General features: G+C 71.3%; 54 protein-coding genes, 3 tRNA genes and 1 riboswitch (2 of these 58 only partly in view). Of the genes, 37 read left to right on the top strand and 20 right to left on the bottom strand.

From position 1 onward, the window contains the following. Both R2E43_RS15565 and nuoN read left to right on the top strand, forming a co-directional pair. Positions 1 to 482, top strand: partial view of an NADH-quinone oxidoreductase subunit M gene (locus R2E43_RS15565; RefSeq protein WP_003974372.1) — the 3' portion only. It extends 1090 nt beyond the left edge of the window; only the last 482 of its 1572 coding nucleotides appear in the window; its start codon lies off the left edge, out of view; its stop codon occupies positions 480 to 482. Further along, positions 479 to 2137 carry an NADH-quinone oxidoreductase subunit NuoN gene (gene nuoN / locus R2E43_RS15560; protein ID WP_003974371.1) on the top strand — a complete coding sequence of 553 codons (1659 nt, stop codon included), beginning with the start codon at positions 479 to 481 and terminating at the stop codon, positions 2135 to 2137. The genes R2E43_RS15565 and nuoN overlap by 4 nt, the downstream gene beginning before the upstream one ends. Positions 2138 to 2248: 111 nt before the next feature. Here the strand turns inward: nuoN and R2E43_RS15555 are convergent, their stop codons facing one another. Continuing rightward, positions 2249 to 2848 carry a Uma2 family endonuclease gene (locus R2E43_RS15555; RefSeq protein WP_011029739.1) on the bottom strand — a complete coding sequence of 200 codons (600 nt, stop codon included), beginning with the start codon at positions 2846 to 2848 and terminating at the stop codon, positions 2249 to 2251. 232 nt (positions 2849 to 3080) lie between these two features. Between R2E43_RS15555 and recQ the strand changes: the two genes are divergently transcribed. Then, complete coding sequence (recQ, locus tag R2E43_RS15550) at positions 3081 to 5099, top strand: DNA helicase RecQ (RefSeq protein WP_265699004.1); 2019 nt, start codon at positions 3081 to 3083, stop codon at positions 5097 to 5099. Between the two features lie 37 nt (positions 5100 to 5136). Here recQ and R2E43_RS15545 read toward each other — a convergent pair whose 3' ends face one another. The 3 genes from R2E43_RS15545 to fahA form a co-directional block, all read right to left on the bottom strand. Further along, positions 5137 to 5361 (bottom strand): hypothetical protein, encoded by a 225-nt coding sequence (locus R2E43_RS15545; protein WP_404780990.1) that lies wholly within the window; start codon positions 5359 to 5361, stop codon positions 5137 to 5139. Between the two features lie 61 nt (positions 5362 to 5422). Further along, a complete protein-coding gene (locus R2E43_RS15540) occupies positions 5423 to 6361 on the bottom strand; it encodes a M56 family metallopeptidase (protein WP_011029742.1) in 939 nt (312 codons plus the stop codon). Positions 6362 to 6667: 306 nt separating this feature from the next. Next, positions 6668 to 7933 carry a fumarylacetoacetase gene (fahA, locus tag R2E43_RS15535; RefSeq protein ID WP_191849794.1) on the bottom strand — a complete coding sequence of 422 codons (1266 nt, stop codon included), beginning with the start codon at positions 7931 to 7933 and terminating at the stop codon, positions 6668 to 6670. 453 nt (positions 7934 to 8386) lie between these two features. Here fahA and R2E43_RS15530 point away from each other — a divergent pair, with 453 nt between their 5' ends. Next, positions 8387 to 9196 carry an HAD family hydrolase gene (locus tag R2E43_RS15530; protein WP_003974366.1) on the top strand — a complete coding sequence of 270 codons (810 nt, stop codon included), beginning with the start codon at positions 8387 to 8389 and terminating at the stop codon, positions 9194 to 9196. Between the two features lie 23 nt (positions 9197 to 9219). On the opposite strand, the gene R2E43_RS15525 is transcribed toward R2E43_RS15530, so the two are convergent. Continuing rightward, positions 9220 to 9711 (bottom strand): transglycosylase SLT domain-containing protein, encoded by a 492-nt coding sequence (locus R2E43_RS15525; protein ID WP_003974365.1) that lies wholly within the window; start codon positions 9709 to 9711, stop codon positions 9220 to 9222. Between the two features lie 4 nt (positions 9712 to 9715). Beyond that, positions 9716 to 9881, bottom strand: a riboswitch (cyclic di-AMP (ydaO/yuaA leader). A 684-nt stretch (positions 9882 to 10565) separates the two neighbouring features. Here R2E43_RS15525 and R2E43_RS15520 point away from each other — a divergent pair. From R2E43_RS15520 to R2E43_RS15505, 4 genes are all read left to right on the top strand, one after another. Then, complete coding sequence (locus R2E43_RS15520) at positions 10566 to 11576, top strand: polyprenyl synthetase family protein (RefSeq protein WP_003974364.1); 1011 nt, start codon at positions 10566 to 10568, stop codon at positions 11574 to 11576. 258 nt (positions 11577 to 11834) lie between these two features. Continuing rightward, positions 11835 to 13088 carry a LolA family protein gene (locus tag R2E43_RS15515; protein WP_265699006.1) on the top strand — a complete coding sequence of 418 codons (1254 nt, stop codon included), beginning with the start codon at positions 11835 to 11837 and terminating at the stop codon, positions 13086 to 13088. Positions 13089 to 13140: 52 nt separating this feature from the next. Beyond that, positions 13141 to 14124 carry an ABC transporter ATP-binding protein gene (locus R2E43_RS15510; protein ID WP_003974362.1) on the top strand — a complete coding sequence of 328 codons (984 nt, stop codon included), beginning with the start codon at positions 13141 to 13143 and terminating at the stop codon, positions 14122 to 14124. Beyond that, a complete protein-coding gene (locus tag R2E43_RS15505) occupies positions 14111 to 15055 on the top strand; it encodes an ABC transporter permease (protein ID WP_162495221.1) in 945 nt (314 codons plus the stop codon). The genes R2E43_RS15510 and R2E43_RS15505 overlap by 14 nt, the downstream gene beginning before the upstream one ends. A 27-nt stretch (positions 15056 to 15082) precedes the next feature. Here the strand turns inward: R2E43_RS15505 and R2E43_RS15500 are convergent, their stop codons facing one another. After that, on the bottom strand, positions 15083 to 15685 hold the full coding sequence (locus R2E43_RS15500; RefSeq protein WP_003974360.1) for a flavodoxin family protein: 603 nt from the start codon (positions 15683 to 15685) through the stop codon (positions 15083 to 15085). Between the two features lie 249 nt (positions 15686 to 15934). Here R2E43_RS15500 and R2E43_RS15495 point away from each other — a divergent pair, with 249 nt between their 5' ends. Then, positions 15935 to 17311 carry a tetratricopeptide repeat protein gene (locus R2E43_RS15495; RefSeq protein ID WP_332056288.1) on the top strand — a complete coding sequence of 459 codons (1377 nt, stop codon included), beginning with the start codon at positions 15935 to 15937 and terminating at the stop codon, positions 17309 to 17311. 36 nt (positions 17312 to 17347) lie between these two features. On the opposite strand, the gene R2E43_RS15490 is transcribed toward R2E43_RS15495, so the two are convergent. Both R2E43_RS15490 and R2E43_RS15485 read right to left on the bottom strand, forming a co-directional pair. Next, positions 17348 to 18322: a M28 family metallopeptidase gene (locus R2E43_RS15490; protein WP_093456766.1), complete on the bottom strand. Its 975-nt coding sequence runs from the start codon at positions 18320 to 18322 to the stop codon at positions 17348 to 17350. A 210-nt stretch (positions 18323 to 18532) separates the two neighbouring features. Continuing rightward, positions 18533 to 19003: a VOC family protein gene (locus R2E43_RS15485; RefSeq protein WP_003974357.1), complete on the bottom strand. Its 471-nt coding sequence runs from the start codon at positions 19001 to 19003 to the stop codon at positions 18533 to 18535. Positions 19004 to 19024: 21 nt separating this feature from the next. On the opposite strand from R2E43_RS15485, the gene R2E43_RS15480 reads away from it, so the two are divergent. Then, positions 19025 to 19705 (top strand): CGNR zinc finger domain-containing protein, encoded by a 681-nt coding sequence (locus R2E43_RS15480; protein ID WP_408649113.1) that lies wholly within the window; start codon positions 19025 to 19027, stop codon positions 19703 to 19705. Positions 19706 to 19728: 23 nt separating this feature from the next. Here the strand turns inward: R2E43_RS15480 and rarD are convergent, their stop codons facing one another. The 7 genes from rarD to R2E43_RS15445 form a co-directional block, all read right to left on the bottom strand. Beyond that, the gene (gene rarD / locus R2E43_RS15475) at positions 19729 to 20805 is read right to left on the bottom strand and encodes an EamA family transporter RarD (protein ID WP_319129485.1); all 1077 of its coding nucleotides are present in this window, start codon (positions 20803 to 20805) and stop codon (positions 19729 to 19731) included. Between the two features lie 145 nt (positions 20806 to 20950). Beyond that, positions 20951 to 21805, bottom strand: a complete 855-nt coding sequence (locus R2E43_RS15470; protein WP_189284496.1) for an SDR family oxidoreductase — start codon at positions 21803 to 21805, stop codon at positions 20951 to 20953. A gap of 165 nt (positions 21806 to 21970) precedes the next feature. Further along, complete coding sequence (locus R2E43_RS15465; RefSeq protein ID WP_332056287.1) at positions 21971 to 23029, bottom strand: 2-oxoacid:ferredoxin oxidoreductase subunit beta; 1059 nt, start codon at positions 23027 to 23029, stop codon at positions 21971 to 21973. Further along, positions 23022 to 24959: a 2-oxoacid:acceptor oxidoreductase subunit alpha gene (locus tag R2E43_RS15460; protein ID WP_093456771.1), complete on the bottom strand. Its 1938-nt coding sequence runs from the start codon at positions 24957 to 24959 to the stop codon at positions 23022 to 23024. Before R2E43_RS15460 ends, R2E43_RS15465 begins: the two co-directional genes overlap by 8 nt. A 329-nt stretch (positions 24960 to 25288) precedes the next feature. After that, positions 25289 to 25948 carry a response regulator transcription factor gene (locus R2E43_RS15455; RefSeq protein WP_275898184.1) on the bottom strand — a complete coding sequence of 220 codons (660 nt, stop codon included), beginning with the start codon at positions 25946 to 25948 and terminating at the stop codon, positions 25289 to 25291. A gap of 352 nt (positions 25949 to 26300) precedes the next feature. Next, positions 26301 to 27668, bottom strand: a complete 1368-nt coding sequence (locus tag R2E43_RS15450) for a sensor histidine kinase (protein WP_189284397.1) — start codon at positions 27666 to 27668, stop codon at positions 26301 to 26303. Between the two features lie 113 nt (positions 27669 to 27781). Continuing rightward, entirely contained in the window at positions 27782 to 29008 is a 1227-nt protein-coding gene (locus tag R2E43_RS15445) for a sensor histidine kinase (RefSeq protein ID WP_003974349.1), read from the bottom strand. A gap of 195 nt (positions 29009 to 29203) precedes the next feature. Between R2E43_RS15445 and R2E43_RS15440 the strand changes: the two genes are divergently transcribed. The 13 genes from R2E43_RS15440 to R2E43_RS15380 all read left to right on the top strand — a co-directional run bounded on the left by R2E43_RS15440 (position 29204) and on the right by R2E43_RS15380 (position 41562). After that, positions 29204 to 29644, top strand: a complete 441-nt coding sequence (locus R2E43_RS15440; RefSeq protein WP_003974348.1) for an NADH-quinone oxidoreductase subunit A — start codon at positions 29204 to 29206, stop codon at positions 29642 to 29644. Next, a complete protein-coding gene (locus R2E43_RS15435; protein ID WP_319709685.1) occupies positions 29635 to 30291 on the top strand; it encodes an NADH-quinone oxidoreductase subunit B in 657 nt (218 codons plus the stop codon). Before R2E43_RS15440 ends, R2E43_RS15435 begins: the two co-directional genes overlap by 10 nt. Then, the gene (locus tag R2E43_RS15430) at positions 30288 to 31682 is read left to right on the top strand and encodes an NADH-quinone oxidoreductase subunit C (protein WP_332056286.1); all 1395 of its coding nucleotides are present in this window, start codon (positions 30288 to 30290) and stop codon (positions 31680 to 31682) included. The genes R2E43_RS15435 and R2E43_RS15430 overlap by 4 nt, the downstream gene beginning before the upstream one ends. Further along, positions 31679 to 32647, top strand: a complete 969-nt coding sequence (locus R2E43_RS15425) for a complex I subunit 1/NuoH family protein (RefSeq protein ID WP_011029756.1) — start codon at positions 31679 to 31681, stop codon at positions 32645 to 32647. Before R2E43_RS15430 ends, R2E43_RS15425 begins: the two co-directional genes overlap by 4 nt. Continuing rightward, on the top strand, positions 32647 to 33240 hold the full coding sequence (locus R2E43_RS15420) for a NuoI/complex I 23 kDa subunit family protein (RefSeq protein WP_191850360.1): 594 nt from the start codon (positions 32647 to 32649) through the stop codon (positions 33238 to 33240). Before R2E43_RS15425 ends, R2E43_RS15420 begins: the two co-directional genes overlap by 1 nt. Beyond that, positions 33237 to 33830 carry an NADH-quinone oxidoreductase subunit J family protein gene (locus R2E43_RS15415; protein ID WP_191850362.1) on the top strand — a complete coding sequence of 198 codons (594 nt, stop codon included), beginning with the start codon at positions 33237 to 33239 and terminating at the stop codon, positions 33828 to 33830. Before R2E43_RS15420 ends, R2E43_RS15415 begins: the two co-directional genes overlap by 4 nt. Then, complete coding sequence (nuoK, locus tag R2E43_RS15410; protein ID WP_003974342.1) at positions 33830 to 34222, top strand: NADH-quinone oxidoreductase subunit NuoK; 393 nt, start codon at positions 33830 to 33832, stop codon at positions 34220 to 34222. Before R2E43_RS15415 ends, nuoK begins: the two co-directional genes overlap by 1 nt. After that, the gene (locus tag R2E43_RS15405; protein ID WP_191850365.1) at positions 34219 to 36213 is read left to right on the top strand and encodes an NADH-quinone oxidoreductase subunit 5 family protein; all 1995 of its coding nucleotides are present in this window, start codon (positions 34219 to 34221) and stop codon (positions 36211 to 36213) included. The genes nuoK and R2E43_RS15405 overlap by 4 nt, the downstream gene beginning before the upstream one ends. Before the next feature lie 6 nt (positions 36214 to 36219). Then, positions 36220 to 37824, top strand: a complete 1605-nt coding sequence (locus tag R2E43_RS15400) for an NADH-quinone oxidoreductase subunit M (protein ID WP_332056285.1) — start codon at positions 36220 to 36222, stop codon at positions 37822 to 37824. Then, entirely contained in the window at positions 37821 to 39368 is a 1548-nt protein-coding gene (locus R2E43_RS15395; RefSeq protein WP_011029760.1) for an NADH-quinone oxidoreductase subunit N, read from the top strand. Before R2E43_RS15400 ends, R2E43_RS15395 begins: the two co-directional genes overlap by 4 nt. A 226-nt stretch (positions 39369 to 39594) precedes the next feature. Next, the gene (gene htpX, locus R2E43_RS15390; RefSeq protein WP_003974338.1) at positions 39595 to 40458 is read left to right on the top strand and encodes a zinc metalloprotease HtpX; all 864 of its coding nucleotides are present in this window, start codon (positions 39595 to 39597) and stop codon (positions 40456 to 40458) included. Then, complete coding sequence (locus R2E43_RS15385; RefSeq protein WP_011029761.1) at positions 40455 to 40871, top strand: YccF domain-containing protein; 417 nt, start codon at positions 40455 to 40457, stop codon at positions 40869 to 40871. Before htpX ends, R2E43_RS15385 begins: the two co-directional genes overlap by 4 nt. A gap of 97 nt (positions 40872 to 40968) precedes the next feature. Further along, positions 40969 to 41562, top strand: a complete 594-nt coding sequence (locus R2E43_RS15380) for an SMI1/KNR4 family protein (RefSeq protein ID WP_093456776.1) — start codon at positions 40969 to 40971, stop codon at positions 41560 to 41562. 78 nt (positions 41563 to 41640) lie between these two features. On the opposite strand, the gene R2E43_RS15375 is transcribed toward R2E43_RS15380, so the two are convergent. Further along, positions 41641 to 42885, bottom strand: a complete 1245-nt coding sequence (locus tag R2E43_RS15375; RefSeq protein ID WP_121710202.1) for an APC family permease — start codon at positions 42883 to 42885, stop codon at positions 41641 to 41643. A 139-nt stretch (positions 42886 to 43024) separates the two neighbouring features. On the opposite strand from R2E43_RS15375, the gene R2E43_RS15370 reads away from it, so the two are divergent. Then, entirely contained in the window at positions 43025 to 43291 is a 267-nt protein-coding gene (locus tag R2E43_RS15370) for a GlsB/YeaQ/YmgE family stress response membrane protein (RefSeq protein WP_003974334.1), read from the top strand. Positions 43292 to 43390: 99 nt separating this feature from the next. On the opposite strand, the gene R2E43_RS15365 is transcribed toward R2E43_RS15370, so the two are convergent. Then, positions 43391 to 43879, bottom strand: coding sequence for a YajQ family cyclic di-GMP-binding protein (locus R2E43_RS15365; protein WP_003974333.1), 489 nt, complete (start codon positions 43877 to 43879; stop codon positions 43391 to 43393). A gap of 235 nt (positions 43880 to 44114) precedes the next feature. Between R2E43_RS15365 and R2E43_RS15360 the strand changes: the two genes are divergently transcribed. From R2E43_RS15360 to R2E43_RS15350, 3 genes are all read left to right on the top strand, one after another. Then, positions 44115 to 44196 (top strand) — tRNA-Tyr (locus tag R2E43_RS15360). A gap of 161 nt (positions 44197 to 44357) precedes the next feature. Next, positions 44358 to 47258 carry an FxSxx-COOH system tetratricopeptide repeat protein gene (fxsT, locus tag R2E43_RS15355; RefSeq protein WP_332056284.1) on the top strand — a complete coding sequence of 967 codons (2901 nt, stop codon included), beginning with the start codon at positions 44358 to 44360 and terminating at the stop codon, positions 47256 to 47258. Positions 47259 to 47326: 68 nt separating this feature from the next. Continuing rightward, positions 47327 to 47548, top strand: coding sequence for a hypothetical protein (locus tag R2E43_RS15350; RefSeq protein WP_247703622.1), 222 nt, complete (start codon positions 47327 to 47329; stop codon positions 47546 to 47548). A gap of 6 nt (positions 47549 to 47554) precedes the next feature. Here the strand turns inward: R2E43_RS15350 and R2E43_RS15345 are convergent, their stop codons facing one another. Both R2E43_RS15345 and R2E43_RS15340 read right to left on the bottom strand, forming a co-directional pair. After that, entirely contained in the window at positions 47555 to 48211 is a 657-nt protein-coding gene (locus R2E43_RS15345) for an SDR family oxidoreductase (RefSeq protein ID WP_332056283.1), read from the bottom strand. A gap of 104 nt (positions 48212 to 48315) precedes the next feature. Continuing rightward, entirely contained in the window at positions 48316 to 49620 is a 1305-nt protein-coding gene (locus R2E43_RS15340) for an amidohydrolase family protein (protein ID WP_319123462.1), read from the bottom strand. Between the two features lie 225 nt (positions 49621 to 49845). Between R2E43_RS15340 and R2E43_RS15335 the strand changes: the two genes are divergently transcribed. The 5 genes from R2E43_RS15335 to R2E43_RS15315 all read left to right on the top strand — a co-directional run bounded on the left by R2E43_RS15335 (position 49846) and on the right by R2E43_RS15315 (position 51275). Then, positions 49846 to 49918 (top strand) — tRNA-Thr (locus tag R2E43_RS15335). 46 nt (positions 49919 to 49964) lie between these two features. After that, a tRNA-Met gene (locus R2E43_RS15330) sits at positions 49965 to 50037 on the top strand. 91 nt (positions 50038 to 50128) lie between these two features. Next, entirely contained in the window at positions 50129 to 50293 is a 165-nt protein-coding gene (rpmG, locus tag R2E43_RS15325; RefSeq protein ID WP_003948671.1) for a 50S ribosomal protein L33, read from the top strand. Positions 50294 to 50388: 95 nt separating this feature from the next. Next, positions 50389 to 50841 carry a MaoC family dehydratase N-terminal domain-containing protein gene (locus R2E43_RS15320; protein ID WP_003974327.1) on the top strand — a complete coding sequence of 151 codons (453 nt, stop codon included), beginning with the start codon at positions 50389 to 50391 and terminating at the stop codon, positions 50839 to 50841. A 5-nt stretch (positions 50842 to 50846) separates the two neighbouring features. Further along, positions 50847 to 51275, top strand: coding sequence for a MaoC family dehydratase (locus R2E43_RS15315; protein ID WP_011029785.1), 429 nt, complete (start codon positions 50847 to 50849; stop codon positions 51273 to 51275). A gap of 104 nt (positions 51276 to 51379) precedes the next feature. Here R2E43_RS15315 and R2E43_RS15310 read toward each other — a convergent pair whose 3' ends face one another. Next, complete coding sequence (locus R2E43_RS15310) at positions 51380 to 52204, bottom strand: class I SAM-dependent methyltransferase (RefSeq protein WP_136207509.1); 825 nt, start codon at positions 52202 to 52204, stop codon at positions 51380 to 51382. 64 nt (positions 52205 to 52268) lie between these two features. Here R2E43_RS15310 and R2E43_RS15305 point away from each other — a divergent pair, with 64 nt between their 5' ends. From R2E43_RS15305 to R2E43_RS15285, 5 genes are all read left to right on the top strand, one after another. Then, positions 52269 to 52874, top strand: coding sequence for a TetR/AcrR family transcriptional regulator (locus R2E43_RS15305; RefSeq protein WP_332056282.1), 606 nt, complete (start codon positions 52269 to 52271; stop codon positions 52872 to 52874). A gap of 65 nt (positions 52875 to 52939) precedes the next feature. After that, a complete protein-coding gene (locus R2E43_RS15300) occupies positions 52940 to 53533 on the top strand; it encodes a TetR/AcrR family transcriptional regulator (protein ID WP_003974323.1) in 594 nt (197 codons plus the stop codon). 115 nt (positions 53534 to 53648) lie between these two features. Beyond that, a complete protein-coding gene (locus R2E43_RS15295; RefSeq protein ID WP_011029787.1) occupies positions 53649 to 55121 on the top strand; it encodes an MFS transporter in 1473 nt (490 codons plus the stop codon). Between the two features lie 37 nt (positions 55122 to 55158). Then, positions 55159 to 55539, top strand: a complete 381-nt coding sequence (locus tag R2E43_RS15290; RefSeq protein ID WP_030873085.1) for a hypothetical protein — start codon at positions 55159 to 55161, stop codon at positions 55537 to 55539. A gap of 92 nt (positions 55540 to 55631) precedes the next feature. Further along, a protein-coding gene (locus R2E43_RS15285) for a UDP-N-acetylmuramate dehydrogenase (protein ID WP_161270166.1) crosses the window boundary here: on the top strand, positions 55632 to 55687 show its 5' portion. It continues 1000 nt past the right edge of the window; 56 of the gene's 1056 nt are visible here — the first part of the coding sequence; the start codon lies at positions 55632 to 55634; its stop codon lies beyond the right edge, outside the window.

The following is a 55687-nucleotide window of genomic DNA, read 5'->3' as shown; positions in this document are numbered from 1 at the left end:
CCGCCGTGCTGATGCTGATCGCCGGATTCCTGATCTCGCGGCGCGGCTCGCGGCTCATCGCCGACTTCGGCGGCGTGCAGAAGGTCGCCCCGATCCTGGCCGGCACCTTCCTGATCGGCGGCCTCGCGACCCTCTCCCTGCCGGGGCTCGCGCCCTTCGTCAGTGAGTTCCTGGTCCTGGTCGGCACGTTCACGCGCTATCCGGTGATCGGCATCATCGCCACCCTCGGCATCGTCCTCGCCGCGCTCTACACCCTCGTTCTCTACCAGCGGACGATGACGGGCCCGGTGAAGGCCGAGGTGAACGGGATGCCCGACCTGCGGGTGCGCGAGCTGGTGGTCGTGGCACCGCTGGTGGCGCTGCTGATCTTCCTGGGCGTCTTCCCGAAGCCCGTGACGGACATCGTCAACCCGGCGGTGGAGCAGACCATGTCCGACGTACACAAGACGGACCCCCAGCCTGAGGTGGAGGCGGCCAAGTGAGCGCAACAGCCGTCCACAGCCTGTGGACAACGGCGGCGACGGCGGCCGACCCGATCGCCAAGATCGACGCACCGAAGATCGAGTACGGACAGTTGTCGCCCGTCCTCATCGTCCTCGGCGCGGCGATCATCGGAATCCTGGTCGAGGCCTTCGTGCCGCGCAGGTCCCGCTACTACGCGCAGATGTTCGTGTCCGCCGTCGCCCTGGTCGCGGCGTTCGCGGCGATCGTCGCGCTCGCGGCGGGCGGATACGGCACGACCAAGGCCGGGATCGCGGCGATGGGTGCCGTCGCCGTCGACGGACCGGCCCTGTTCCTCCAGGGCACCATTCTGCTGACCAGCCTGGTCGGCCTGTTCACCTTCGCCGAGCGGCGCCTCGACCCGGAGCAGCACGGCAACCGTGTCGACTCCTTCGCCGCGCAGGCGGCCGCCGTGCCCGGCAGCGAGAGCGAGCAGAAGGCGGTCAAGGCCGGCTTCACCACGACGGAGGTCTTCCCGCTCCTTCTCTTCGCCGTCGCCGGCATGCTGGTCTTCCCGGCGGCCAACGACCTGCTGACGCTCTTCGTGGCGCTGGAGGTCTTCTCCCTCCCGCTGTACCTGCTGTGCGCGCTGGCCCGCCGCAAGCGGCTCATGTCGCAGGAGGCGGCGGTCAAGTACTTCCTGCTCGGCGCCTTCGCCTCCGCGTTCACCCTGTTCGGCATCGCTCTGCTCTACGGCTACGCGGGCTCGATGTCGTACGGCACGATCGCCCAGGTCGTCGACGGCACCGTGCAGAACGTCACCCCGGCGCTCGCCGACACCATGGGCAACGACGCGCTGCTCCTCGTCGGCTCCGCGCTGATCGTCATGGGCCTGCTGTTCAAGGTGGGCGCCGTGCCGTTCCACATGTGGACACCGGACGTGTACCAGGGCGCGCCGACGCCGGTGACCGGCTTCATGGCAGCGGCGACCAAGGTGGCCGCCTTCGGCGCCCTGCTCCGCATCCTGTACGTCGTCCTGCCCGGCCTGCGCTGGGACTGGCGGCCGGTGATGTGGGGCGTGGCGATCGTCACGATGCTGGCCGGCGCGATCGTCGCGATCACGCAGACCGACATCAAGCGGCTGCTGGCGTACTCGTCGATCGCGCACGCGGGCTTCATCCTCGCCGGTGTGATCGCGACCACACCGGAGGGCATCTCGTCCGTCCTCTTCTACCTGGCCGCGTACTCCTTCGTCACGATCGGCGCCTTCGCGGTCGTCACGCTGGTCCGCGACGCGGGCGGCGAGGCGACGCACCTGTCGAAGTGGGCCGGGCTCGGGCGCAGGTCGCCGCTGGTGGCGGCGGTCTTCGCGGTGTTCCTGCTGGCCTTCGCCGGTATCCCGCTGACCTCCGGTTTCTCCGGGAAGTTCGCCGTGTTCAAGGCGGCGGCGGAGGGCGGCGCGGCCCCGCTGGTCGTGATCGGTGTGATCTCGTCGGCGATCGCCGCGTTCTTCTACATCCGGGTGATCGTGCTGATGTTCTTCAGCGAGCCGCGTCCGGAGGGCCCGACGGTCGCGGTGCCGTCACCGCTGACGATGACGGCGATCGCCGTGGGCGTGGCGGTCACGGTGGTGCTCGGCGTGGCGCCCCAGTACTTCCTGGACCTGGCGGGTCAGGCGGGGGTGTTCGTGCGCTGACGCTGCGCTTGCGGCTTTGCGGCTTTGCGGCTTTGAGGCTTCACGGCTTCACGGCTGTGGTCCGGCACCTCTCTTCGAGGAGGTGCCGGACCACAGCCGTGTGTGCCCGGGCTACTCGCCGCCGCGGCGCGGTTTGACGGCCGTCAGATCCAGGTCCATCGGGAAGGGCGCGCTCACCTTCATGCGTTCGCGGAAGATGCCGACGCTGGTGTAGGCACGGGTGGTGGGCTCCAGCTCGAAGGCGTGGACGACGGCGAGACCCTTCTCGTTCTCCACCCGCCAGTAGTGGGCGATACCGGCCCGGGCGTACTTCAGGGGCTTGGTCTCGCGGTCGCGGGACACCGATTCGGGGGAGACGACCTCGACGGCCAGGGTGACGGCCTCGGCGGGGTAGCGGGTCTGCTCCGGGTCGTCCACCACGTCGCCTCGCACGACGATCACATCGGGCTCGGGCCGGTTCTGCCGGTCGATGTCGATGGTGAACTCGCGGATGACCTCGAACTCCTCTGGCGCGAGGGACTGGAGCTGCCAGTTGAAGAAGTCGACAGCGCGTGAGTGGAAAAGAGTCTGCGGACTCACGAAGACGAGGCTGCCGTCGATCAGCTCCGTGTGCGGAGGCAGGTTCGGAAGCCGGTCCAGGTCGTCCGCGGTCCAGCCGCCCTCCGGCGGAGTCGGCCAGTCGGGTGCGGACGCCTTCGGTGAGACGCTCATCAGTGCTCCCATGGGACGGAGTCTCGCGGGTGCAATCAGACTATCCGCCGGAATCAGGCAGGTCTCCCGCGAACGTGTGAACGATCGACGTGTCCTTGACGCGGGCCGCGTCGGGCAGCCTGTGGATAACTCCCGGGCTGTCGGCGCGGACCCCTATCGTTGAGGCAGTGGTCGGGGCAGGACGGACCAGACAGGCCGGACGGGCGAGGTAGTACGTACGGGGGACCAGACGATGGGCGGGACGGGCGTGATCGGCGAGATGGCAGAGACGGCGCAGGTGAGGGACGGGGACAGCGAGGCGCTGGCCACCCTGCACCGGGTCTTCGGGTACGACGCCTTCCGCGGCGAGCAGGAGGCGATCGTCGAGCACGTGATCGCCGGCGGCGACGCCGTGGTGCTCATGCCCACCGGCGGCGGAAAGTCCCTGTGCTACCAGATTCCGTCCCTGGTCAGGCCGGGTACCGGCATAGTGGTCTCGCCGCTGATCGCGTTGATGCAGGACCAGGTCGACGCGCTGCGGGCGCTCGGCGTGCGGGCCGGGTTCATGAACTCCACGCAGGACTTCGACGAGCGGCGCGTGACCGAGGCCGAGTTCCTCGCCGGCGAGCTGGACCTGCTGTACCTGGCTCCCGAGCGGCTGCGCCTGGACAGCACCCTCGACCTGCTCTCCCGCGGCAAGATCTCCCTCTTCGCCATCGACGAGGCGCACTGCGTCTCCCAGTGGGGCCACGACTTCCGGCCCGACTACCTCTCCCTGTCACTGCTGGGCGAGCGCTGGCCGGACGTGCCCCGGCTCGCGCTCACGGCGACGGCCACCGACGCCACCCACCGCGAGATCACCGAGCGGCTGCACATGCCGGCGGCGCGGCACTTCGTGGCCAGCTTCGACCGGCCCAACATCCAGTACCGGGTCGTGCCGAAGTCCGATCCCAAGAAGCAGCTGCTGAGCTTCCTGCGGGAGGAGCACCCGGGCGACGCGGGCATCGTGTACTGCCTCTCGCGCAACTCGGTCGACAAGACCGCCGAGTTCCTGTCGCGCAACGGTGTCGAGGCGGTGCCGTACCACGCGGGTCTGGACGCGGGCACCCGCGCGGCGCACCAGTCGCGGTTCCTGCGCGAGGAGGGCCTGGTGGTCGTGGCCACCATCGCCTTCGGCATGGGCATCGACAAGCCGGACGTGCGGTTCGTCGCCCACCTCGACCTGCCGAAGTCGGTCGAGGGCTACTACCAGGAGACCGGTCGTGCGGGGCGCGACGGCCTGCCCTCCACGGCCTGGATGGCGTACGGCCTCAACGACGTCATACAGCAGCGCAAGCTGATCCAGTCCGGCGAGGGCGACGAGGCGTTCCGCCGCCGGGCCCAGTCCCACCTGGACGCCATGCTCGCCCTGTGCGAGACCGCCCGGTGCCGCCGGGGTCAGCTCCTCGCCTACTTCGGCCAGGACCCGGACGGGTCCGCCTGCGGCAACTGCGACACCTGCCTGACCCCGCCCGAGACCTGGGACGGCACGGTGGCGGCGCAGAAGGTGCTGTCGACGGTGGTGCGGCTGAAGCGGGAGCGCGGGCAGAAGTTCGGTGCCGGGCAGATCATCGACATCCTGCTGGGCAAGCGCACCGCCAAGGTCATCCAGTTCGACCACGACCAGCTCTCCGTGTTCGGCATCGGCGAGGAGCTGACCGAGGGCGAGTGGCGGGGCGTCGCCCGGCAGCTGCTGGCCCAGGGCCTGCTCGCGGTCGAGGGGGAGTACGGCACGCTGGTGCTGACCGACACCAGCGGTGAGGTCCTGCGGCGGGAGCGGGAGGTGCCGCTGCGCAAGGAGCCCAAGAAGCCCGCCGCGGCCAAGTCGGCGGGCGGCGGACGCAGCGAGCGCAAGGCGAAGGCGGCCGCGGCCGAGCTGCCGGCGGAGCTGGTCCCCGCCTTCGAGGCGCTGCGCGCCTGGCGCGCGGAACAGGCCCGAGAGCAGGGCGTCCCGGCGTACGTCATCTTCCACGACGCCACCCTGCGGGAGATCGTCACCGTGTGGCCCACCTCGGTCGGGCAGCTCGGGGGCATCAGCGGGGTCGGCGAGAAGAAGCTGGCGACGTACGGCGAGGGCGTGGTCGAGGCGCTGGCGGGGCTGGAGGGGCCGGGTTCCGCCCCGGCGCCCGCGCCCGCCCCGTCCGACGGACCGGGAACCGGTTCGGGTGCGAAGGCCGGCGCGGTCGACTGGCCCGAGCACGAGCCGGAGCCCGAGCCCGACGACTGGATATAGGGGGTAGGCCGAGGCCGGCCCTCACACCCGCCGCGCGTCACAGAGCCCGGGTCGCGTACGCCCTGCCGGCGGCGTCCGTGTCGCCCGTGGTCGTCGCGAGTGCCGTCCGGGCGTCCTCGGCGGCGTCCGTGTGCCGGGTCGGGGCGAGGACGGCCGCCTTGCGGACGTCGGCATTCCGGTCGGCGCGGGCCTTGGCGAGGACGGGGACCGCGCGGTCGGGGCCCGCGCACCGCCTCGATGCGCACCGGGGCGTCGAGATCACCGAGCGGCGAACGTGTCGGCGTGGCCCAGCCGCAGGATGCGCGGCAGATCGAGGGCGGCGGCTAGGCCAGGGCGGTCAGGCCCGGGGCGAAGGTGATGAGGAGGGGGATGAGCGGGACCAGGGCAGCCGTTGCCGTGGTCAGGGCCCGGTGGCGGCGGGGCAGGCGAGGGCGGGGTTCCAGGAGGCGGTCGACGCGTTCGCCGAGGAGGCGGTGGCTGGAGGCGCAGGAGAGGACACCGCGGTGCTGGTTCAGCTCGATCAGGGCCAGCGCGGTGGTCAGGTGGCCGCAGCGGCGGGAGGCGGTGTCGTCGGCCGAGAGCTCGACCAGCCGGTGGGTCTGGTCGCAGAAGTGGGCGAAGAGCGGCACGCTCGGGAAACCGGTGGCCAGGGCGGTCGACAGGTGCAGCAGCCAGTCGTGGCGGGCCCGGGCATGGCCTCGCTCGTGGGTGAGGACGGCGTCGAGCTGATGGTCGGTGAGGCGGTGCAGGGCGCCGGTGGTGACGATCAGCTGGGGCGGGCTGCCGGGCATCCACCACGCGTCCGGGTACTCGTCCTCCAGGACCAGCAGCGGACCACGTGCCGCCGGGAGCCCGGCGGGCAGGTCGGGGGCGCGCTCGCGCAGGTGGGCGCGGGACCGGGCGCGTCGGCGGCGGGCCTCGACCAGCTCGCGGGCGAGCATCGCGGTCGTCCAGGCGGCCCCGGCCGCCAGCAGCAGGGTGAGGGCGGCCGCCCAGACCGGGCCGGCGGAGAGGTTGTACGCCGCGGTCACCGCGGGTGGCGCCGGGGCGAAGAGCTGGGCGCGGACGGTCCCGAAGACGGCGGTGGCGCCGAGGGTGAGTGCCGTCAGACAGCACAGCAGCACCGTCGCGACCAGGCACTGCCACACCCACAGCCCGACCACGGGATCCCGCTCCGGCCACGCGGAACGGGTCAGCGCGCGGGGCACCGGCACCGCGGCGGTCACGGCGACGACGAACAGCAGGAGCAGGCAGACGGTCATGCCACTGGCTCCGGATCCTGGTCGAAGGATGGGCGGATCTGGCCGTACAGGGGTGGTGCTGGGCCGGGCCGTGTGCGCACACCGCCCGACGCCAGTATGACGGGGCCGGGCGGTGTGAGTCAGGTGTCGGCGGGCACCGGTTCCGGAACCGGGGCGTACGGACCTCGGGCGTATGGACCTCGGGTGTACGGACCGTGGGAGTACGGACGTTGGACGTACACGTACAGGCCCTGGGCGTACAGGCGGGTATACAGGCCCCGCATCCCGTCGGCCGTGGCCGTAGCCGTGGCCGTCGCGCCCGAACCGTCAGACGCCCTGTTCGACCCCCCGGCCGACCACGCGCCCGGTCACCTCTCCCAGCCCCACCCGGACACCGTCCGGGCCCGGGGCCCAGGCCGACAGGGTCACCACGTCGCCGTCCTCCAGGAACGTCCGCTTGCCGTCGGGGAGTTCCAGCGGGTCGCGGCCGTTCCAGGTCAGTTCGAGCAGCGAACCCCGCTCCCGCTCGGTGGGCCCGCTCACCGTGCCCGAGCCGTAGAGGTCGCCGGTGCGCAGCGAGGCTCCGTTGACCGTCATGTGGGCCAACTGCTGGGCGGCCGTCCAGTACATGGTGGAGAACGGCGGCTCGGAGACGACGTGGCCGTTGACGGCGACGGAGATCCGCAGGTCGTAGCCGCCGGGGGCGTCCTGGTCGGTGTCCGTGTCGTCCAGGTAGGGCAGCAGCTCGTGCGTGCGCTCGGGCGGTGCCACCCGGGCCTCCTCCAGCGCGTCCAGCGGGGTGATCCACGCCGACACCGACGTGGTGAAGGACTTGCCGAGGAACGGACCGAGGGGGACGTACTCCCAGGCCTGGACGTCCCGCGCGGACCAGTCGTTGAGCAGGCAGAGCCCGAAGACGTGCTCGCGGAAGTCGCCGAGCGCGACCGGACTGCCCAGTTCGGACGGCACACCCACGACGAAGCCGACCTCCGCCTCGATGTCGAGCCGGACGGACGGACCGAAGACGGGTGCGGCGTCGGCCGGGGCCTTGCGCTGCCCCGACGGGCGCACGACGTCCGTGCCCGAGACGACGACCGTGCCGGAGCGGCCGTGGTAGCCGATCGGGAGGTGCTTCCAGTTCGGGGTGAGGGAGTCGGCGGCGTCGGGGCGGAAGATCTGGCCGACGTTGCGGGCGTGGTTCTCGGAGGCGTAGAAGTCGACGTAGTCGGCGACCTCGAAGGGCAGATGCAGGGTCACCGACGACAGCGGGTGGAAGAACGGCTCCAGGGTCTCGCGGTGGGAGGGCACCGTCACCCACGCCGTCAGCGCGCGCCGCACGTCCGACCACGCCGTGCGCCCGGCCGCCAGCAGCGGGTTGAGGGTGGGCTGCGCGAGGAGGGCCGCGTACGGCGAGCCGAGCGCGTGGGCCGCCGCCCCCGCGTCGAGGACGTGGTCGCCCAGCCGGACGCCCACCGTCCGGTCCGTCCGGTCCGTCCGGTCCGTCCGGTCGAGCGAGCCGGGGATCGAGAACACGCCGTACGGAAGGTTGTGCGGGCCGAAGGGGTCGCCCTCGGGGACATCGAAGGGGGGCATCGGGTGCTGCCTCGCTTTCGTGCTCGCCATGTGCGCCGTGCGCGCCGTGTGTGCCGTTGTGTGACGGCGGTTGTACTGAGTGTGTCAAGTGTGCCGGGGTGCGGTGTATGCCGTTGTGTCACGTGATCGGGGTGCGTCACGTGACGCACGCGGTCGGGCCACACGTTACGGGTGACGTGCCGCTCTTGGGCAGTGCCGCCGAAGGCGGCGGCGGCCGGTCCGGGTTCGGGGGCGGAAGGCACCGCCGCGAGCGCCCGGAGGGCAGGTGGCGTGCCATGCCGCCGCCAACCGGTGCACAGGCCCCGAACCGGCTTTAGCCGATGATGTGTCAGGTTTCGGACATCATCGGGCGTCGTCGTGCAACGCCGTGCGGGTTCGAGCGCACTCGCTACGCCCTCGTTCGGAAGCGGTCACGGGTGAGTCCGACGGGTGCCGTGTCCGTATTCTCTGATCATGGACCGCACCGCATATTCACTCGTCGCCACCGACCTGGACGGCACGCTGCTCCGAGGCGACGACACCGTCTCCGACCGGTCGCTGGCCGCGCTGGCACGGGTAGCCGGGGCGGGTGCGCGCCACCTGGTGGTGACGGGGCGCCCGGCCCCCCGGGTGCGCCCGCTGCTCGACCGGCTCGGCTGCACGGGACTCGCAGTGTGCGGACAGGGTGCGCAGGTCTACGACGCCGGCGCGCACCGGATGCTGTGGTCGGTCACCCTGGACCGGGAGCTGGCCGAGACCGCGCTCGGCAAGATCGAGGCCGAGGTGGGCCAGGTGCACGCGGCCGTGGACCAGGACGGCGTCGACGGACTGACGCTCATCGAGCCGGACTACCTGATGCCCCACCCGACGCTGCCCGCGGTGCGCGTCGAGCGGCGGGCGCAGCTGTGGTCCACGCCGATCAGCAAGGTGCTGCTGCGCCACCCCGAGCTGACCGACGACGAACTGGCGGCGACGGCTCGCGCGGTGGTCGGCTCCCTCGCGACGGTCACCATGTCGGGGCCCGGCACGGTGGAGCTCCAGCCCTGCGGCATCACCAAGGCCACCGGTCTGGCGCTGGCCGCCGAGCACCTGGGTCTGGAGCGGCGGCGGACGATCGCCTTCGGGGACATGCCCAACGACATCCCGATGTTCCAGTGGGCGGCCCACGGTGTGGCCATGGCCGGCGCGCACCCCGAACTCAAGGCGGTGGCCGACGAGGTCACCACGACGAACGAGGACGACGGCGTGGCCGTCGTCCTCGAGCGGATCTTCGGTACCTCTTAGGCGAGGTTCGGGCGGCGTACGGCTCAGTACGCGCTGAAGACGTTGTCCATCGAGCCGTAGCGGTCGGCCGCGTAGTTGCAGGCGGCGGTGATGTTGGCGACCGGGTCGTACGGGTCCCAGGAGGTGCCCTCGACGTGGTAGGCCTGGAAGGTCGGGTCGATCACCTGGAGCAGACCCTTGGACGGGGTGCCGTTGATGGCGTTGATGTCCCAGTTGTTGATGGCGAGCGGGTTGCCGGAGGACTCACGCATGATGTTGCGGTGAATGCCCTCGTAGGTCCCGGGGATGCCGTGCTGGGCCATGATGTCGAGCGACTCGCGGATCCAGCCGTCGAGGTTGTCCGGGTAGGCCGTGGCCGCCGTGGTGGCGGTCGTGGCGGCGGCCGGGGTGGCCGCGGAGGCGGTGGTGGCGCCGATGAGCGGCAGCGCCAGCACCGCGGCACCGGTGCCGGCCACGGCGAGCTTGCGGGCGAGGCGGCTGGTGCGGGCGTGACGGTTCTGACCGTTGGCAGACATGCGGTGTCCCTCTCCTTACGCCTGCGAGGTGAGCTGTCGGGTTCGGGCGGGGAGGTGCCCGGCCGTGCCCTGACGGGTACGGCTTCACCCCGAGCCGCTCCGGTGGTGACCGGTGCGGCGACTTACCTGGGTCCCCCGCTCCTGCCTGCGAGTTTGTTGGATGGATGACTGTGCGACGGGCGGTGGCAGGATTCGGCGTCCACCCGACAGGCCGGGAACGTATGCGAGAGCACATGTCCGGAACAAGTGCAGGAATCACCCAACGTGCCTGTTGACCTTGTTCTGAGGCCTATGAGGCTCTTGATCCTTTGCTGCTGCCAATCCCCAACTGGCTTGCGGGGCAAAGGGAGGGCACAGGTTCCGGTCGGGTTGCCTGCGGGTCGCCCGGAGTGAGCCAACTCACTGGCTTCAACAAGCACGGCAAATGGGGCATTAACCCCAACTGGGCGCCAATGGGCTGCGGGTGGGGACGGCTTCGGGTGTCGGGCGGGGAGGGGTGGGAAGCGGGGAAGGGGAGAGGGCGGCGGAGGGGGAGCGAATAAGGAAGGGGTGGGCGTGTCGATCGGGTGACGTTCTCGAAGTGCGGGCCGTTGGGAGGAGTGATGGGGTCTTTGGTGGCGGCTCCGGCCCGTTCGCCCTCCGGCTCCGGCTCGTCCCCTCTGGCGATATCAATCAAAATCTGCTCATATCACCTGATCAAAAACATACCGTTCATGATCCGATACCGACCAGCCTGTAACGGTGGGCGCTAGCGGTGATCGAAACGTGACCGGATACGCTGACTTGAGTGGTGGCAGCGACCTATCGACAAACCAGGTAATCGCCAGTAGACACCAGCAGACAGGAGACCCCTCGTGACCGTCGTCGGGCCGTTCGGGCTGAGCGTGCGGGACCAGGCTCTGGAAGCCGATGTCCAGGCCGGATTGGTTGCTGTCGAGGAAGGGTTGCTTGAGGCAACCAAAAGCGAGGTGCCGTTCATCACGGAGGCCGCCCAGCACCTGGTGCGGGCCGGCGGGAAACGGTTCCGGCCGCTGCTGGTGATGCTCTCGGCCCAGTTCGGAGACCCCTACGCCCCCGGGATCGTGCCCTCGGCCGTGGTCGTGGAGCTGACCCACCTGGCCACGCTGTACCACGACGACGTGATGGACGAGGCCGCCGTGCGGCGCGGGGTGCCCAGTGCGAACACCCGCTGGGACAACTCGGTCGCGGTCCTCACCGGCGACTTCCTGTTCGCCCGTGCCTCCCAGATCCTCGCCGACCTCGGCCCCGAGGCGGTCCGTGTCCAGGCCCTCGCCTTCGAACGGCTGGTCACCGGTCAGATCCTGGAGACGGCCGGCCCGCAGGACGGCCGCGACCCGGTCGACCACTACCTGGACGTGCTGGGCGGCAAGACGGGCTCCCTGGTGGCGGTCTCCTGCCGGTTCGGCGCGATGATGTCCGGCGCCGACGAGACGGTGGTGGACGTCCTCACCCAGTACGGCGAGCGGCTCGGCGTCGCCTTCCAGCTCGCCGACGACGTCCTGGACATCGCCTCCGACTCCGACGAGTCCGGCAAGACGCCCGGCACGGACCTGCGCGAGGGCATCCCCACCCTGCCCGTGCTGCGGCTGCGCGAGCGGGCGGCCCGGCTGGGGCTCGCCGAGGACCTCGCGCTGTGCGAGCTGCTCGACTCCGACCTGAGCGACGACGCGCGGCACGCCGAGGCGCTGCGCCTGCTGCGCGCCCACCCGGCGCTGGAGCAGGCCCGCCGGGACACCGTCCGGTACGCGGAGGAGGCCCGGGCGGCACTGGCCCCGCTGCGCGAATGCGACGCGAAGGCCGCGCTGGTGGAGCTGTGCGACGCGGTGGTCCACCGGGCCGGCTGACCGCCCTTTGCGGTCCGTCGCCGCCTCCGCGGTCCGCGTCGGCCCCTACGGGCCGGGGGAGTCGGCACCCCTGCGTGTCATCCCGCAGGAGTAGGCGGAGTTGAGCCCGCGGTCTGACGCTTGTGCTCCGGCGATTTGGTCAGATGGACACCACGGAAAAACACCAATCCTCACCGATTCGGGTGAGAATGGCGGCTCACGGGTGAACGAGTGCGAGGTCGCGAGACAGCCGCCGCCGACGACGGAGGTAGGGCACACATGGCACCGATCGATTCCGACGACAACACGACCGCCGGGGCGGGCGAGGAGCTGCGGGCCGGACGGCGCAAGGCCGCGCGGTACGTCGTCCCGGTCGCGGTGATGGGAGTGGCGGCCGCGACGATCGGGCTCGTCCCCGCGCTCGCCGACTCCGGCGACCCCGACCTGCCGAAGGTCACGGCGGAGCAGCTCATAGAGAAGATCGCCAAATCGGACGTCCAGCAGCTGTCCGGCACGGTGCGCATCAGCACCGACCTGGGTCTGCCGGACCTCGGCGGGCTGGAGAGCGGCCTGATGTCCGGAATGTCCGGGGGTCCGGGCTCCGGCGGGGACGACGAGGGCTCCGCCGCCGACCCCTCGGCCAAGCTCACCGAGCTGGTGTCCGGCAGCCACACGCTGCGCGTCGCGGCCGACGGCCCCGACCGGCAGAAGCTGTCCCTGCTGGAGAACGCCGCCGAGTACAGCCTGATCCACAACGGCAAGGACGTCTGGGGCTACGACAGCCGGTCCAACGAGGTCTACCACTCCACCGCCGCCGACGGCGCCGAGCGGCCGGAGAAGGACGTGCCGGGCCAGGACGTGCCGGCCACCCCGAAGGACTTCGCCGACCAGGCGCTCAAGGCGGTCGACGACACCACGTCCGTGACCGTCGGCGGTACCGCGCAGGTGGCCGGCCGGGACGCCTACCGCCTGGTCGTCGAGCCCAAGCAGGACGGATCCACGGTCGGTGCGATCACCGTGGCGGTGGACGCCGAGACCGGCACGCCGCTGAAGTTCACCCTGACCCCGGCGAGCGGCGGCGCCGCCGTCGTGGACGTGGGCTTCACCAAGGTCAGCTTCGCCAAGCCGGACGCGTCGACGTTCGACTTCACGCCGCCCGAGGGGGCCAAGGTCACCGAGGCCGACGAGGCCGGCCGGCGGGCCGGAGCCCCGGAGCACGGCCGCGGGGCCGAGGGCGGGCTCGCCAAGGGGATGAACGGCCTCGAGGTCATCGGCGAGGGCTGGAACTCGATCGCCGCCTTCGACACCGGCGCCCAGGGCGGCCTGCCCACGGACTCCGCGGGCGACCTGGGCGGCCTGGGCGACCTGGGTGGCTTCCTCGGCTCCTTCGGCGACCAGGTCAAGGGCGACTTCGGCTCGGGCACGGTCTTCAAGACCCGCCTGGTCAACGCCCTGATCACGGACGACGGCAAGGTCTACGCCGGTGCGGTCACCAAGGACGCGCTGGTGAAGGCGGCCGACGCCGCGAAGTAGGACCCCGCAGCACCCCCACCCGTACGGCGAAGAGGACGAGAAGAGGGAGCCGATGGCCGAAGCGTCCGCCACGGAGCCGGAGCGCCCGGACCAGGAGAGCGCGGATGACGCCGTCATCGCCACCCGCGCGCTCACCAAGCGCTACCGCGGCGGACAACTCGCCGTCGACGGTCTGGACCTGACCGTCCCGGCGGGCAGTGTCTTCGGCTTCCTCGGGCCCAACGGCTCCGGCAAGACCACCACCATCCGCATGCTGATGGGGCTGATCGAACCCACCTCGGGCAGCGCCCGGGTCCTCGGCCGGCCCATGCCGCGCGCGGCCCGCGCCGTACTGCCCCGGGTCGGCGCCCTCATCGAGGGCCCGGCCCTGTACGGCTTCCTCTCCGGCCGGGACAACCTGCTGCGCTACGACGCCGCCGACCCGACCGCCGACCCGCGCACCCGGCGCGAGCGCGTCGCGGCGGCGCTGGACCGGGTGGGCCTCGCGGCCGCCGGCGGCAAGAAGGCGAAGGCGTACTCGCTCGGGATGAAGCAGCGGCTGGGTCTCGCCGCGGCGCTGCTCCAGCCACGCCGGCTGCTCGTCCTGGACGAGCCCACCAACGGACTCGACCCGCAGGGCATGCGCGAGATCCGCTCCCTCGTGCGCGAACTGGCCTCCGACGGCACCACCGTCTTCCTCTCCTCCCACCTGCTGGACGAGATCGAGCAGGTGTGCACCCACGCCGCCGTGATGGCACAGGGCCGGCTGATCACCCAGGGCGCGGTCGCCGATCTGGCGGCCGGGGCACGCGGCCGGCTGGTGGTGACCACGCCGGACGCGGGCGACGCCGCCCGGGTGCTGAAGGAGCAGGGAGCCGCGGACGTGGTCGTCGACGGGGACCGGGTGACGGCGGAGCCACCGGAGCGCGACCTCGCCGAGGTGAACGCGGCGCTGGTCGCGGCCCGTGTCCGGGTCCGGGGCTTCGTCGTGGAACGGGCCTCGCTGGAGGACGCGTTCGTGGCGCTGACCGGGGAGGGCTTCGATGTCGCGGGCTGATGTGCGGGACGAGCCGGCGGGGGAGCCCGCGGGCGGGGCGCGGGATCCGCTTGCGCACCCGGGCCCAGGTGCCGCGCGGACCCCGAGTCCGCTGTGGTCCTTCGGGCTGTTCCGCAGCGAGCTGCTGACCACCTTCCGGCGCTGGCGCACCCTCGCCCTGCTGACGGTGCTCGCCGCCGTGCCGGTCCTGGTGGGCATCGCCGTGAAGATCGAGACGAGCGACGGGTCCTCGCTCGGCGGCGGTGGCGGCGGTGGCGAGGGACCGGCGTTCATCTCGCAGATCAGCAACAACGGGCTGTTCCTGGTCTTCACCGCGCTCGCCGCGACCCTCCCGTTCTTCCTGCCGATGGCCATCGGCGTCGTCGCGGGCGACGCGATCGCGGGCGAGTCGAGCGCGGGCACGCTCCGCTACCTCCTGGTCGCCCCGGCCGGCCGCTCCCGGCTGCTGCTCACCAAGTACGCGACGGTGGTCGCCTTCTGCCTCGCCGCCACCCTGGTGGTCGCGGTCTCGGCGCTGGCGGTCGGCGCGCTGCTGTTCCCGGTCGGCGATCTGATCACCATCTCCGGCACCCGGATCACCTACGCTGAGGGTCTGGGACGGGCGCTGCTGATCGCCCTGGTCGTGGCCGCCTCACTGGTCGGCATCGCGGCCCTGGGCCTGTTCGTCTCCACCTTGACGGGCAGCGGCATCGCGGCGATGGCCACCACGGTCGGACTGCTGATCACCGTCCAGATCCTCGACCAGATCCCCCAGCTCGACGCCCTCCAGCCGTACTTCTTCTCGCACTACTGGCTCTCCTTCGCCGACGTGATGCGTGAACCGGTCTACTGGGACGACCTGGTGAAGAACCTCGGCCTCCAGGCGCTCTACGCGGCGGTCTTCGGCTCGGCGGCCTGGGCCCGGTTCACGACGAAGGACATCACCGCGTAGTCGGGACCGGGTCATGGCGGGACCGGGTCATGGCGCAGTCACGGCCTCCGCCTGCTCGTACGGGAACCGCGCGAACGGCGCCTCCCGCGCGAAGAAGGTCTTGGCGCGGGTCAGCGCCTCCGTGTCCCGCAGGACGTCACCGGGCTTGCTGCCGTTGCCCAGCAGCACTCCGCCGAAGCGCATACCCATGTACGCCGCGGAGTTGTTCAGGGCTCCGATCAGCGGGTCGGCGACCTCCCGTTCCTCGTGGGCGAGTGCGGTGACGCCCCACAGGGTGCGGCCGGCCAGGGTCGCCTTGAAGTCGAGGCCGGGGGTGCGCAGCCAGCCGGACCAGTGGTCGAGGTAGCGCTTGACCGGCGTGGACAGCGTGTACCAGTAGAGCGGCGACGCGATCACGATGTCCGTTGCGGCGAGGGTGGCGTCGAGCAGCAGGCGCGCGTTGCCCTCCGTGGGGCGCGTGTGGTCGCTGTCGTGCCGCAGGTCCTCGAACTCCGGCAAGGGATGCCGGGCCAGGTCGATCCAGCGCCGCTCGACGTCCGCGGGCAGTTGGTCCGCGGCGCGACGGGCGAGCAACTCGGTGTTGCCGTCGGGGCGGGTGCTGCCCGTCAGGAAGAGGAAGCGGCGCGTCATGAGGACCCCCAGGGTCGGTTCGGCGGCAGACGGTAACCTGCGTATGCATTATATGCACACGCATTAACTTGTGGGTGTGGGCACGGCCATCGCGCGTCATGACCTCCTGGAACGAGCCTGTGACACCCCGGTGACGTGAGAATCGGGAGCGAGCGGAGAGACTCGAAGCAGGTGCACGACAGGCATGACAGGCTCTGGACGGCAGGGAACGGAAACCGCCGACGGAAGCCGCCGATGAGTGGGGGAACGATGTCTCGACTCGGTCGCGACAAGCAGCGGGAACACGAGCGGGCCGAGGGCTCGCCCGGTCCCGCGACGACGCCGATCGACGTCCACGTGCCGGACGGCGACTCCGGCGTGCGCGGTGCCTCTGTCGACGGTTCGCGGGTCGTCGCGGCCCCGGGCGAGGAGATCCAGAACGCGGTCCTGAACCGCCTCCACCGCCTCGCCCTCGCCGCGGGTCGTCCCGTCCTCGCCACGATCCACGACCGGCGCCTCGGCTACTCCGTCCCCCTCCGGGTCGACCCGGACGGCTCGAGCCACCTCGCCGCGGAGCCGGTGCCGACGGCGGCGGAGGCGGCACGCGAGGGGGCGCGCGAGGAGGCCGCCGTGGTGGCCCCCGTGGAGGCGCCCGCACGGTACGACCGGCCCACGCACGTCCTGCGCTCGGTGGTACCGGCCCGGGACGGCACGCCGACGTTCCCGCTGCCGGCGGTGTCCGGGACGGAGCGGGAGCGGTCCGGCAGCGCCTCCGCGCCGACCTTCACGCTGCGCGCCCTGCCGGAGCCGGCCCGGGGGACGCCGCCCGGCACGGTGGCGCCGCCCACGGGTGCGTTCGGGCCGCCGCCCCGCATGGACGGTGCGTCCACGACCGGCACCGCGCGGGACGCGGCGCCGCGACCGACGTACGGCCCCTTCGCCGCACCGGGGCCGATCCCGGCGCCCGAGCCGGTTCCCGGGCCGCTTCTTGAGCGGGTTCTTGAGCTGAAGCCTGAGCCGGAAGCCGCGCCCGCTCCTGCCCCCAGCCCCGCTCCCACGCCCGCTCCCAAGCCGATCCCCGACCCGTACTCCGATCCCAAGCCCACTCCCGCCCGCGGATTCGACGCCGTGGCCGAGGCCGTGCTCGGGGACGCGCCGCTGACCGCGCCCGGCGACGCCACCACCCCGGCTCTGCTCGCGGAGCCGACGGCCCGGATCAACGAGGCCGTCAAGGAAGGGCGTACGGAGGCCGCGGCGCGGCTCGCGGAGCAGACGGTGACGGAGGCCTCGCGCACGCTCGGGCCGGAGCACGCCGAGGTGCTCCGGCTCCGTGAACTCACGGCGTACATCGCCTACTTGTCCGGCGACCCGGACCGTGCCTTCCAGCTCTCCCTCGACCTGGCCCGGATACACCGGCGCTCGGGCGACGCCGAGTCCGCGTACGGCAACGTCCAGAGCGCCGCGACCGCCTGGCGTGCCGTACGCGACCCCGCACGGGGCCTGGAACTGGGGAACGACCTGGTCGGCCTGTGGTCCGAACTCGCCGCCGAGGACGGCCCGGCCGCCGAGGACGCCGAGGAACTGGAGTCCGCCCGCACCCGCATGGGCCGCCTCACCGAACGTGCCGCCCGCGCCCAGGCCGGCTGACGTCGGCCGTCCGGTGCCCGCGCGGCGTCGCTCGCCCTACTGCGACAGTTCCCAGACCGCGTAGGCGATGGCGTCGCTGTTGCGGTCCAGGGCCGTGTCGTCGATGTTGGCGGTCGTGTCGCAGGACGAGTGGTAGCAGCGGTCGAAGGGCTGGCCCACGGTGCCGCCCCACTTGGCCGCCTGCGCGGACGTCTTGCGGTAGTCCGCGCCGCTGAAGAGGCCGCCCACGGGGACGCCCGCGTTCTTGAAGGGTGCGTGGTCGGAGCGTCCGTCGCCCTCGGTCTCGATCTCCGTGGAGATGCCGATCCCGCTGAAGTAGTCCTTGAACGTCTTCTCGATCGTGGGATCGTCGTCGTAGACGAAATAGCCGGGGTTGGGCGAGCCGATCATGTCGAAGTTCAGGTAACCGCTGATCTTCGCGCGTTCCGCGGAGCCGAGGCTGTTGACGTAGTAGCGGGAGCCGACGAGTCCCAGCTCCTCCGCGCCCCACCAGGCGAAGCGCAGGTGCTTCGTCGGCTGGTAGCCGGACCGGGCGACGGCGAGCGCGGTCTCCAGGACGGCCGAGGAGCCGGAACCGTTGTCGTTGATGCCGGGCCCGGAGGCGACACTGTCCAGATGTGACCCGGCCATGACAATCTGACTCGCGTCGCCGCCGGGCCAGTCGGCCGTCAGGTTGTACCCGGTGCGGCCCGAGGCGCTGAACTGCTGGACGCGGGTGGTGAACCCGGCGGCGTCCAGCTTGGCCTTCATGTAGTCGAGGGAGGCCCGGTAGCCGGCGCGGCCGTGGGCGCGGTTGCCGCCGTTCGCCGTGGCGATCGACTGCAGCTGCCTCAGATGGGCCTTGACGTTGGCTATCGGTATGTCGGGTGCGGCGGCGGCAGCGGCAGTGCCGGTGGGGGTGGCGGGGTGCACGGGCGCGGACGCCGCACCGGCGGCGGAACCGCCGGCCATCAGTGTGACGACGGCGACGGCTCCGGCCGTCAGTGCGCGCCCGGAGGGGAGGAGCTGCATGTGGGGGGCTCCGAAGTCCTAGGAGGGCCCTGGGGAGGGGACCTCGCAGTGAATGGGGTGCCTGGATGGTGCGGGCGGGACTGACCGCCCGTCAAGACCGTTATCCGGCCACGGCATCGCACATAGCGGAAGCCCCCTGGTCGCGTCGCGCCCCGCGGGCCCGGCCCGGTACCGGCCCGGCACCGGCCCGCGTTCGGCCCGGCGTCAGCCCTAGTGGACGCAGAACTCGTTCCCCTCGGGGTCCGTCATCACCACCCATTCCCCGCCCGGCTCCTTCACCTGCCGCTGCACGCTCGCTCCCAGTTCCTGGAGCCGGGCGACCTCCTCCGCACGCCCGCCGTCCGGCGCGTGCACGTCGAGGTGGACCCGGTTCTTGACCGTCTTGGCCTCCGGTACGCGCTGGAACAGCAGTCGGCGTCCCAGTCCGGTGCCGCTCTCCTCCTGGAAGGGGTCGTCGGGGTGGCGCACGGCGGCCAGGTCGCGCCAGGCGCGGCGGCCGTGGGACTCGACGGTCAGCTCCGCCGGCACCGCCCCGAAGCCCAGCAGTTTCTCGATGAGCGCACTGTTGTCCTCCACCTCGTAGTGGAGGGCCGAGGCCCAGAAGTCCGCCTGCGCGTGCGGGGCGACCGCGTCGATGACGATCTTGATGTGCAGGGGCGCGGGCCTTGAGGTCGATGTCATGTAACCACTTATACTGGTTTCATGAGCGAGCGGGTAGAGGAAGCGCCGGAACCGCCGGAACCGCCTGGGCCGCCGACATCTCCGCGACGGTCGAAGTCGGCCGCGGGCCCCCCGCCCGGGCTGACACTGGTGTCGCACGAGGGCAGGTCGTACCGCTTCGACCCGGGTGCGCTCTGCCTCGAACTGCTCACGACGGGAGGGCCGGGCGCCTTCGCGCGCTGGGAGGTGCTGCACGAGCCCGCCGACCTGATGACCTGGGTCGAGCGCAGCCGACTGGCGGACGGGCTGGACCTGTCCGTGGACCGGGCGGACGTGGCGCGGACCAGAGCCCTGCGCGACGCCCTCTTCCTCCTCGCCGCCGACCGCGCCCATGGACGGCCGCTGCGGCGAGATCACCTGGAAGCCGTCAACTCGGCCGCGGCCGAACCCCCGCTCGTCACCCGCCTCGAACCGGACGGCACGCGCGGCTGGGCATCGGGTGCCACGGGGTCCCGCCTGCTGTCTACGGTCGCGCGCGACGCGATCGAGCTGTTCACCGGCCCGTACGCGGACCGCATCCGTGAGTGCGGCGCCCACAACTGCTTCCTGCTGTTCGTCGACACCTCACGGCCCGGCCGCCGCCGCTGGTGCGCGATGGAGCACTGCGGAAACCGGGAGAAGGTCCGCGCGCACCGCGCCCGGCGAGCACCCGACACGCGCTGACCCGGGAGCGTGCGAAGGAGCCGCTACGGCTTCCCGGCCCTGGTTCCGTGTTGCTGTTGCTGTTGCTGTTGCTGTTGCTGCGGTGCGTCGCCGGCGCCCGGTGCCGGAGTCCCCGAGGCCACGACCCTCGGCTCCCGCGCGGCGGCGGCCCCCTTGAGCGGTGGTACGCCCGCGCCCGACCGGTCCAGTTGTTCCCTCAGCGCCCGTGCGGTCCGGCGGGCCGTGCGCAACGCGTCCCAGGTGAGCAGCGTCAGCGCCAGCCAGACCAGCCCGAAGCCGGCCCAGCGCTCGGGCGGCATGGCCTCGCCGAAGTAGAGGACGCCGAGCAGGAACTGGAAGACCGGCGCCAGGTATTGCAGCAGCCCCAGTGTGGACAGCGGGACGCGGATCGCCGCCGCGCCGAAGCAGACCAGCGGGATCGCCGTGACGACGCCGGTCGCGGCGAGCAGGGCCGAGTGCCCGGCGCCCTCCGTGGTGAAGGTCGACTCGCCCTGCGCGCCCAGCCACAGCAGGTAGCCGAGCGCCGGAAGGAACTGGATCGCCGTCTCGGCGGCCAGCGACTCGACACCCCCGAGGTTGACCTTCTTCTTCACCAGGCCGTACGTGGCGAAGGAGAAGGCGAGGCAGAGCGAGATCCACGGCGGCTGGCCGTAGCCGACGGCGAGCACGAGCACGGCCGCGAAGCCGGTGCCGACCGCCGCCCACTGCGCGGGCCGCAGCCGCTCCTTGAGCAGCAGCACGCCCATCGCGATGGTGACCAGCGGGTTGATGAAGTAGCCGAGCGAGGCCTCGACGACATGGCCGCTGTTCACGGCCCAGATGTAGACGCCCCAGTTGACGGTGATGACCGCGGCGGCCACCGCGACCAGGGCGAGCCTGCGCGGCTGCCGCAGCAGCTCGCCGGCCCAGGCCCAGCGCCGTACGAAGAGGAGGGCGACGGCGACGAAGGCGAGGGACCACACCATCCGGTGGGCGAGGATCTCCCCGGCCCCGGCGGGCTTGAGCAGCGGCCAGAACAGCGGGACGAGCCCCCACATCCCGTACGCCGCGAAGCCGTTCAGCAGGCCTACTCGCTGATCACTCCTGGACGACCCGGCCACGGGCACCTCCTTCTCGCACACGGCATGCCGGGAACGGGGTGACATGCCAGGACGAAGGTAGCGCCGCACCCGGCCGCCTGTCATGCCCGTATCGGAATACGGTCATGACAGGCGGGGAGGGGCCGGGGTCCGGGGAGGGGGGAGGTCAGCCCTTGAGCGCGACGGCGACGGCCTCGGCGAGCGGTGTCGTCGGGCGGCCGGCCAGCCGGGACAGGTCGCCGGTGGAGACGACCAGCTCGCCCTTGCCGATGGCGGCGTCCACGCCCGCGAAGACGTCCGCGAGCGGTCCGGGCACCCCGGCGCCGGTCAGGATGCCGGTGTAGTCCTCGACGGAGACGGGGTTGTAGGTGATCTCCCGGCCCGTCTGCCGGCTCAGCTCGGCGGCGTACTCGGCGAAGCTCCAGGCCTCGTCGCCGCCCAGCTCGTACGCGGTGTTCTCGTGGCCCTCGCCGGTCAGTACGGCGACGGCGGCGGCCGCGTAGTCGGCGCGGGAGGCGGAGGAGATCCGGCCCTCGCCGGCCGCCTGGACGACGGCGCCGTGCTCCAGGACCGGGGCGAGCTGCTCGGTGTAGTTCTCGTGGTACCAGCCGTTGCGCAGCAGCGTGTACGGCACGCCCGAGCCGACCATCACCTCCTCGGTGGCGCGGTGGTCGTCGGCGAGCGTGGCCTTGAGACTGCTGGGGGCGCTGGTGTAGGCGAGCAGGGCGACGCCGGCCTTCTTCGCCGCCTCGATCACGACCGTGTGCTGCCGTACGCGGCCCTTGTCGAACTCGTTGCCGGAGATCAACAGGACCCGGTCGTCGGCCGCGAACACGCTGTCGAAGGTCTCGGGGGCGTTGTAGTCGGCGACAGCGAGCCGTACGCCGAGGTCGGCGAGGTCGGCGGCCTTGTCGCGGTTCCGGACGACCGCAGTGACCTGGTCGGCCGGCACCTTGTCCAGCAGCTGCCGCACGACGTGGCGGCCGAGGTGTCCGGTGGCTCCGGTGACGACGATGCTCATGGTTTCAGTGCTCCTTGTGGGGGTGCGTTGTCACTAACCTTAAGAGCAGCGCTAACCAGAGGAAAGTGCCCACTTTGAAGTAAGGTACTTACCTACAGGTAATCAAGAGGGGCCCGGACGGAAGTCGTCCGGGCCCCTCTGGTGTGCCGTGAGGCGGCTGGTTCGTCAGCCGACGACCGTCCAGGTGTCGTTGCCGGCCAGCAACGCGGCGAGGTCGCCCTTGCCGTCTCTTTCGACGGCGGTGTCGAGCTGTTCGGACATGAGGGTGTCGTAGACGGGGCGTTCGACGGAGCGCAGGACGCCGATGGGGGTGTGGTGCAGGGTGTCGGGGTCGGCGAGGCGGGAGAGTGCGAAGGCCGTGGTGGGGGAGGTGGCGTGGGCGTCGTGGACGAGGATGTCTGCTTCGTTGTCCGCGGTGACGGTGACGATGTCCAGGTCTCCGGTGTGCGGGTTGCGTAGGACGCCCTTGGTGTTGTCGGTGCCGAAGCGGATCGGCTGCCCGTGTTCCAGGCGGATCACTGCTTCTTCGGCCTGCTGTTTGTCCTTGAGGGCGTCGAAGGCGCCGTCGTTGAAGATGTTGCAGTTCTGGTAGATCTCGATCAGGGCGGTGCCGGGGTGTTCGGCGGCCTGGCGCAGGACGTCGGTGAGGTGTTTGCGGTCGGAGTCGACGGTCCGGGCGACGAAGGAGGCCTCCGCGCCGAGGGCGAGGGAGATGGGGTTGAAGGGCGCGTCCAGCGAGCCCATCGGTGTCGACTTGGTGATCTTCCCGACCTCGGAGGTGGGGGAGTACTGGCCTTTGGTGAGGCCGTAGATCCGGTTGTTGAACAGCAGGATCTTGAGGTTGACGTTGCGGCGCAGGGCGTGGATGAGGTGGTTGCCGCCGATGGAGAGGGCGTCGCCGTCCCCGGTGACGACCCAGACCGACAGGTCGCGGCGGGAGGTGGCGAGGCCGGTGGCGATGGCGGGGGCGCGGCCGTGGATGGAGTGCATCCCGTAGGTGTTCATGTAGTACGGGAAGCGGGAGGAGCAGCCGATGCCGGAGACGAAGACGATGTTCTCGCGGGCGAGGCCGAGCTGGGGCATGAAGCCCTGCACGGCGGCGAGGATGGCGTAGTCGCCGCAGCCGGGGCACCAGCGCACTTCCTGGTCGGACTTGAAGTCCTTCATGGACTGCTTGCCCCCGGCCTTGGGGACGAGGGGGAGCAGTGCGCCCGCGTCAGGCATCGATGGCCTCCTTCAGGACGGTGGCGAGCTGTTCCGCCTTGAACGGCATGCCGTTGACCTGGTTGTACGACTGGGCGTCGACCAGGTATTTCGCCCGGATCAGGGTGGCGAGCTGACCGAGGTTCATCTCCGGGACCACCACCTTGTCGTACCGCTCGAGGACCGCGCCGAGGTTGGCCGGGAAGGGGTTGAGGTGGCGCAGGTGGGCCTGGGCGATCTCCTGCCCGGCGGTGCGCAGCCGCCGCACGGCGGCGGTGATCGGCCCGTAGGTGGAGCCCCAGCCCAGCACGAGGGTCCGTGCGCCGTCCGGGTCGTCGACGGCCAGGTCGGGGACGGTGATGCCGTCGATCTTGGCCTGGCGGGTGCGGACCATGAAGTCGTGGTTGGCCGGGTCGTAGGAGATGTTCCCGGTGCCGTCCTGCTTCTCGATGCCGCCGATCCGGTGCTCGAGCCCGGGGGTGCCCGGCACCGCCCAGGGGCGGGCCAGGGTGTGCGGGTCGCGTTTGTAGGGCCAGAACACCTCACTGCCGTCGTCCAGGGTGTGGTTGGGGCCCTGCGCGAACTGCACGGTCAGATCCGGCAGTTCGTCCGGCTCGGGGATCCGCCACGGTTCGGAGCCGTTGGCGAGATAGCCGTCGGAGAGCAGGAAGACCGGAGTCCGGTAGGCCAGCGCGATCCGCGCCGCCTCCAGGGCGGCGTCGAAGCAGTCGGCCGCAGTCTGCGGGGCGAGGACCGCAACCGGTGCCTCGCCGTTGCGCCCGAACATCGCCTGCAGCAGGTCGGCCTGCTCCGTCTTGGTCGGCAGACCCGTCGACGGGCCGCCGCGCTGGATGTCCACCACCAGCAGCGGCAACTCCAGACTCACCGCGAGCCCGACCGTCTCGCTCTTGAGCGCCACCCCCGGACCGGAGGTGGTGGTCACCGCCAGCGCACCGCCGAACGCCGCCCCCAGCGCCGCCCCGATCCCCGCGATCTCGTCCTCCGCCTGGAAGGTACGCACCCCGAAGTTCTTGTGCTTCGACAGCTCGTGCAGGATGTCGGACGCCGGAGTGATGGGATACGAGCCCAAAAACAGCGGCAGATCCGCGCGCCGGGACGCGGCGATCAGACCGTAGGCCAGGGCCAGGTTCCCGGAGATGTTGCGGTAGGTGCCGGGCGGGAACGCCGTCGCCGCCGGCGCCACCTCGTAGGAGACCGCGAAATCCTCCGTGGTCTCACCGAAGTTCCAGCCCGCACGGTAGGCCGCGATGTTCGCCGCCGCGATCTCCGGCTTCTTCGCGAACTTCGACCTCAGGAACTTCTCCGTGCCCTCGGTGGGCCGGTGATACATCCACGACAGCAACCCGAGCGCGAACATGTTCTTGCTGCGCTCGGCCTCCTTGCGGCTGAGGTCGAACTCGCCCAGCGCCTGGACGGTCAGCGTGGTCAGCGGCACCGGATGCAGGTGGTAGCCGTCCAGGGAGCCGTCCTCCAGCGGAGAGGTGTCGTAGCCGACCTTCTGCATCGCCCGCCTGGTGAACTCGTCCGTGTTGACGATGATCTCCGCGCCGCGCGGCAGATCGCCCACGTTCGCCTTCAACGCGGCCGGGTTCATCGCCACCAGCACGTTGGGCGCGTCGCCCGGCGTGAGGATGTCGTGGTCGGCGAAGTGCAGCTGGAACGACGAGACGCCCGGCAGGGTGCCCGCGGGTGCCCGGATCTCGGCCGGGAAGTTCGGCAGCGTCGACAGATCATTGCCGAACGACGCCGTTTCCGAGGTGAAACGGTCACCGGTGAGCTGCATCCCGTCGCCGGAGTCCCCCGCGAACCTGATGATCACCCGGTCCAGCCGGCGGACATCCTTCGCCGCAACCGGTTTGCGCTGTGCTCCCACGACGGTCTCGTCGGTTCCGTCGGCCTGCTCCGCTGGGCTGCTGACCTGGCTGGTCACTTAACTGGACCTCCCTCGGGACGGCTGTCCGGGGACTGGTCTCCCACCGACCGTCCCAGGATCAACCCTACGTCCGCGCACCGTGACTTCCGGTGGACATTCGCATGATGGACACGACTTCGAGATGGCCCACAGCCCTGGAATCCCAAGGGTTCCCGCCCCGGCACCGGTGAGGACGCACCCCGCCCGTCCTCCGGTTTCTCATTCGTCCGGATGAGCGTTCCCGTCGCCGGACCGGACCGGACCGGACTGACCCGGACCGGACCGGACTGGACTGGCCCGGCCTGGACCGGCCCGGGTCGGTGCTTCCGAGGCATGGGCCGCCGGTGTCAGGAATTGAGATAGGTCAGCACCGCGAGCACCCTGCGATGATCACCGTCGCTCGGGGACAGCCCCAGCTTCATGAAGATGTTGCTGACGTGCTTCTCGACGGCCCCGTCGCTCACGACGAGCTGCCGGGCGATCGCCGAGTTCGTCCGTCCCTCGGCCATGAGCCCCAGCACCTCCCGCTCACGCGGGGTGAGCCCGGCGAGGACGTCCTGCTTGCGGCTGCGCCCGAGCAGCTGCGCGACCACCTCCGGGTCCAGCGCCGTACCGCCCTGCGCCACCCGCACCACCGCGTCCACGAACTCCCGCACCTCGGCCACCCGGTCCTTGAGCAGATAGCCCACGCCCCGACTGGAACCGGCCAGCAACTCCGTCGCGTAGCGCTCCTCCACGTACTGGGACAGCACCAGCACGCCGAGACCGGGATGCGCCTTGCGCAGCCGCACCGAGGCCCGCACCCCCTCGTCGGTGTGCGTCGGCGGCATCCGTACGTCCGCCACCACGACGTCCGGCAACTCGCCCTGCGCGTCCAGCTCGGTGATGGTCTTGACCAGTGCCTCGCCGTCGCCGACACCGGCCACGACCTCGTGCCCGCGGTCGGTCAGCAACCGGGTCAGCCCCTCTCGGAGCAGCACTGAATCCTCGGCGATGACCACCCGCACCCTGTCCTCCACGATCCTCGGCCCCCCACAGCCCTGTGCACCTCACGGCCCGCGCGGCACGCGCCGCGTCCACGAACCGTCCGTGCGACAGGTCCAGCATCCCAGCATCGGAGGCCGGATGCCCCAGGGCAACGGGAAGAGAACGGGAAGTCCCGGGTACCGACACCGGTGTCGGTCCCGGTATGGGTCATGGTGTCGGTCCAGGTTCGGCCACTCGACGGCCGGTTCTCGACGACCGGCGCCGTCACGGCGCGGTTCCCCGTCACGGTGCCGTCCCCCCCCGTCATGGTGCCGCCCCCCCGTCACATGCCGTCCCCCCGTCACGGCGCCGGGGCCGGCGCCGCTGTGCCGGTCAGCCGGTGAGCGGCTCGTTCCGCCAGGGCAGCTCCGCCGTGATCCGTGTCGGGCCTCCGGCCGGCGAGTCCACCACGAGGATCCCGTCCACCGCGTCCAACCGCTCCGCCAGACCGGCCAGCCCGGACCCGGCCGACGCGTCGGCGCCGCCCACGCCGTTGTCCACGACCTGGAGCATCAGCCGGTTCTCCACCCGCCAGACCTCCACGGCGGCCGACGTGGCCCGCGCGTGCTTGCTGACGTTCTGGAGCAGCTCCGAGACGGTGAAGTAGGCGATGCCCTCGATCGCCGAGGCCGGCCGCTCCGCCAGGTCGACCTCCACCCGCACCGGCACGGTGCAGCGGGAGGCGACCGAGGAGAGCGCCGCGTCCAGGCCGCGGTCGGTGAGGACCGCGGGGTGGATGCCCCGGGCCAGGTCCCGCAGCTCCTGGAGGGCCGTCTTCACTTCACCGTGCGCCTCGCCCACCATGACGGCCGCGGCCCGGGGGTCCTCCTTCAGCTTCTCCTTGGCCAGACCCAGGTCCATGGCGAGGTTGACCAGGCGGGCCTGTGCCCCGTCGTGCAGGTCGCGCTCGATGCGCCGCAGGTCGGCGGCGGCCGTGTCGACCACGACCCCCCGGTCCGACTCCAGCTCCACGACCCGCGTCGCCAGCCGCGACGGTCCCAGCAGCCCGTGCACCATGACCCGGTCCACCGTCGTCAGCGCCCGCACCAGCCACGGCGTCGCCAGCGTGAACAGCAGACCGACCAGCGCGGTCACGGCGATCTCGAAGGGGTTGTCCAGGTAGACCCGGTGCGTCTCGTCGCCGTACAGCTGGAGCCCGTCCTGGCCCGCGTACATCGGGAACACCCAGAACCACAGCGGGTACGTCAGCATCGCCCACCCGAACGCCCAGACGTTCACGGCGACGACGAACGAGAACACCGACCACGGGAACTGCACCACCGCGTACAGCAGGCTCCGCCAGGAGGCGCCGCTCTTGAGCACGGCGCCCATCCAGCCCATCGCACCCTGCTTCTTCAGCCGCAGCGGTTCCGGCTCGGAGACCCGCAGGCCCAGCAGGGCACGGGCCCGCGCCCGCTCCATCGCCCCGAAGCCCCTGCACCCGGCGAGGGCGGCTGCCAGCACCGGCACCCCCAGGAACGTCACCAGCAGGCCCGCCCCCAGCGACACCATCGTCACGGCGTACGTGAAGAGCAGGATGCCGACCGGCAGACCCACCAGGACATAGCCGAACTCCCGCCAGCTGCGCGCCTCGAACGGTGCCCGCAGCCCCGCCGGCAGCCGGTGGTGCCGCTCACCGGTGTGCCCGGGGAAGCCGGACCCGCTCCCGAGCCCGTAACCCTGTCCGTATTCCGTGGCCATCGGTGCCGTCCCTCTCCTCGTCGCGCTACGGCTGTGCTGTCGTAACTCCACCCTCCTCGACCGCAGCGCCCCGGCCCATGGAGCCCGTCGGCGTCTGCGGAGTGGGGTTTTCCCTACCCCCTGGGGCGCGAGCCGGCCGCGTCGGCCCCCGTACGGTCCCGCCACGGCAGCTCGGCCGTGATCGTGGTCGGCCCACCTTCCGGCGAATCGACGACGAAGAGGCCGTCGACGGCGGACAGCCGGTCGGCGAGGCCCTTCATCCCCGTACCACCGTCGAGGCGTGCGCCGCCGTGGCCGTTGTCCTCCACCTGTATGAGCAGCCGGTCGGACGACCGCCACACCTCCACGGAGGCCGAACTCGCCCCACTGTGCTTGCTGACGTTCTGGAGCAGCTCCGAGACGGTGAAGTAGGCGATGCCCTCGATGGCGGCCGCGGGGCGTTCCGTCAGGTCGGCCGTCACCTTGACCGGCACGGTGCAGCGGGAGGCGACCGAGGAGAGCGCCGCGTCCAGGCCGCGGTCGGTGAGGACCGCGGGGTGGATGCCCCGGGCCAGGTCCCGCAGCTCCTGCAGGGCCAGCTTCACCTCGCCGTGCGCCTCGTCGACCATGGCCGCCGCCGCGTCGGGGTCCTCCAGGAGCTTCTCCTTCGCCAGGCCGAGACCCATGGCGAGGTTGACCAGGCGGGCCTGTGCCCCGTCGTGCAGGTCGCGCTCGATGCGCCGCAGGTCCGCGGCGGCCGTGTCGACCACGATCCCCCGGTCCGACTCCAGCTCGGCGATCCGCCGCTCCAGCTCGTCGGACGGGGACAGCAGCCCCCGCACCATCGCCCGGTCGGCGTTGGCCAGGCCCCGCGCGATGAACGGCAGCACGGGCCACAGCACGAACAACGACGTCAGGGTGACGACGAAGGTGGCGACGCCCCAGGGGAACCGGATGAACGCGTACAGGACCGTGCGCCAGCCCACCGGATCCTTCAACGACATCCACAACTGCGCGAAGAAGCCGCGCCCGCTCCGCAACGGCAGCGGGCTCGGCTCGTCCACCCGCACCCCGAGCAGCGCTCTGGTCCGCGCCCGCTCGAGCTTGCCCAGCTGCCGCGCGCCCAGCAGGCCGGCCGCCAGCAGCGGGAGCCCGATCACCGTGACCGTCAATCCGATGCCGACGGACAGCATCGTCACCACGTAGGTGAAGCCGAGCAGCGCCGCCGGGAAATTCGCCAACAGGTGGGCGATCTCTTTCCAGGTGTGCCGGTCGTAGGCGAAACGGGCCGGCGGCAGGCGGTCGCCGGCCGCTGAGCCGGTGGTCCCGGCGAGGCCGGATGTCGAGAGGCGTTCGGTCATACACGTCAGCGTGCCGTGCGGCGCGACGCCGCGCCATGAGGTGGACCGCCGGGATCCACTGAGGAAAACCCCACCCCCGCGTCTCGAGGGGCGACGGGCTGCTTACCGTCTCTTTATCAGGCTCTAGACTCCCGTGCGTACGGATCGTCGAACCGCAGCGTTCACGAGGTTCACGACAGGGAGCGAGGGGCGCACGTGCCGGAACCGACCGTCGGCGACGCGACCGCCGACGCCGTGACCACCGCCGATGCGACCGTCGGGCTCGCCGCGGACTACTTCCAGTCCTACTCGGTCGTCGGCCTGCTCGCCGTCGTGGGGGTGCTCTTCGTCGCCGTGGCCTTCGGCGCCGGGCGGCTGCTGCGACCGGTGGTCCCCACGCCCGAGAAACTGCTCACGTACGAGTGCGGCGTCGACCCCGTCGGCGAGGGCTGGGCGCACACCCAGGTCCGCTACTACGTCTACGCGTTCCTCTACGTCATCTTCGCGGTCGACTCGATCTTCCTCTTCCCCTGGGCGACGGTGTTCGCCGACCCTGGTTACGGGGCCACGACCCTCGTCGAGATGTTCATCTTCCTCGGCTTCCTCGCCGTGGGTCTGTTGTACGCATACAAGAAGGGCGTCCTGTCGTGGACGTGAACCCCGGCGAACCCGCCGATCCCGCACCCGTGCCGCTCCCCGAGCCCAAGAGGCTGGGCACGCTCGCCCGCCTCGCCCCGGAGCCGATGAAGGTCGTCCTGAACTGGGGCCGCCGCTACTCGCTCTGGGTGTTCAACTTCGGCCTCGCCTGCTGCGCGATCGAGTTCATCGCCGCGTCGATGGCCCGCCACGACTTCATCCGGCTCGGTGTCATCCCGTTCGCGCCCGGCCCCCGTCAGGCCGACCTGATGGTCGTCTCCGGCACGGTGACCGACAAGATGGCACCGGCCGTCAAGCGCCTGTACGAGCAGATGCCCGAGCCGAAGTACGTCATCTCCTTCGGCGCCTGCTCCAACTGCGGCGGCCCCTACTGGGACTCCTACTCCGTGACGAAGGGCGTCGACCAGATCATCCCCGTCGACGTCTACGTTCCCGGCTGCCCGCCGCGCCCCGAGGCGCTGCTCCAGGGGATCCTCAAGCTCCAGGAGAAGATCGCGCGCGAGTCCCTGGGGGAGCGGTACGGCGTCTCGCCCCGGCCGTCGACGGCCGCGCTGCAGAGCGGCCTGGTACGACCGCCGGAGCCGGGCCAGGGGCCGGGCTCGGGTGAGGGCACGGACACGGGCTCGGATGGGGGGCGAGGCCGATGACAGCGGTCGGCTGGCTGCCCGCCGGCGTCGGGGAGCTCTTCGGCACGGACGCCACCGCGGAGGAGTCGTACGACCTCCTGACCGTCGACGTGCCGCCCGCCTCCTGGATCACCGCCCTGGAAACGGCGCGTGACCGGCTGAACTGCACGTACTTCGACTGGCTGAGCGCGGTCGACGAACCGGGCACCGGGTTTCGTGTCGCGGCACACGTCGCGGCGCTGGGACCGGTACGCAGGCTGCTGCTGCGCACGACCGTCCCGCACGACGCCCCGGCCCTGCCCAGCGCCGTCGGGGTCTACGCGGGCGCGGCCTGGCACGAGCGCGAGACCCACGAGATGTTCGGTGTCGCCTTCGCGGACCACCCCGCGCTGGACCACCTGCTCCTTCCGGAGGGCTTCGAGGGCCACCCACTGCGGAAGGACTTCGTCCTCGCCGCCCGCGTCGCCAAGGCCTGGCCCGGGGCCAAGGAGCCCGGCGAGTCCGATCACGGCGGTCCCCGACGCCGCCAGATGCTGCCGCCGGGCGTCCCCGACCCCAACGAGTGGGGCCCGCTGAAGGGCCAGCTGCCGCCCGCCCCGGCCCGCCCGGCGCGCGGCGCGGGGCGGGCGGCGGGGGAGCGCCCGGTCCGCGGTGCGGGCGAGCGCCCGGCCCGCCGGACCCGTACGGCCGGAGAGGGCTCCGTCGGCCAGACGGCTCCCGGCACCGAGACCCCGGCCGCGCCGCGCCGCGCCCGCACGGCGGCCGAAGGCCCGGCCGGCCAGACCTCCCCGGCCGGCGAACCGACGACGGCACCGACGGCCACACCAACGACGGCACCGACGGCCACACCAACGACGGCACCGACGGCCGGACCGGCGCCGCGGCGGTCGCGCAGTGCGAGCCAGGGCTCCGCCTCCCAGCGGGCGGCCGGTCCGGCGGACGGGCCGACCACCGCCGACACGGCTGCCGGGCAGGGTGACGGCACCAGCACCGGCACCGGTGCCCCGGCGACCGGACGGACACCCGGCACCGTCGGTCCCCGTCGCAGCCGGAGTGCGTCGCAGGGCTCGGCGAGCCAGCGGGAGGCCTCCGCCGCCGGGGAGCCGGGCGACACGGGTTCCGGCAGCGCCCCGCGGGGCGGCGACGGCACCACCTCCTCGCCCGCGGAGGAACCGGCCCCGAAGCCGGCGCCCTCGACACCGCGCAGCCCGGACGCCCCGTGGCACCACGCCCGCCCGGCGTTCGACGAGCCCGAGGCGGCGGGGGAGCCCGACGCCGCGGGGGATCCGGAGGCGGCAGAGGCGCCGGCGGCGTCCACCGAGTCACCGGAAGCGGAGTCAGACACCCCGGGCGACACCGACGCTCCCGATGACCCCCCGAACCCACCCAACCCCCCAGGAGGCCGGCAGTGAACGACGCGCTCGACGTCACCCTGCGCCTTCTGGTCGTCTTCGTCGTCTTCCTCACGTTCCCCCTGATAGTCGGCCAGACCGAGCACAAGGTGATGGCCCACATGCAGGGCCGCCTGGGCCCGATGTACGCGGGTGGTTTCCACGGCTGGGCCCAGCTCGTCGCGGACGGCGTGAAGTTCGCGCAGAAGGAGGACGTGGTCCCCGCCGACGCGGACCGCCGCATCTTCCAGCTCGCCCCGGCGGTGGCCCTGCTGCCGTACCTCCTGGTTCTCCTGGCCATCCCGGTCGGGCCCGGAGAGGGCGCGGTCGGTCAGGTCGTCGACGCGGGCGTCTTCTTCGTCCTCGCCGTCATGGGCGTGGGCGTCCTCGGCTCGCTCATGGCGGGCTGGTCCTCGGCCAACAAGTTCTCCCTCCTCGGCGGCCTGCGCACCGCAGCCCAGCTCCTCGCCTACGAACTCCCGATGCTGCTGACCGCGGCCTCCGTCGCCATGGCGGCCGGCACGGTCTCCCTCGTCGGCATCCTCGACGCCTTCGAGTGGTGGTGGCTGCCCTGGCAGATCGTCGGCGCGATCGTCTTCTTCGTCGCCGGGCTCGCCGAACTGCAGCGGCCCCCCTTCGACATGCCGGTCGCCGACTCGGAGATCATCTTCGGTGCCTACACCGAGTACACCGGCCTGCGCTTCGCCCTGTTCCTCCTTGCCGAGTACGCCGGAATCGTCGTCCTGTGCGGTCTGACCACCGTCCTCTTCCTGGGCGGCTGGCACGGGCCCTGGGGCGCCGACGGACTCGGCTGGGTGTGGACCCTGCTCAAGGCGGCCGTCCTCGCCTTCGTCGTGATCTGGCTCCGCGTGACCTATCCGCGCCTGCGCGAGGACCAGCTTCAGAAACTGTCCTGGACGCTCCTCGTCCCCCTCTCCCTCGCCCAGATCGCCCTCACCGGCATCGTCAAGGTGGTGATCGCGTAATGGCCCCCGTCCCCGGCAGCGGCCTGGCCAAGGGCCTGGCCGTCACGCTGCGCACGATGACGCGGAAGACCGTCACCGAGCAGTACCCGGACGCCCAGCCCGAGCTGCCGCCCCGTACCCGCGGCGTGATCGGCCTGTTCGAGGAGAACTGCACGGTCTGCATGCTGTGCGCCCGCGAGTGCCCCGACTGGTGCATCTACATCGACTCCCACAAGGAGACGGTCCCCGCGGCCACCCCCGGCGGACGCGACCGCAGCCGCAACGTCCTCGACCGCTTCGCCATCGACTTCGCCCTGTGCATGTACTGCGGCATCTGCATCGAGGTCTGTCCTTTCGACGCCCTGTTCTGGTCCCCGGAGTTCGAGTACGCCGAGACCGACATCCGCGACCTCACCCACGAGCGCGACAAGCTCCGCGAGTGGATGTGGACCGTGCCGGCCCCGCCCGCCCTGGACCCCGGCGCGGAGGAGCCCAAGGAGCTCGCCGCCGCCCGCAAGGCCGCCGACAAGCTGGCCGCCCAGCAGCAGCCGGACCAGCCCGGGTCCGACCACCCCGGACAACCGGACGAGTCCGGGCAGGAGGGCCGGACATGACCCTCGCCGCCGCATCCCACGGCTTCATGTCCCCGACCGGCGTGGAGATCGCCTTCCTCCTCGTCGGCCTGGTCACCCTCGCGGCCGCCGTCGTCACCGTGACCACCCGCCAGCTCGTCCACGCGGCCCTGTGGCTGGTGGTGGCCCTCGGCGGCCTCGCCGTCGAATACCTGCTGCTCACCGCGGAGTTCATCGCCTGGGTCCAGGTCCTCATCTACGTCGGTGCCGTCGTGGTGCTCATCCTCTTCGGCCTGATGCTCACCCGGGCGCCCATCGGCCGGTCGCCGGACGCCGACTCCGGCAACCGCTGGGCCGCCCTCACCGTGGCCGTGGCCTCCGCGGCGGCCCTGGTGTGGGTCGTCGTCGACGCCTTCCGCACCACCTGGATCGATCTGGACGGCCCGGCCGCGGGCTCCACCGCCGTCACGGGGGCGAGCCTGTTCCAGAACTGGGTCCTCCCCTTCGAAGCACTCTCCGTCCTCCTCCTGGCCGCCCTGGTCGGCGCCATCGTCCTGTCCCGCAAGGCCAAGGCGGCCCGCGCCGACGAAGCGTCCCGGCCCGGAACCTCTCGGACAGGCGGTGCCCGCTGATGCACCTCGCCTATCCCGCCGTCCTCTCCGCCCTCCTCTTCTGCACGGGTCTCTACGGCGTCCTCGCCCGCCGCAACGCGATCCTGGTCCTGATGTCGGTCGAGCTGATGCTCAACGCCGTCAACCTCAACCTCGTCGCCTTCGACGTCTGGCTCAGCAGGGCCGCGGAGGAGACCCTGCATTCCGGCCAGGCCCTGACCCTGTTCACGATCGCCATCGCGGCAGCCGAGATCGGCATAGGCCTGGCGATCGTCCTCGCCGTCCACCGCAACCGCGGCACCTCGGACATCGACAAGCTCCGCGACACCGCCGAGGGCCACGAGCCGGACGGCCCCGACACCGACATCCCCGCGACCGGGACGGCCGCCGAGAAGGCTGAGGCCACCGCGTGACCACGACCACCCTCGCCGTACTCGTCCCCCTCCTTCCCTTCCTCGGGGCAGCCGCCGGTCTCCTCCTGGGTCGGTCGGCCCCCGGTTTCGCCCGTCCCCTCGCCGTACTGCCGACGCTGGCGTCCCTCGTCCTCGCCGCCCTCGTCGCGGCGCGTCAGGGCGGTGGCCGGGCCCTCGACGCAGTCACCGAGCTGACGCCCACCGGTTCGGTCCCCGTCGAACTCGCCCTGCACATCGACGGCTTCGCCGCCCTCGTCGCCGTCCTGGTCGGCACCGTCGCCACCTGCGTGCAGATCTACTCCACGGGATACCTGCGCGACGACCCGCGCTACGCCTCGTACGCCGCTCTCGTCTCCCTGTTCACCTCCGCCATGTTCCTCGTCGTCTACTCCGGCGACCTGATGGTGCTGCTGGTCGGCTGGGAAGTCATGGGCATCTGCTCGTACTTCCTGGTCGGCCACTACTGGGAGACCCCGGAGGCGCGCGCGGCCTCCCTCAAGGCCTTCCTCGTCACCAAACTCGGCGACGTCCCCTTTCTGATCGGTCTGCTGGCGCTGGCCACCGAGGCGGGCTCCTTCCGCATCACCAAGATCCTCGGAGCGGTCGCGAGCGGCTCGCTCGACCACCCGACGCTGATCGCGCTGCTGCTCCTGGCCGGTGTCGCGGGCAAGTCGGCGCAGTTCCCGCTGCACACCTGGCTTCCCGACGCGATGGCGGGCCCGACGCCCGTCTCCGCGCTGATCCACGCCGCGACGATGGTCGCCGCCGGTGTGTACTTCGTCGCCCGGCTCCTTCCGCTCTTCGAGGCCTCGCGGGCCGCGATGGTCGTCCTCGCCGTCATGGCCGCCGTCACGATGGTCGGCTCCGCGCTCGCCGCCCTCGCCCAGGACGACATCAAACGCGTCCTGGCCTACTCGACGATCGGACAGCTCGGCTACATGACCGGCGCCCTCGCCACGGGCGACCGGGGCGCCGCCGTCTTCCACCTCCTCTCCCACGGCGCCTTCAAGGCGCTCCTGTTCCTCGCCGCCGGCGTGATCATCCACGCCGCCGGCACCAACTCGCTGGCCGCCATGTCCCGGATGCGGGGCCTGCGCGACCGCGTCCCCGACGCCTACTGGACGATGACCGTGGCCCTGCTCGCGCTGGCCGCGATCCCGCCCTTCAGCGGCTTCTTCTCCAAGGAGTCCGTCCTCGGTGCCGCGGAGCACGTCGTCACCGGCCACAGCGAGCACGCGCCCGGCGCCGCGGGCTGGACCGTGCTCGTCGCCGGCCTGATCACGGCCCTGCTCACCGCCGCCTACGCGGCCCGCCTGTGGCTGCTGGCCTTCCGCGGCCGAGGCGCCGAGGCCCCCGACCACGGCAGGCAGCCGCTGGTCATGAACGCCGTGCTCTGGGTCCTCGCCCTCCCCTCACTCGCACTGGGCGGACTCGCCTTCCGGCTGCTGCCCGACTGGTTCGACGGCCAGGACCTCACTCCGACCCTCACCACCTCCGTGCTCGGCACGGGCGTGGCCATGGTCGGCGGCATCGTCGCCTACGCCGCCTGGCGGCACACCACGGCGCTCGCCGACCGCACGCCGTTGGGCGCCGTCGCGGCCCACCCCGAGGGCGACGCCGGCCTGGTGGAGGCCGAGGCGATCGCCGCCCACCGGGCCGCCTACGGAGACCTGGCCTCCGCACCCGACCCGTCGGATCCGGGACGGCTGCTGCTGGGCCCCGTGCACCGGCACGCTGCGGCGGGCTTCCACCTGGACGCGGTGTACGCGACCCTCTTCCTCCGCCCCGTCCAGGCGGGCGCGAGCCTCGTCCGGTTCCTCGACCGCGAGGTCGTCGACACCTACGTACGCGCGGCGGGCGCCCTGCCCCGCCTGCTCGGGGCCGCCGTACGACGTGCCCAGACCGGCAATGTGCAGACCTATGTGAGCGCGCTGCTCGCCGGCACCGTCGTCCTCGCGGTCGCCGCCGTCCTCGTCGCCGCGGGAGCGTGAGCAGACGTGATCGATATCAACGAGTCCGTGATGCAGGTCCTTCTCGCGTTCCTCGTCGTCGGCCCGCTCCTCGGGGCTGTCGCCGCCCTTCTGCCGGCCCCGCCCGGACTGAAGGGGAAGTCACCCGAGCAGGCCGTGCTCCGGCACGGCGTCACCGTCACCGGCGCCGTCCTCCTCGCGGCGGTCGTCCTCGTGCTCGGTTTCGACCACGACCATCCGTCGAAGATGCAGGCCAGCACGGACATCAGCTGGATCCCCGCACTCGACGTACGCATCCACCTCGGCACCGACGGCATCTCCCTCCCCCTGCTCGTCCTGACCGCGCTGCTGACCTTCCTCTGCGCGCTCTACTCGTACCTGAAGCAGCGACACGAGCGGCTGACGCCGCCGGCCCCTGGCCCGAGCCCGAAGGCGTTCGTCGCACTGCTGCTCGTTCTGGAGTCCGGCACCCTCGCGACCTTCGCCGTCCTCGACCTGATCCTGTTCTTCCTCGCCTTCGAGATGGTCCTCATCCCGATGTACTTCCTCATCGCCCGCTGGGGCGGCGAGGGACGGGCCGGGGCCGCCTGGAAATTCATCCTCTTCACGCTCCTCGGCTCCGTCGTCATGCTGCTCGGCCTGCTCCTGATCGGAATCACGGCGGGCACATTCGACATGGTGGCACTCGCCACTGACAACGGCCGGTCGCTGACCACATCCGTGCAGGTCATCGCCGTTCTGGCAATCGGTCTCGGGCTCGCGGTGAAGACTCCGATGTGGCCGCTGCACAGCTGGCTGCCCGACGCCCACACCGCCGCGCCCACCGTCGGCTCGGTCCTGCTGGCCGGCGTCCTGCTGAAGATGGGCACGTACGGTTTCATCCGCATCCTGCTCCCGGTCGCGCCGGAGGGCTTCCGCATCTTCGCGCCGTACCTCGCCGCCTTCGCCGTCGTCGGCATCATCTACGGCTCCCTGGCCTGCCTGGCCCTCGCCAGAAGGGGCGCGAAGGGCGATCTCAAGCGCCTCATCGCCTACTCCTCCGTCGGCCACATGGGCTTCGTCCTGCTAGGTGTCGCGACCATGACCCCGACCGGCGTCAATGGCGCCCTCTTCGCCAACATCGCCCACGGGCTGATCACCGGCCTGCTCTTCTTCGTGGTCGGCGCGCTCAAGGACCGCACCGGAACGACCGACCTCGACACCCTCGCCGAGGAGTCCGGCCACGCCCTGTACGGCAAGGCACCGCGCCTCGGCGGACTGCTCGCCTTCGCCGCGGTCGCCTCGCTCGGTCTGCCCGGCCTGGCCGGGTTCTGGGGCGAGATGCTGGCCCTGTTCGGTGCCTTCGACCCGCACGACGACCTCAGCCGTCCCGCCTTCCTCACCTTCATGGCCATCGCCGCCTTCGGCACCCTGCTGACCGCCGCGTACATGCTGATCGTGGTCCGCCGCGTCTGCATGGGCGCCGTACCGCAGGAGGCCCCGCAGCCGAAGTTCGCCGACGTGCGCACCTACGAGTTCGCCGCCTGGACGCCGCTCGTCGCCCTCACCGTCGTCGCCGGACTGTGGCCCAGGACCCTCCTCGGGCTGACCGACCCGGCCGTGCAGCAGCTCCTCTCAGGAGGCACCCGATGAGCTCCCCGGCCCAGCACCTCGCGGAGCCCCTGGCACAGCCGCCGGCCCAGAACCTCGTGCAGTCGGTCGACTGGCTCGCCATCGCGCCGCCCACCATCACGGCGGTCGTGGGACTCGTCGTCCTCGTCACCGACCTGTTCGTCAAGGACGCCCGCAAGCCACTGCTCGGCTGGATCTCGGTCGCCGGACTCGCCGCCTCCGCCCTCATGCTGCTGCCCCTGGTGAACGCCGAGCGCTCGACGTTCTGCCAGGCCGGCGAGCCCGGCGTGTGCAGCTACACCGCGGACACCTTCACCCTCGCCATCCAGTGCCTCGTCCTCGGCGGTGCCCTGCTGACCGCCCTGCTGTCCGTCACCGCGGTCAAGGACGCCGATCGGAGGCTGCCCGAGGGTGAATTCTGGTTCCTGCTGCTCTCCTCCGCGGCCGGCGCCGCCCTCCTGCCCGCCTCCCGCGACCTCGCCACGCTGATCGTCGCCCTGGAGGTCGCCTCCCTGCCCGCCTTCGCTCTCGTCGGCCTCCGGCAGGGCGACCGCAGGTCCTCCGAAGCGGCCCTGAAGTTCTTCCTCTCGTCGGTCACCGCGACCGCGGTCAGCCTCATGGGCATCAGCTTCGTCTACGCCACCACCGGCACCCTCTACCTCACCCAGGTGGCGGACCGCATCCAGCACGTCGACGGGCAGTTCACCACCCTCGCCCAGACCGGCGTCGTCCTCACCCTCGTCGGCTTCGCCTTCAAGACGGCCGCCGTCCCCTTCCACTTCTGGGTGCCCGACACCTACGTGGGCGCCCCCCTGCCGATCGCCGCCTACCTGTCCGTGATCGGCAAGGCGGTCGGCTTCTCCGGCCTCATCCTGATCACGGTCGTCGCCCTGCCGTCCTACGCCGACGTCTGGGGCCCGGCCCTCGCGGCACTGGCCGCCCTCACCATGACGGTCGGCAACGTCGGCGCCCTCCGGCAGCAGGCCACGCGCGCGTACAGCGCGGTACGCCTGCTCGCCTGGTCGTCCGTCGGCCAGGCCGGCTACCTCCTGGTGCCGATCGCCGCCGCCGCGTATTCCGACGACCCCGAACACTCCGTCGGCTCCACCGTCGCCTACGCCCTCATGTACGCCGCAGTGAACCTGGGTGCCTTCGCGGTGGCCGCGCTCGTCGGCCGCACGAAGGCGCTGAACCGCGTGGCGGACTACCGCGGCCTGTACGCGTCCAACCCCCTCACCGCCCTGCTCCTGGCCTTCTTCTTGCTCTGCCTCGCCGGACTGCCGCCCGGCATCATCGGCCTCTTCGCCAAGGTCACGGTCTTCTCCGCGGCCGTCGACGCCGGACTCGGCTGGCTCGCCGTCGTCATGGCCGTCAACGTCGTGATCGCGCTCTTCTACTACCTCCAATGGACGGCGCTGCTGTTCCGGACCCCCGAGGACGCGACCGCCGGGCACCGCGCCCCCGCCCCCCTCACGGCCGCGATCACCGTGACGGCGGTCCTCGCCGTCGCCCTCTCCGGAGCACCCCAGCTGATCCTGCGCTTCGCCGACACCGGGCTCTTCTGAACGCAGCCGCCCGCCGGGGCCGCCCGCCGCGGCCGTCACCCGTACGGACCACACTCCCCGCGCCGGGCGGCAGGGAACTGGTGGCCCTCGCCTGGCGTTGACCAGTACGGAAGGGTCCACTGGACGTGACACCACGCACCGGTGGCATCGAGGACCAGGAAGCAACCACAGCGAGCGAGACCAGCAAGCAAAGGGTTCCCCTGCTGCACGACTTGGAGGGCGTACCGTGCACCGCCGGCACAACGGGCTCAGGACCGCAGTTCTCCTCGGGGGACTGTCCGCGCTCATCATCGTCATCGGCAGCTTCTTCGGCCGAGCGGGGCTCGTCGTCGCCGTCCTCGTCGCCCTGGGCACCAACGCGTACGCGTACTGGAACAGCGACAAGCTCGCCCTGCGCGCGATGCGTGCGCGCCCGGTCAGCGAGTTCGAGGCCCCGGCGCTGTACCGCATGGTCCGCGAGCTCTCCACCCAGGCCCGGCAGCCGATGCCCCGCCTGTACATCTCGCCGACGGACGCCCCGAACGCCTTCGCGACCGGCCGCAACCCGCGCAACGCGGCCGTGTGCTGCACCGAGGGCATCATGCGCCTGCTGGACGAGCGCGAACTGCGCGGCGTGATCGGGCACGAACTGAGCCACGTCTACAACCGCGACATCCTGATCTCCTCCGTCGCCGGCGCCCTCGCCTCGGTGATCATGTTCCTGGTCAACTTCGCCTGGCTGATCCCGGTCGGACGGTCCAACGACGATGACGGACCCGGTCTGCTGGGCATGCTCCTCATCATGCTGCTCGGACCACTCGCCGCCACCGTCATCCAACTGGCGATCAGCCGCTCCCGGGAGTACGAGGCCGACGCCTCCGGCGCCCAGCTGACCGGTGACCCGCTCGCCCTGGCCGGCGCCCTGCGGAAGCTGGAACTCGGCACCAAGCAGCTTCCGCTGCCACCGGAGCCCCGGCTCGAGACCGCCAGCCACATGATGATCGCCAACCCCTTCCGCCCGGGACAGGGGATCTCGAAGATGTTCTCGACCCATCCGCCCATGGCGGAGCGAATCGCCCGACTCGAAAAGATGGCAGGTCGTCAGCAGTGAAGACCATCCTCAACGTCATTTGGCTCTTGCTCAGCGGCTTCTGGCTGTTCCTCGGCTACCTGCTCGCGGGCGCGCTCCTCTGCATCACGATCATCGGCATCCCCTTCGGCATAGCGGCCTTCCGCATCGGCGTCTACGCCTTGTGGCCCTTCGGGTACACGACGGTCGAGCGGCGCGGGGCCGGAGCACCCTCGTGCATCGGGAACGTGCTGTGGCTCGTCCTCGCCGGCTGGTGGCTGGCCCTCGGCCACATCGTCACCGGCATCGCGCTGTGCGTCACGATCATCGGCATCCCGCTCGGCATCGCCAACTTCAAGCTGATCCCCGTCTCCCTGCTCCCACTGGGCCGCGAGATCGTGCGCACGGACCAGCCGTTCACCGCCGCGGCAGCGACCCAGCGGACCGGTTGGTAAGAGGGCCTTCGTGGGCCCTCGTGGCCCTCGTTGTCCACAGCTTCCGGGTTGTCCACAGGCCCGCCCGGATGTCAGTGGCGGCCTGCATCATGAATCCATGACCGAGAGCGAGCAGTTGCTGGAAAGGGTGGCCGCCAAGGCACGGAGCACCCGACCGTGGGGCTGGAGTTCCCTGCCCGAGCCCGTGGACGGGGAGGCGCCGGCCCGCGCCGAGGCCGCCCTGGGCTTTCCCCTCCCCGCCCTGCTCACCGAGCTGTACCTGCGCATAGGAGACGGCGGATTCGGCCCGGAATACGGCCTGTTGCCGCTGCTCGACCACGACCCCTCGGGCGAGCCCGCCGCCGTTGCCCAGTACCTGGCCAACCGGGACAGCGGCGCGAAGGACCCCGACTGGCCCTGGCCCGAGGGCGTCCTGCCCATATCCCACTGGGGTTGCGCGATGTACGCGTGCGTCGACTGCCGCACCCCGCAGGCCACCGTCCTCCTCTTCGAGCCCAACGCGGGCGACGTCGACCATGCCTGGTACGTCGACGCCCCGAGCCTCGCCGACTGGTTGCGCATCTGGACCGAGGGCACGGGCTGGTACGAGGAGACCAGCGAGGGCCCGGAACCGTCGCCGTGGACCGACCTCCCCCTGCGCACCGGAAGACGGCCCGTCCCGACCGGCACGTCGCCCGCACCGGCGTCCTGAGCGGAGGCCGGCCGAGCCCCGCCCGTCAGCACGCACCCCGAGGCGCCGACGCGCGGCCATCGCGGCCCGCGTCGCCCTTCACCGCGGGACTTGCTGCCCCCGCACCCCGTACGCCACCACACCCACCGCCAGCACACCCACTCCCACGACGACCGACACCGCCGGAAGCGAGAACGCGAGCACCACGCACCCGATCAGCCCCAGCGCCGGTACGACCCGCGACAACCTCGACGGGTCGAGCGTCCAGGCCGACGCGTTGGCCACCGCGTAGTACACCAGCACACCGAAGGAGGAGAAGCCGATCGCCCCACGCACGTCCACCGTCGCGGCCAGGACCGCGACCACCGCGCCCACGGCCAGCTCCGCCCGGTGCGGTACCTGGAAACGCGGGTGCACCGCGGCCAGCGCCTGGGGCAGATGACGGTCTCTGGCCATGGCCAGCGTCGTCCGGGAGACGCCCAGGATCAGCGCCAGCAGCGAACCCAGCGCGGCCACGGCGGCGCCCGCCCGCACGACCGGCACCAGCCCCGGCAGGCCGGCCGTCCGTACCGCGTCGGCCAGGGGTGCCGTCGCCTGCCCCAGACCGACCGGACCCAGCACGGAAAGGACAGCCACCGCGACACACCCGTACACCGCCAGGGTGAGGCCCAGCGCCAGAGGGATCGCGCGCGGAATGGTGCGCCGCGGGTCCCGCACCTCCTCGCCGAGCGTCGCGATGCGCGCGTACCCCGCGAACGCGAAGAACAGCAGACCGGCCGCCTGAAGGACCCCGCCCGCTCCGCCCGACAAGCCGATGTCCAGCCGCCCGGCGTCGGACCGCCCGGACCCGAGGCACACCACCACCACGGAAGCGAGGACAGCGAGAACCACCGCCACGATCACCCGCGTCAGCCAGGCGGACTTCTGGATGCCGCCGTAGTTCACCGCGGTCAGCGCCACCACGGCGGCGACCGCCACGGTGTGCGCCTGCTCCGGCCAGACGTACGCGCCCACAGTGAGCGCCATGGCGGCACAGGAGGCCGTCTTCCCGACGATGAAGGACCAGCCCGCGAGATAGCCCCAGAACTCCCCGAGCCGTTCGCGCCCGTAGACGTAGGTGCCGCCCGAGGCCGGATAGCGGGCGGCCAGCCGGGCCGACGACAGGGCATTGCAGTAGGCGACGACGGCTGCCCCGGCGAGGGCGAGGAGCAGACCCGAGCCGGCGGCGCCGGCCGCCGGTGCCAGGGCGGCGAAGATCCCGGCGCCGATCATCGAACCGAGTCCGACGACGACGGCGTCGCCCAGGCCGAGAGTGCGACGCAGCTCCGAACCCGCAGGTGTCATGGGTCGCACCCTACTGATCAGCGCAACCACCCGGCGCGGTCGGAACGTCCTCTCCACCAAGAGGACATGAACACCGCGGAGGAACGGGCCCGCAGCACTGGCACAGTGTGGGCACAGGAAGAAAGGGCAGGGTCACGGCATGACCGTCATCAGCTGGATCATCCTCGGACTGCTGGCCGGAGCCATCGCCAAGTTCCTGCTGCCGGGCCGCGACCCCGGAGGGCTCATCGGCACCACCCTCATCGGCATCGCGGGCGCCTTCCTCGGCGGCTGGATATCGGCCCGCTGGCTGGACCACCCGATCAGCAAGGACTTCTACGACGGCGCCACCTGGGCGGCGGCGATCGGCGGTTCGCTGGTGCTCCTGGTCGCCTACCGGCTCCTGTTCGGCAACTCGCGCGACTGAACGCGCGAGGACCGGACGGGAAAGGGTGGGCACCGCCGGGACGCCCACCCTTTTCCGTCAACGAAGGCCTACGCGCCACCGCGTCGCCCGCTCAGCGGCTCACCGGTAGTTGACGAACTGCAGCGCGAAGTCGAAGTCCTGGCCCTTCAGCAGAGAGATCACGGTCTGCAGGTCGTCCCGGCTCTTCGACGAGACCCGCAGCTCCTCGCCCTGCACCTGGGCCTTCACGCCCTTGGGGCCCTCGTCGCGGATCAGCTTGGCCACCTTCTTCGCGTTCTCCTGGGAAATGCCCTCCTCGATCGACGCGAAGATCTTGTACTCCTTGCCGGAGAGCTGGGGCTCGCCCGCGTCCAGTGCCTTGAGCGAGATGCCGCGCTTGATCAGCTTGGACTGGAAGACGTCGAGGACCGCGGTCACCCGGTCCTCGGAGTTGGCCTCCATGAGGATCTTCTCCCCGGACCACGAGATCGAGGCGCCCACGCCCTTGAAGTCGTAGCGCTGCGAGATCTCCTTGGCGGCCTGGTTGAGGGCGTTGTCGACCTCCTGCCGCTCGACCTTCGAGACGATGTCGAAACTGGAGTCGGCCATGTCCTGTGGCTCCTTGTATCTGGGTGCGTGTCGGGCCGCGTATCGGGTCCGTACCGGCATACGTCGGCGGCCGCCGGGCCCCGCGGGGTCCTCGGCCGCATCCGGACAAGCCTAGCCACCCGCCGCGATCCGAGCGGCGATCAATCGGGTGGCGAAGCACCCCTCCGCATCAGGTATTGTTTACGTCGTTGCTACGGAGCGCCGCCGAAGAGCGGTTCGACGAGCAGCAAACCCCGGCGGTGTGCCCGAGCGGCCAAAGGGAGCAGACTGTAAATCTGCCGGCTCAGCCTTCCCAGGTTCGAATCCTGGCGCCGCCACACGACCGAAAGGGTCTGTGACCAGCAGCAATGCTGATCACAGACCCTTTCGTCGTTCTCGGTGCCCACGGGATCTCGGCGTTCTCTGCCCTTGCCCACGGTGTACGCGGGATCATGTTCCGTGCTCCACGTTGTGAGCGTCAGGGGATTCGGGGGCAGCGGTGACCGACACCACGCAACGTATCTTTCTCAGCTACGCAGGCCCGGACCAGGCCTGGGCGGAGTGGGCCGGCTGGCAGCTCCAGCAGGCCGGGCACCAGGTCGAGCTGGACCGGTGGCACTGGCGCACCGGTGACGACTTCGTCCAGAAGATGAACCTGGCTCTCGGCAAGGCCGACGCGGTGGTGGCCCTGTTCTCCAGGCACTACTTCGAACCCAAACGATGGACCAGGGAAGAGTGGTCGGCCGCCGTGGCCCTGCGGGGGCGCCTCGTTCCGGTGGCGATCGAGCTCCTGAACGACGACGACATCCCCGCCCTGCTGGCCGGGACACTGCGCACAGACGTTCACAGGCTGGACGAGGCCGCCGCCACATCTGCCCTGCTCGAAGCCGTCCACGGACCGGTTCCCCCTACCGGTCCGGTCGACTTCCCCGGCGCCGCCTCCGCCGACGCGCCTACGGCACCCGATGCACAGCGCCCGCGACTGCCCAGCAGCGTCGGCCTGCCCGAGGTGTGGAACGTCCGTCGCCGCAACCCCGACTTCTCCGGCCGCGAGACGGTCATGGGGCAGCTTCGTACCGGGCTGCTCAGCGGACGCCAAGCAGTGGTCCAGGCGCTCCACGGCATGGGCGGCATCGGCAAGACCCAGATCGCCCTGGAATACGCCCACCGCTTCGCCAGCCAGTACGACCTCGTGTGGTGGGTCGATGCCGAACAGGCCGACCAGTTGCCCGTCCGCTACACCGAACTCGCCGACCGCCTCGGCGTGGCCAAGTCCGACGCCGGCTCCGAACCCAACGCCCGTGCCCTCCTCCAGCACCTGCGGACGCGGCACCGCTGGCTCCTCGTTCTCGACAACGCCGAACACCCCGATCAGATCGAGCCCTGGCTCCCCGAGGGCCCGGGCCACGTTCTGATCACCTCACGCAACCCCGACTGGCACGGGATCGCCCACCAGAGCGACCTGGACGTCTTCACCCGCACCGACTCCCTCGCCTACCTCAAGGGCCGCATCTCGGGAATGACCACCGAGCACGCCGATCTCCTGGCGCAGGACCTCGGCGACCTGCCCCTCGCGCTCGCCCAGGCTTCGGGAGTCCTGCGCAGCGGCATGACCCTGGACCGCTACCGCCGGCTTCTGACCACGGACACCGCACGCCTCCTCCAGGAGAGCGACGTCCGTGACCATCCCGCGCCGCTGGCCGCCACGGTCGGCATCGCCGTCACCCGCCTCGCGGACGACGGCCACGCGGACGCCGTCGCTCTGCTCCGCCTCGGTGCGTTCCTCGGCCCCGAACCCATCCCCACCGCCTGGCTGGAGACGGCCCGCCCCCGACTGGCCACCATCCCCGGCGACCCCGACGACCCGATGTGGCTGCGCAACGCCCTCCAGCCCCTCGGCCGTTTCGGACTGGCCCGCACCGACTACGACGCCTTCCAGATCCACCGGCTGACCCAGGCCATCCTGCGCACCCAGACCGGTCCCGACCCGGTCGTCGCGATCCGCGACGACGTCACCGCCGTCCTGGCCGCGGTCGACCCGGGCGACCCGCGATCTCCCGCCGACTGGCCGGCGTGGGCCTCTCTCACCGCCCACCTCACCGCTCCCCACGTCACCACGGCGCTCGCCCACCAGGCCGCACTGCGCGCCACGTTCTCGAAAGCGGCTCACTTCCTCATCTGCAGCGGCCTGCCACGCGCCGCCCACGACCTCAGCGCGGCGCTGCACCAGGCCTGGAGCACCGACCTGGGTCCGGACCACCCCGACACCCTCACCTGTGCACAGTTCCTGGGGCACGCGACTGTCGAACTGGGCGACTACGCCAAAGGCCATCTCATCATCGAGGACACCCTTGTCCGTCGTCGTCGTGTTCTGGGGGCGGATCACCCCGAAACCCTCCACTCGGCCAACGATGCGTCCACCAACATGTCTCTCCTGGGGGAGACTGTGGAGGCGCGCCGCGTGCAGGAGGATGTTCTTGCGCGTCGTCGTCGTGTTCTGGGTGAGGATCATCCCGACACGCTCACTTCCGCGGGCAACCTCGCCAGCATCCTGAACGAATCGGGAGAGTACGTGGAGGCGCGTCGCATGCACGAGGATGTTCTTGCGCGTCGTCGTCGTGTTCTGGGTGAGGATCATCCCGACACACTTAATTCCGCCCACAACCTCGCCGGTCTCCTGAACACTCTGGGGGAGCATGTGGAGGCGCGTCGCATGAATGTGGATGTTCTTGAGCGTCGTGGTCGTGTTCTGGGTGAGGACCATCCCAGCACCCTCGCTTCCGCCAGCAACCTTGCCACTAGCCTGGACGCCTTGGGGGAGCATGTGGAGGCGCGTCGCATGCAGGAGGATGTTCTTGAGCGTCGTGGTCGTGTTCTGGGTGAGGACCATCCCAACACGCTCAGTTCCGCCAGCAAGCTTGCCACTACCCTGGACGCCTTGGGGGAGCATGTGGAGGCGCGTCGCATGCACGAGGATGTTCTTGAGCGTCGTGGTCGTGTTCTGGGTGAGGACCATCCCAGCACCCTCGCTTCCGCCAGCAACCTTGCCACTACCCTGAACGCCTTGCGGAAGCATGTAGAGGCGCGTCGCATGCACGAGGATGTTCTTGAGCGCTGTCGTCGTGTTCTGGGTGAGGACCATCCCGACACACTCGCTTCCGCCAGCAACTTCGCCAGCACCCTGCATTCCCTCCGTCAATACCCGGAGGCAGCCGGACTTTTGAAGGAAGTACGAGCCAGCTACGTACGCCACTTCGGTGCGAAGCACCCCAAGACTGAGCTTGCCACCCGGAACCTCGCCACCGTATTGATCGCGATGGGAAGGACGCATGAGGCACAGCAGCTGACTGGCCGGAAGTCGGACAAGGGTAAACGTCGCTTCGGCCGCAAACGCCGTTGAGGAAGCACCGTTTATCAAGCGCCGTGAGCGCGGCTCACGATGTCGGTCCGGCGGGGCAGACTGGTGGCATGGCCGCCTCGTCCTCCCGTCGCAGAACCTGCCCAGAGTGCCGTCGCGAGATCGCCGTCGTCGCGGGGCGGTACGCGCGCCACGATCCCCCCGGTGCGCGGGGGAGCGGTGAGCTGGTGTCCTGTCCGGGCTCGCGTCGGTCGGCGCAACTCGGTGCGGCGCAGCCGTCCTTGGACGGGTACGTCGTCGCCGACTTCCCCGGACAGCTGCCCCTCTTCTAGCGGCCCTCAGTTCCCCGCCACCGACTTCACCGCCACCGACACGGGCGCCGAGCCGCTGATCAGCTCCAGGGTCAGGCCGTTCGTGGCCGGGGTGTCGACCAGTTCGGCCAGGACCGCGGCGACGTCGTCGCGCGGAACGGGGCCGCGGCCGGTGTGCGCCTCCAAACGCACCAGGCCCGTACCCGCGTCGTCCGTCAGGGCGCCGGGGCGCAGGATCGTCCAGTCCAGGGCGTCCAGCGAGCTGACGTACGCGTCGGCCTCGCCCTTGGCGCGCAGGTAGACGTCGAAGATCTCGTCCCCCTGGTGCCCCGGGTCGGCACCCATGGACGACACGATCAGGAAGCGCCGGACGCCCGCCCGGACCGCCGCGCCCGCGAAGAGGACCGCCGCCGCCTTGTCCACCGTGTCCTTGCGGGCCACCCCGCTGCCGGGCCCCGCCCCCGCCGCGAAGACCGCCGCGTCCGCGCCCCGCAGCCGCTCCGCCACCTCCTCGACCGAGGCCGACTCCAGGTCCAGCACGACCGGTTCGGCGCCCGCCGCCCGCAGATCGTCGGCCTGTTCGGCCTTGCGGACGATGCCCGCCACCTCGTCACCGCGCGCGGCGAGCAACCGCTCCAGCCGCAACGCGATCTGACCATGACCACCAGCGATGACAATGCGCATGTCTCCGACCGTACGCCCCGACGACCGCCCGCGCCGCACGGCTTCGGTCGCCCCGGCGCCGGGTCGTCCGCCCTCCGCCCGGCCATCCTCGGCCCCGGCCGTCCTCAGCCCGGGTCCCCACGCCGGTCAGGTCCGCCACGCCCGTCACGCCGTCCCCGCCCCGCACCCCCCTGCCGCGGCAGCCCCAGGTCGGACGCGGTGGTCGAATCGCCGTACTCCCGCACCGCGCTGGTCCGCGCCACCACGCGCCCCCGGTGCACGACGATCCGGCTGTACGCCAGTGACAGCGCACCCGCCAGCCGGTCCCCCCGTACGGCGACCAGTTCGGCCGGGAAGCCCGCCTCCACCCGCACCTCCGGCAGGCCGAGGGCCGACCGTGCCGCCGCGCTCACCGCGTCGTACGCCTCCTCGGGGCGCAGCCCGTGCCGTGAGGCCAGCAGGTACGCCGCCTCCAGGGGGTCGCCGCGCCCGACCGGGTTGGACACGTCCCGCAGCGCGCCGCTCCCGGCGGCGAGCCGCACCCCGGCCGCCCGCAGCAGCCGTACCGGTGCCGTGCCGTCGGGATGGTCCACCGTCCCGCAGGCGCCCTGCGGCAGGCAGACCACGGTCACACCGGCCGCCGCGAGCTGGTCCGCGGCCCGGGAGGCCGCCTCGGCGGGCAGCCGGCCCAGGCCGTCGCAGGGGCCGATGGCGACCCCCGGGCGCAACCCGCCCGCCGTGGCCGCCAGCCGGGCCAGCCGCGCCGGGTCGGCGGCGTCGGTGTGCAGGTCGACCGGGCAGCCGTGCTCGGCGGCGACCTCCAGGACCGTCTCCACGTACCCCGCCGGATCGGGGTCCAGGTCCGGACACCCGCCCACCACGTCCGCGCCCATCTTGACCGCGTCCCGCAGCATCGCCAGCCCGTCGGCACCGGCCACCCCGGTCAGCACCCTCGGCATCGCCACCGCGCTCAGTTCGGCGAGGCCGCGCAGGGAGCGCCGGGTCCGCAGTACGGCGGTCAGCGCACCCAGGCCCGCGACGTCGCCCACCCGCACGTGTGCCCGCAGCGCGGTGGCGCCGTGGGCCAACTGGAGCAGGGCGGCCTCGGTGGCCCGGCGCTGGACGTCCTCGGGGGCGTAGGAGACGGGGCCGTGGACGTCGGCCGTGAGCGCCGTGTCGGCGTGGACGTGGGGATCGGCCGGGGCGGGCAGAAGCAGGTAGCCGCCCAGGTCCAGGTGGCCGCCGGGACCGGACGCCCGGCCCGGGGACAGGCTGCCGGCCGTGCCGACCGCCTCGATGCGTCCGCCGTGGAGCCGTACGTCCACGCTCCGGCCGTCGGTGAGCCGCGCCCCGCAGAGCAGGAGCGAGCCGCGGTCGGCGGGGTCCGAGGGGGAGGGCGAGTGGGGCGGCTGCGGCTGGCTGTCGGGCATCGCGCTCCTCTGGGCTCGGGACTGCGCAGTGGGGGACGCAAGATCACGCAGAGTGAGTCGAGCCTAGGACGGTGATCAGCCCGTGGCGCGGAGGAGCGCAATAGTCGTACCGGTGCCGTCCGGCGCGGTCGGGCCGCCCCGCTGTGCGGTCGGGACGGGACGGGGCAGGGTCGGCGAAACGGATTTGGGCGAACGGCGGGCGACCGTGTAATGTCTTCATCGCTCGCCCCAATAGCTCAGTCGGCAGAGCGTCTCCATGGTAAGGAGAAGGTCAACGGTTCGATTCCGTTTTGGGGCTCTGGTGTGAGAAGTTCCCGTCGCAAGGCGGGGCCCGATCGCATCGCAGCGGTGTAGCTCAGTCGGTAGAGCAAGCGGCTCATAATCGCTGTGTCACCGGTTCAAGTCCGGTCACCGCTACTCTCAGTAGCCGATTGCGGGGTCGGTCCTTCAATCGGCTACTCTTTCTTGCGTTAATACCATCAATCCGTTCGTCAAGGAGTGCACTCACGTGGCTGCCACCGACGTCCGCCCGAAGATCACGCTGGCCTGCGTGGAGTGCAAGGAGCGGAACTACATCACCAAGAAGAACCGGCGTAACAACCCGGACCGACTGGAGATGAAGAAGCACTGCCCGCGTTGCAACGCGCACACCGCGCACCGCGAAACGCGATAGAAACAGGCTCGTACACGAGGCCGTCCCCGAGGTTTGGGGGCGGCCTCGTGTCGTTGTCCCAGGCATGACGAGCAGCAGCAGGAGGTTGCGAGCCCATGGCGCTCGACCAGTCGTTCGTGGGGCGGAGCTATCCGCCCACCGCGCCCTACGAGGTGGGCCGGGAGAAGATCCGCGAGTTCGCGGAGGCGGTGGGGGACGCCAACCCGGCGTACACCGACGCGGAGGCCGCGAAGGCGCTCGGTCATCCGGATGTGATCGCCCCGCCGACCTTCGTGTTCTCGATCACGTTCAAGGCGGCCGGTCAGGTCATCGAGGACCCGCAGCTCGGGCTGGACTACAGCCGCGTGGTGCACGGCGACCAGAAGTTCTCCTACGCCCGCCCGGTCCGGGCCGGTGACCGGCTCACGGTCACCTCGACCATCGAGGCGATCAAGTCGATGGCCGGCAACGACATCCTGGACATCCGTGGCGAGGTCCACGACGAGGCCGGCGAGCACGTCGTGACCGCCTGGACCAAGCTCGTGGCCCGCGCGGCCGAGGAGGCGTGAGCGCGATGCAGTCGAAGATCGCATACAGCGACGTCGAGGTCGGCACCGAACTGCCCGCGCAGAGCTTCCCCGTGGACCGCGCCACGCTCGTGCGGTACGCGGGCGCCTCCGGCGACTTCAACCCGATCCACTGGAACGAGAGGTTCGCCAAGGAGGTGGGCCTGCCCGACGTCATCGCGCACGGCATGTTCACCATGGCCGAGGCGATCCGCGTGGTCACCGACTGGACCGGCGATCCGGGCGCGGTCGTGGAGTACGGCGTCCGCTTCACCAGGCCCGTCGTCGTCCCGAACGACGACCGGGGTGCCGTGATCGAGGTCAGCGGCAAGGTGGCGGCCAAGCTCGACGACAACACCGTCCGCGTCGACCTGACGGCCACCAGCGCCGGCCAGAAGGTCCTCGGCATGTCCCGCGCGGTCGTACGACTGGGCTGACGGGCAGCCGCCCGACCCCACCACCGACCCCCTGGCCGGCCCACGCCACACCAGGCCAGCCCACGCCAGGCCGGCCCACGTCACGCCAGGCCAGGGGGAGCCGGTCAGCGGGTGTCGGCACGTACCGCCGTGGTCGCCAGCGTCGTGTACCGCATCGTGAAGCGGCCGCCCAGCGCGTCGACGGCGCGGCCGACCGCGTCCAGTATTCCGGCCAGTTGGCCGGGGCGGAGCCGGGTGAGGCCGCCGGTGGTGGGGAGCAGCTCCAGCCACTCGTCGCGCGTGTACGACCGCTCCCAGTCGAACCGCCACTGCTCCGGCTCGTGGAACCGTCCGGACGCGCGGATCCGGTCGGCGATCTGCGCGTACCCCGCCAGGTACATCTCCAGCGGACGTCGCGCCGGCTGATCGCTGAACGGCGATTCGGGTGCCGCCCGACGGTAGGCGGCCGCGAACGGCTCGGCCACCTCGGCCGGCGGCTCGTACACATGGCCGAAGATCGCCAGACGCCCGTCCGGACGCAGCACCTGGGCCGCCTTCACGGCGCCGGCGGCCGGGTCCACCCAGTGCCACGACTGGGCGGCGATCACCGCGTCGAAGGCCCGGCCGGCGGGGTCCCAGGCCTCGAAGGCCGCCACCTCGACCGGCAGCCCGCGGTCCCGGGCGAAGGCGGCCATCCGCGCGTCCGGCTCGACCCCGAGTACGGCGCAGCCGGCGGCCCGGAACTGACGGGCCGCGATGCCCGTGCCGCACCCGACGTCGAGGACGTCGGTCCCCGGGCTCCCCGCGACGACTCGCGTCACGAGGGCGTCGGGGTAGGGCGGCCGGGCCCGGTCGTAGCGCTGCGCGTCGGCACCGAAGGACTCGGCCGTCTCCCGGGCCTGATGCGACGGTGGCTGCTCCGGGGGCTCCGGAGAAGATAGAGTGGGCATGCGTTCACTTTAGTGGGCGCACGCCCACAAGCCAATGAGCGAGCACGCGAGAGGGGATCCGCCAGTGCCGACCGGAGTGCATCTTCGCGACGCGAGGCGGCAGTTGTTCGACGCCGCCGAGCGCGTGCTTCTGCGGGACGGCCCGAACGGGCTGACCAGCCGGGCCGTCACGGACGAGGCGGGCTGCGCCAAAGGCGTCCTGCACCGGCACTTCGCGGACTTCGACGCCTTCCTCGTCGCACTCGTGCTCGACCGGGCCGCGCAACTCGACGCGCAGGCGCTGACGCTGCGGGAGGCCGTGGGCTCCGGCACCGTGGCGGACAACCTCACCGGCGCGCTGACCGCCCTGTTCGGGCCGGTCCCCGTGGCGATCATTCCGCTCATCACCTTCCGGGACGAGCTGCGCGCACGGCTGCGGCAGACCGTGCCCGGTGGCGGCATCGCGATCCTCGCCCAGGTCGCGGCCGCGGTCTCCGCCTATCTGTCGGAGGAGCGCGCGAGGGGCCGCATCTCGGTCGACGCCGACATCGACTCGCTCACGCTCTCCCTCGTCGGCGGAGGTCATCTCCTGTTCGCGGACCGCGACCCGGGCCACCCGCCGGCCGCGGCGGCCGTCGGCAAGCTGGTCGACACGGTGCTCGCCGGGGTCGTCCGGCGACACCCGCGCTGACGCGGCACCGCCCTCCGCGCACATCGTCCTTGACGAAGTTAGTGATTGAGTACTAACTTACTTCCATGGTCAGGATGAGTGCAGAGGAGCGGCGCGAGAGCGTCATCCGTGCGGCGACGAGCGAGTTCGCCCGGGGTGGCTATCACGGCACGTCCACGGAGACCATCGCCAAGCGCGTGGGGGTCTCCCAGCCGTACCTCTTCCGTCTCTTCCCGGGGAAGAAGGCGATCTTCCTCGCGGTGGCGGAGCGCTGTCTGCGGGACACCCGCGAGGTCTTCGAGAAGGCGTCCGAGGGCCTGCACGGCGAAGAGGCCCTGCACGCCATGGCCGAGGCCTACTCGCAGCTGATCGCGGACCAGCCCGAGAAGCTCCAGATGCAGTTGCAGGTGTACGTCACCGTCGCCGCCGCCGAGGCGGCCGGGGACCACGAGTTCGGCGAGATGGTCCGCAAGGGCTGGCTCGAGATCTGGGACACCGTGCACCTGCCGCTGGGGGCGGACATCGGCGAGACGACGACCTTCCTGGCCTACGGCATGCTGATCAACACCCTGGTCGGCATGGGGTTCCCGCCGGGCCACCGCGTCTACGGCGGCATCTACGAGTCGGGACAGGCCAAGCCGAGCCGGAAGGACGCGGACGCGCAGGACGCGGACGCCTAGGAACGAGCGCGGCACCCGCATACGGAACGACGACCGCTTCCGCGCGCCCACAAAAGTTAGTCATCAATTACTAATCAAATCCACGGCAAGTGCATGCACACCCTCTGGGGGAGAGATGTCACAGCAAGGAGCACGTCGGAACACCCGCGGTGGGGGAGCCGCCTGGGCCCTCGTCATCACCAGCGTCGCCGGCTTCATGGCGGCCCTGGACAACCTCGTCGTCACCACCGCCCTGCCCTCCATCCGCGAGGACCTGGGCGGCGCGCTGCACGACCTGGAATGGACCGTGAGCGCCTACACGCTCACCTTCGCCGTCCTCCTGATGTTCGGAGCGGCCCTCGGCGACCGCTTCGGCCGCCGCAGGCTCTTCCTGGTCGGCCTCACCGTCTTCACCGGGGCGTCCGCCGCCGCGGCCATGGCACCCGGCATCGACTCGCTCATCGCCGCCCGCGCGGTGCAGGGCGTCGGCGCGGCGATCATGATGCCGCTCACGCTGACCCTGCTCACGGCCGCGGTACCCGCCGAACGCCGCGGGATGGCGTACGGCATCTGGGGGGCCGTCAACGGGCTCGCCGTGGCGTCCGGCCCGCTGGTCGGCGGCAGCCTCACCGAGCACATCTCCTGGCAGTGGATCTTCTGGCTGAACGTTCCGCTGGGCCTGGCCCTGCTGCCCCTCGCCCGCCTCCGCCTCGCCGAGTCGCACGGCACCGGCGCCCCGCTCGACATACCCGGCACGCTGCTCGCCAGCGGCGGACTCTTCGGCATCGTCTACGGCCTGGTCCGCGGACCCGTCGACGGCTGGACCGGCTCCGTGGTGCTGACCGCCCTGTTCGCCGGGGCCGCGCTGCTCGTCGGCTTCGTCCTCTACAGCACCCGTGCCCGGAACCCCATGCTCCCCATGCGGCTCTTCCGCTCCCGTGCCTTCGCCGGGGTCAACGCGGCGAGCCTGCTGATGTTCCTGGGGATGTTCGGCTCGATCTTCCTCCTGAGCCAGTACATGCAGGGCGTGCTCGGCTACTCGCCCACCGAGGCGGGCCTGCGCATGCTGCCCTGGACCGGCATGCCGATGCTGGTAGCGCCGATCGCCGGCCTCCTCTCGGACCGGATCGGAGGCCGCCCGGTCGTCGCGACCGGACTCTTCCTCCAGGCGGCCGGCCTCGGCTACCTGGCCTCCGTGATCATGGCCGACGCCTCCTACGCGGTCCAGCTGCCCGGTCTGATCCTCAGCGGAATCGGCATGGCCCTCTACTTCGCCCCCGCCTCCGCCCTGGTGATGTCCAGCGTCGCCGCGAAGGAGCAGGGCATCGCCTCCGGCGCCAACAACGCGCTGCGCGAGGTGGGCGGCGCGCTCGGCATCGCCGTCATGTCCTCCATCTTCGCGGCGCAGGGCGGCTACGAGTCCGCGCAGACCTTCGTGGACGGACTACGGCCGGCGATCGCCGTGGGTGCCGCGCTGGTGGCCCTGGGCGGAATAGCGGCCCTGGCGATCCCGGCGCGCCGCCGCACCGACGGCCCCACGGCCGCGCCGAAGACCGAACCGAAGACCGAACCGGCCCTCGCCACGACGGCACCGACGCCCCACCACTGACCGCCCGGCACAGCATGCATCGAGCGAGGAGTACGACATGCCCACCCTTCCCTGGACCGTGCCGAACGACCCTCCCCGCGCCACCGAGGTCCACGTCTTCGCCTCCCGCTTCGAGACCCGCACCCTGTGGGGAGCGCTGAAGTTCCTCGTGCGCACGCCCGGCGTGTGGCGGCAGGTCGGCAGCGCGCCCGGAGTGTACGGGGCCTCACTGAAGGCCGAACCCTTCAAACGGACCTTCTGGACGCTCTCCGCCTGGGAGTCGCCCGAGGCCCTCAAGACCTTCGCCCGCTCCGGCACCCACGCACCGGCCTCCCGCGGGCTGTCGGCGCAGATGCGGGACTCGAAGTACGCCTCCTGGCCGGCGTCGAGCGACGAGCTCCCGGTCAGCTGGGCGGAGGTGCGCAGGCGCCTGACGTGAGGACACGCCGCGACGTCCCGGCCGACCGGTCGGGGCGTTCCCGCGTTTCCCGCCACCCCGGACTGTCGGTGCCGTCTCGTACTCTTGAGCCCGTGCAGGAACTCCACGACGCCCCCCTCGCCCCGCTGACCACCTTCCGCCTGGGCGG

This window comes from Streptomyces violaceoruber (assembly GCF_033406955.1).
In the GTDB taxonomy this organism is placed as follows: domain Bacteria; phylum Actinomycetota; class Actinomycetes; order Streptomycetales; family Streptomycetaceae; genus Streptomyces; species Streptomyces violaceoruber.
Note: the sequence above shows the minus strand (reverse complement) of the source record. Positions and strands in the feature narration are given on the sequence as shown.

Bases quoted from the DNA above. Each gene is read 5' to 3' on its own strand.
- R2E43_RS15375 (WP_121710202.1), bottom strand. From the start codon at position 42,885: ATGACACCTGCGGGTTCGGAGCTGCGTCGCACTCTCGGCCTGGGCGAC.
- R2E43_RS15365 (WP_003974333.1), bottom strand. From the start codon at position 43,879: ATGGCCGACTCCAGTTTCGACATCGTCTCGAAGGTCGAGCGGCAGGAG.
- R2E43_RS15345 (WP_332056283.1), bottom strand. From the start codon at position 48,211: ATGCGCATTGTCATCGCTGGTGGTCATGGTCAGATCGCGTTGCGGCTG.
- R2E43_RS15505 (WP_162495221.1), top strand. From the start codon at position 14,111: ATGTCGCGGGCTGATGTGCGGGACGAGCCGGCGGGGGAGCCCGCGGGC.
- R2E43_RS15485 (WP_003974357.1), bottom strand. From the start codon at position 19,003: ATGACATCGACCTCAAGGCCCGCGCCCCTGCACATCAAGATCGTCATC.
- R2E43_RS15380 (WP_093456776.1), top strand. From the start codon at position 40,969: ATGACCGAGAGCGAGCAGTTGCTGGAAAGGGTGGCCGCCAAGGCACGG.
- recQ (WP_265699004.1), top strand. From the start codon at position 3,081: ATGGGCGGGACGGGCGTGATCGGCGAGATGGCAGAGACGGCGCAGGTG.
- R2E43_RS15320 (WP_003974327.1), top strand. From the start codon at position 50,389: ATGGCGCTCGACCAGTCGTTCGTGGGGCGGAGCTATCCGCCCACCGCG.
- R2E43_RS15525 (WP_003974365.1), bottom strand. From the start codon at position 9,711: ATGTCTGCCAACGGTCAGAACCGTCACGCCCGCACCAGCCGCCTCGCC.
- R2E43_RS15470 (WP_189284496.1), bottom strand. From the start codon at position 21,805: ATGAGCATCGTCGTCACCGGAGCCACCGGACACCTCGGCCGCCACGTC.
- fahA (WP_191849794.1), bottom strand. From the start codon at position 7,933: ATGCCCCCCTTCGATGTCCCCGAGGGCGACCCCTTCGGCCCGCACAAC.
- R2E43_RS15295 (WP_011029787.1), top strand. From the start codon at position 53,649: ATGTCACAGCAAGGAGCACGTCGGAACACCCGCGGTGGGGGAGCCGCC.
- R2E43_RS15540 (WP_011029742.1), bottom strand. From the start codon at position 6,361: ATGACCGTCTGCCTGCTCCTGCTGTTCGTCGTCGCCGTGACCGCCGCG.
- R2E43_RS15415 (WP_191850362.1), top strand. From the start codon at position 33,237: ATGACCCTCGCCGCCGCATCCCACGGCTTCATGTCCCCGACCGGCGTG.
- R2E43_RS15420 (WP_191850360.1), top strand. From the start codon at position 32,647: ATGGCCCCCGTCCCCGGCAGCGGCCTGGCCAAGGGCCTGGCCGTCACG.
- R2E43_RS15500 (WP_003974360.1), bottom strand. From the start codon at position 15,685: ATGACGCGCCGCTTCCTCTTCCTGACGGGCAGCACCCGCCCCGACGGC.
- R2E43_RS15490 (WP_093456766.1), bottom strand. From the start codon at position 18,322: ATGCAGCTCCTCCCCTCCGGGCGCGCACTGACGGCCGGAGCCGTCGCC.
- nuoK (WP_003974342.1), top strand. From the start codon at position 33,830: ATGCACCTCGCCTATCCCGCCGTCCTCTCCGCCCTCCTCTTCTGCACG.
- R2E43_RS15370 (WP_003974334.1), top strand. From the start codon at position 43,025: ATGACCGTCATCAGCTGGATCATCCTCGGACTGCTGGCCGGAGCCATC.
- R2E43_RS15395 (WP_011029760.1), top strand. From the start codon at position 37,821: ATGAGCTCCCCGGCCCAGCACCTCGCGGAGCCCCTGGCACAGCCGCCG.
- R2E43_RS15510 (WP_003974362.1), top strand. From the start codon at position 13,141: ATGGCCGAAGCGTCCGCCACGGAGCCGGAGCGCCCGGACCAGGAGAGC.
- R2E43_RS15515 (WP_265699006.1), top strand. From the start codon at position 11,835: ATGGCACCGATCGATTCCGACGACAACACGACCGCCGGGGCGGGCGAG.
- R2E43_RS15530 (WP_003974366.1), top strand. From the start codon at position 8,387: ATGGACCGCACCGCATATTCACTCGTCGCCACCGACCTGGACGGCACG.
- R2E43_RS15310 (WP_136207509.1), bottom strand. From the start codon at position 52,204: ATGCCCACTCTATCTTCTCCGGAGCCCCCGGAGCAGCCACCGTCGCAT.
- R2E43_RS15450 (WP_189284397.1), bottom strand. From the start codon at position 27,668: ATGGCCACGGAATACGGACAGGGTTACGGGCTCGGGAGCGGGTCCGGC.
- R2E43_RS15465 (WP_332056287.1), bottom strand. From the start codon at position 23,029: ATGCCTGACGCGGGCGCACTGCTCCCCCTCGTCCCCAAGGCCGGGGGC.
- R2E43_RS15290 (WP_030873085.1), top strand. From the start codon at position 55,159: ATGCCCACCCTTCCCTGGACCGTGCCGAACGACCCTCCCCGCGCCACC.
- R2E43_RS15300 (WP_003974323.1), top strand. From the start codon at position 52,940: ATGGTCAGGATGAGTGCAGAGGAGCGGCGCGAGAGCGTCATCCGTGCG.
- R2E43_RS15445 (WP_003974349.1), bottom strand. From the start codon at position 29,008: ATGACCGAACGCCTCTCGACATCCGGCCTCGCCGGGACCACCGGCTCA.
- R2E43_RS15480 (WP_408649113.1), top strand. From the start codon at position 19,025: ATGAGCGAGCGGGTAGAGGAAGCGCCGGAACCGCCGGAACCGCCTGGG.
- R2E43_RS15350 (WP_247703622.1), top strand. From the start codon at position 47,327: ATGGCCGCCTCGTCCTCCCGTCGCAGAACCTGCCCAGAGTGCCGTCGC.
- R2E43_RS15340 (WP_319123462.1), bottom strand. From the start codon at position 49,620: ATGCCCGACAGCCAGCCGCAGCCGCCCCACTCGCCCTCCCCCTCGGAC.
- R2E43_RS15315 (WP_011029785.1), top strand. From the start codon at position 50,847: ATGCAGTCGAAGATCGCATACAGCGACGTCGAGGTCGGCACCGAACTG.
- R2E43_RS15430 (WP_332056286.1), top strand. From the start codon at position 30,288: ATGACAGCGGTCGGCTGGCTGCCCGCCGGCGTCGGGGAGCTCTTCGGC.
- R2E43_RS15555 (WP_011029739.1), bottom strand. From the start codon at position 2,848: ATGAGCGTCTCACCGAAGGCGTCCGCACCCGACTGGCCGACTCCGCCG.
- R2E43_RS15495 (WP_332056288.1), top strand. From the start codon at position 15,935: ATGTCTCGACTCGGTCGCGACAAGCAGCGGGAACACGAGCGGGCCGAG.